This is a genomic window from Legionella sp. PATHC035, assembly GCF_026191115.1.
GTDB lineage: Bacteria > Pseudomonadota > Gammaproteobacteria > Legionellales > Legionellaceae > Legionella.
Genome location: NZ_JAPHOT010000001.1, coordinates 3,560,759 through 3,618,429, shown reverse-complemented (window position 1 = coordinate 3,618,429; position 57,671 = coordinate 3,560,759). Strand labels below are relative to the sequence as shown.

Genomic DNA, 57,671 nt, shown 5'->3' with positions numbered 1-57,671 from the left:
AATTGCCCGCAGCTGTTGAGTTTTCATATAAATTTTGACGAATTAGAAACATTATGGGCATATTATAGCCAATCAAAATTAAGGAATACTTAAAGAAATAAGCGATTAGCTTATTGAGCCACATAAAATTTAGATCTATCGTGTTTGATACATTCGATAACAGCCTCTTTGATATGACATAAAATGAGTATCTGTTGTGGCAATGGAGTCAATTAAACCATGTAGCGCAATTAAAGTAAGTCATAATCCGGGATTAAAATAAATCCCTGTCGGCTACCTATAAAAGCATGTAATCAGCGTTGGGTGAATGAAAATACCTGACCAGACGTTTGGAAACGATATATTGTAAGGATAAAGGTTAAATCAACAAATAAATGATTGGGCCAATAAAATAAAGAGAGTCGGTCGATAAGCCGGGTTCTGTCGCGGACAATCATTCATCTGGGACATGTGTCACCACATGCCTCAAGCAACCTACCCGAGTCCCGTGCGGGTCACACGTAATGACCTTTCAGTCAAATGGACTCCTATTTGGTCTTGCTCCGAGTGGGGTTTTCCCTGCCACGCCTGTTACCAGCCGCGCGGTGCGCTCTTACCGCACCATTTCACCCTTACCTCAAAGAGGCGGTATATTTTCTGTGGCACTTTCCGTAGGTTCACACCTCCCAGGAATTACCTGGCACTCTACCCTCGGGAGCCCGGACTTTCCTCCCTTTGCAAAGCAAAGAGCGATTGCCTGACCAACTCTGATATCAATAGTAGCAGAGTGCCTAGCTAAAGACCACTATATTAGTAAATTTAATAAGAAAAAAACAATAGAAACAGGTTGTTTTAATCACTTAGAAATCACGAGTTCCAATAAATTCGTCATCGAAATAACGCTTTAATTTAGTACGCAAGGTACCACGGCTTACGCCAAGAACACGTGCAGCTTTTGATTGATTATAACGAGTTAATTCCATAACCGTGCGGAATAAAGGCGCTTCAACTTCTTCAACAATTAATTGATACAAATTCAAGTTAGCATCTTTATTACTGACACTGGTTAAATAACCTTTAACAGCATGAATTACTTGATGTGACAGTGCTTCGCTGCTTTGCACCATTGTATCTGTGCTCATTTAAGTCTCCTAGTACAAATAAATTAAACAAAATTATGCCCAGTACTTACACTCACCGAACACTATGGCCTATATAGTATCAAACATCTCAAAGAGTGTAAATATTGTTTTAATGATATTCATTTCTTAAGGAAATATTAAGTAAAAAAAATTTTACCACTTTACATGTAAAGTGGACAAGGCGAATTTATTAATTAATTCATCCCTCTTTATCAATTTTTATCAAGTGTCAGATATTAATAAGAAATTTTGCACATTTTATTTCCTTCACAAAAAAAATCAGCAACACCTATTTATTTTAAAAATATTCTTAATAAACTGATTCAATTAATTTTTTTTTAAGGACAAATATGACCAAAAAACACACAGGTGACCTGCATTGTCATTTAAATGGAAGTTTTAGTTTGAAGTTTTTAAAAAAAATAGCCAAAAAACACAATTGCCTCGAGCTCTACAATGCGTTGATAAACATACGGACTGAATACCTCCTCAATACAAACCAACAGCCAGAAAATGGCTATAGCAAAGAGTTAATCGACATTATTTGGAAACAATTTGGCCTGATCCACAAAATAATCCAAGATCTTGATGATATTTCTGAGGGAGTCGTGGATGTAGTGCAATGCTCCGAAGCGAAATATCTTGAAATAAGAACAACCCCCAAAGAAATGGGAAATGAATCGCGTGATAAATATATCCATGCTTTTGTCTCTGGCCTATTGCAAGCGCGTGAAAAAATACCGAATAAAAAAGCGGTGGGATTATTAAGTTTAGATAGAACCTTACACACTTTGGCAGATGCAAATGACTTTATCGAACACATATTAAAAAGCCCTAATAATCTTTTAGTCGGTTTGGATATTTCTGGAAACCCCGTAGCCAAAAGAACGCTTGCAGGGGACGAGTTAGCTCAAGTGATTCTATTGGCTTTAAAAAATGGTATCGCCATTGCTATTCATACAGGTGAGTCTGATAGTGAACAAGAACGAAAGGACACAGACGCAATCTTAACTGCTTTAGAGGAATGGAAATTACAACAACCAGGGCAAGACAAAAATCCCCTACATGGTAAAGTACGGTTAGGTCATTGCATTTACCTAACTCAATTACAAAAAGAACGGATTAGCAAATTGGGACTTCCGATAGAGGTTTGTCCCAGCTGCCACAGCAAGTTGAATTGGCATCTTGAAAAAGAGCCTCATCCAGTGACCTCGATTTATCAAGATGTCAGTGATCCCATTGTATCCGGTACTGATGATGAATCGATTTTCGGAGCCTCAGCCAAAATGGAGTTGAATCGATTTTTAGGTTTTTTTTCAAATAAGCAACAATTAAGCCGAAAACAAATTAAAGAGCATCACGCGAGTTTCCGTTTTTCTGTATAATAATAGATGCATGCCATCTCGAATACAGTGAATGTTCTCTTATCATAATACATGCTACAGGATGGAGATACCTCGCTGAGCTCGGGATGGCGGGTTGTTTTATTGCCGCCAGAGGAATTATTCTAATCCACTGTAAAACTTTCCCCACATCCGCATTGACCTGTCTGATTCGGGTTATTGAAAACAAATTTATAATTTAATCCCTGTTTTACATAATCAACACTCATATTTTGTAGAAAGGGATAACTGGACTTATCAATGCATACAACATAATTTTCAGTCAAAGCAAGTTTCAAATCGGTATCTTGAGGAGCTAGGACATAATCCACGACATAAGATAAACCAGAACAACCCGTTTTTTTTACTGATAAGCGAATTCCCGTATATTCAGGGTTTTTCTGCAAATAAGACACTACATGTTTTATCGCTGCGTCAGTAAAACTGATTTCAGGTACAGCACTTTCTACATGATGCATGACGACACTCATTTTATATTACCTCTCAATTCGATTTATCTTTTATTAAAAGCAATGCTTCTTTAAAAACATCCATAATTCTTAATGCGATAGGGTACTGAGCAACAGGGATATCCAATTCTTTAACAATGAGCTGATAATCAATTTGCGGGACAGTATATGGAGTATGCCCTTCCAGCTGCCTGCATAACCATTCCAAACTTGCAACAATATAAGGGTTACCATTCGTTCTAAAGCAAGCTCGTACAATTGTACCATCTGAATTACACTGAATGTAAAGCTCAATAAGCCCTTGACCTTTTTGCTTGTTTTTAACACCGATTGTAAAACGCTCACTTAAATCAATAACGCCCACATGTCGGGGTGAAAAAAAACACTCCTGTACTTTTTTATTATATATCATGATGGCGACATTTCGCGCAATCGAGTTACTTGCGTACAAATAACATGAATCGCGTGCTCCACTTCTTCTTCCTTGGTAAAACGACCTAGGGATAATCTTATCGTACTTTGTGCTAAATCATCGCTTAGCCCTATTTCTCTCAATACATAGGAGGGTTGAATACTGGCAGAACTGCAGGCTGATGTAGTGGATACTGCTAATTCATTCAAGGCTAACAATAGGGAATCCCCATCTAAACCAGCAAAACTGAAATTCAGATTACCTGCAATCCGTTTTTGTTCGTCTCCATTGAGCTGAATACCCGGCAAATGTTTAATCCCCTCCCATAAGTGCTGGCGATATTTTAAAAATCGTAATTGCTCCTCTTCTCGCACCCGTTCAGCTAACTCGAAGGCCTCCCCCATACCCACAATTTGATGAGTAGCCAAGGTTCCCGAACGTAACCCACCTTCATGTCCACCCCCAAAACTTTGTGGTTGGAGACGAATTCGGGGTTTGTGTCTGACATAAAGGGCGCCAACCCCTTTCGGACCGTAATTTTTATGTGCCGAAAGTGCCATTAAATCAACAGAAAGACGCGTCAAATCGATCGGAATTTTTCCTGCGCTTTGTGCTGCATCCACATGAAACAGGATTCCTTTATTACGTAATAAAGCACCAATGGACTCAATATCCTGAATCACACCAATTTCATTGTTTACATGCATGATGGAAACCAAAATAGTATCGGGTCTTAATACTTGAGCCAATTGTTCCAGGTCGAGTAATCCATTGGGTTTAGGATGAAGGTAAGTTACCTCGAATCCATCTTTTTCCAACCGGTTAAAACTATCGAGCACCGCTTTATGCTCTGTACTCATAGTAACTACATGCTTCCCTTTATTCTTGTAAAAATGTGCTGCGCCGATTATTGCCAAATTATTTGCTTCGGTGGCTCCCGAGGTAAATACTATATCTTGTGCCGATGCATGAATTGAATTGGCAACTTGTGCACGAGCGTGATCTACAGCAAGAGCTGCAATTCTTCCATATTCATGGGTTATAGAAGAAGGATTACCAAAATCCCCTTCCGGCCCTAGATAATGGATCATGCGCTCCACAACACGCGGATCAACAGGCGTTGTTGCCATATAATCAAAATAGATTGGTATTTTAATTATCCCGTTCACTTAATCCTCTTTTCCTAGCCCATTCTAATGATTTTTGTACCTGACTTAACATTCCTCGTAACAGATTAACTTCCATTTTTTCTAAGTTTACACGATTAAATAAACGTCGTACCCGCTGCATTAATCGTCGTGGATTTGAAGTTTTTAAAAATTGAATCTCAATAAAAACTTCCCTTAGATGTTCGTAAAATTGCTCGATTTCATCTGCTGTAGCATACTCATCCTGCCGCAATGCCACTTCGGCCTTAGGTGCTAATAATTTCATTCGCAATTCATAAGCAATAATCTGCACAGCCTGGGCTAAATTGAGAGAGCTGTACTCGGGATTGCTTGGAATATTAATGTGATAATGACATTTTAGCAGTTCTTCGTTGGTAAGACCTGCATGCTCTCTTCCAAATACAATCGCAATTTGAGTATTGTCCGCGTGTTGACTAATTAAGTCCGCACAAGAAGCGGGGACTAACCCGGGTAAGGAAATACCTCTTGGCCGTGCACTGGTTCCCAGAATAAGCTGGCATCCAATCAAGGCTTCGTCCAAAGTTTCAGTAACAATGGCATGCTCTAATAGATCATCGGCACCAGCCGCCATTTCTTTTGCCTTATAATCAGGAAAAGATTTTGGCTGTACTAAATACAGTGAACTTAATCCCATTGTTTTCATTGCCCTGGCTGTTGAGCCTATGTTACCTGGATGAGATGTTGCTACTAAAATGATACGGATAGAACTTAAATTCATAAAAACTTTTTATTCAGACATTAAGAGCACTCTATAATATCATTGAACACCCTTTTTTACGATTTTTGCTTTTTTCATATTTCACTCTCTTTGTTCAAAAAAAATATGTTAGAATCACCGGTTTTGTAGATTAAAGAGTATATTCATGGAACCACTTTTAAATATAGCAGTTAACGCAGCACGACAGGCCGGTGAAATTATTATTCGACATATGGAGCAAGTGGATCGTCTTAAAATTACCGCTAAAAATAACCATGAATATTTTAGTGAAGTAGACATCAAAGCCGAACAAGCAATTATCCATACAATCCATAAGGCCTATCCAGAGCATGGTATTCTTGCTGAAGAAAGTGGCTTACAGGAAGGAGATGGAGAATCAATCTGGATTATTGATCCTCTCGATGGTACATCCAATTATCTACACGGCTTTCCATTCTTTTCCGTTTCTATAGCAGTGAAAGTGAAAGGAAGGATAGAACATGGGGTTATATACGATCCATTAAGACATGAGTGTTTCGCTGCAAGCCGAGGTCGCGGAGCACGATTGAATGATCGTAGAATACGTGTTTCCAAACAGACACAACTTATAGCTTCACTTCTAGGAACCGGCTTCCCATCGCGCGATATCAGTATTGCACAAAAATACTTACCTACTTTCGAAGCTTTATTGGGTAAATGTGCTGGGATTAGAAGAACTGGCTCAGCAGCGCTTGATTTGGCCTATGTCGCAAGTGGGCGACTTGATGGTTTTTGGGAATTAGGCTTGCGTCCTTGGGATATTGCGGCAGGATCATTATTAATTAGAGAAGCAGGTGGATTGATTAGTGATTTGCAAGGAGGCGATGATTTTCTCAAGCACGGGGATATTGTTGCCGGAACTCCTAAAGTATTTAAATCATTATTACAAACAATTTCACCTGTTTTGAAATAAGAACAATTATTGTGAACCCTATCCCCTCTCTTCGAACGAGTTAGGGGGATTCTCTTTTCAGGACTCCAGCCCGGATCACACGACGCTAATCCGGGCTACAAAAAATCCAAACTACAAATTTATTGAAACCCTTGTTTGGCTCCGAAACTTAAAGGAAGCTCGTCAGCCAATGCAGTTCCCAGATTTCTGGTTACGCGATCAAACAGATTTTGCTTATGAGTATAGTCAATAACATCAGGAATTTTAATCACGTCACGAGCCAACTGTCCGCTGCTCGCAAAACCATCAATTAACCCCATAGTTAAAGCTTGTTCACCAGTCCAAAAAAGGCCAGAAAATGTCTCATCATCAATATGTAAACGACTTCCCCGCCCTTCTTTTACTCTATTAATAAATTGTTGATGAACCTGATCCAGCATCACTTGCAATTTTTGTTTCGCAAAATCGGTTTCAGGAGAGAAAGGATCCAAAAATGACTTATTGACACCTGATGTTTGTAATCTACGAGAAATACCAATTTTATTGATCAGATCAACAAAACCAAAACCATTATACAAAACCCCAATAGACCCCACCATGCTTGCAGGGCTTGCATAAATCATATCCGTTGCAACAGCAACATAATATGCAGCAGACGCACACGCATCCACACACACTGAATATATTTTTATATCCGGATATTTTTTTTGATAAAACTTGATCATGTTATACATGTACTCAGCCTGAACCGGACTGCCTCCAGGGCTATTGATGCGAATAATTAATGCCTTTAACCCTGAATTTTTATAAGCTGAATCCAATCCCTTAGCGAAATCATCTGCATTGGCTTTCGCCTCAGCCATTTCACCGGTTATATCGATTACACCGACATGATCTTTGACATTGAGGCCTGAGTCTTCATTAGTACTTAATGACACGCGATAGACAATAAATAAAATAATTAACAAATAAATAACACGCATTATCCATTTCCATCTGCGTTTCCTCTTTGCCTCTTTCATGTAATCAATGATAATTTGGTTCAGCAAAGCTTGCGAATCCGGAGTAGAATTAGAAGGATGGTCATTTGTCATAATGAGTCACTTGAAATAATTAAATTAAACCTCATTTTACGGTAGATACAAGAAAATTGTAAGTATTCGTCACATTTTGAATACTGTGGGAAAAAGCTGTATTTGAGAGCGGTTTGGACACTCTCAACCAAGAAAAATACGCGGTGCTCATTCGTATCAAGGTATTTTTTTTGAACTCAGATCGCTCACGATGAAACGTGGTGAACATTTGCAGAAAATTAACACCTACTAAAAGGTTATATATTATGAGAATGGATAAACTAACATCAAAGTTTCAAATAGCCTTAGCAGATGCCCAATCAATGGCTCTGGGAAGAGATAATGGCTTTATAGAACCAGAACATCTCATGAAGGCTCTTCTCGATCAGCAAGGAGGGAGTTGCAGGCCCTTGCTCAGTAAAGCCGGAGTTAATATTCCTCTATTAAGAACACTTTTAGATCAAGCATTGGATAAACTTCCTAAAGTATCTGGAACTGGTGGTGATATCCACATTTCCAATGGATTAAACCGGTTATTAAATCTTACGGATAAGCTAGCCCAACAAAAGAAAGACAATTTTATCTCCAGTGAACTTTTTGTGTTAGCAGCAATTAGCGAAGAAGGTAGTCTCTGTCGGATCATGAAACAAGCTGGTGGCGAAGTGAAAGCCATCGAAAGCGCAATCAAAGAACTACGAGGTGGTGAAACGATTAACGATCCTAACGCCGAGGAGCAACGTCAAGCTTTAGAAAAATATACGCTTGACTTAACCGCTCGTGCGGAACAAGGTAAATTAGATCCTGTAATTGGTCGTGATGATGAAATTCGTAGAACCATCCAAGTGTTGCAAAGACGCACTAAAAACAATCCGGTTTTAATCGGTGAACCCGGTGTAGGAAAAACCGCGATTGTTGAAGGATTGGCTCAGCGCATCATTAATGGCGAGGTGCCTGAAGGTTTAAAGAACAAACGCTTACTCTCTCTCGATATGGGCGCCTTAATCGCTGGAGCAAAATATCGCGGTGAATTCGAAGAACGGCTTAAAGCTGTTCTTAATGATTTAGCCAAACAAGAAGGTCAGATTATTCTCTTTATCGATGAAATTCATACCATGGTTGGCGCAGGAAAAGCTGAGGGCGCAATGGATGCAGGCAACATGTTGAAACCCGCTTTAGCACGCGGCGAACTTCATTGCATCGGTGCAACCACCTTGGATGAATATCGTCAATACATCGAAAAAGATGCTGCTTTAGAACGACGCTTCCAGAAGGTTTTGGTTGATGAGCCCAGTGTTGAGGACACAATTGCCATTCTTCGGGGTCTAAAAGAGCGTTATGAAGTACATCATGGAGTTGAAATTACTGATCCAGCGATTGTCGCAGCGGCTACTTTATCTCATCGTTATATTACCGACAGACAATTACCGGATAAAGCGATTGATTTAATCGATGAAGCAGGAAGTTTGATTCGTATGGAAATCGATTCAAAACCAGAAAGTATGGATAAATTGGAGCGACGTTTGATTCAACTGAAAATTGAACGTGAAGCCCTCAAAAAAGAACATGATGAAGCATCTAAAAAGCGGCTTGAAGATTTGCAACATACCATTGACGAGTTGGAACATAACTATTCTGATTTGGAGGAAGTATGGAAAGCTGAAAAAGCAACGATGCAAGGAGCCACCCAAATTAAAGAATCACTGGAGCAAGCAAAACTTGAAATGGAAACTGCACGCCGAGCTGGGGATCTGAGTCGTATGTCTGAGTTACAATATGGACGTATTCCAGAACTTGAAAAGCGCTTAGCCCAAGTAGCTGAAGTAGAATCTCATGAGAATAAATTAGTACGTAACAAAGTGACAGAAGATGAGGTTGCCGAAGTCGTTTCTAAATGGACAGGTATCCCTGTTGCCAAAATGATGGAGGGCGAAAAAGAAAAATTACTGCGGATGGAGGAAGTATTGCATAATCGTCTTATAGGCCAAAATGAGGCCATAGATGCTGTCTCCAATGCGATTCGCCGTTCACGTGCTGGTTTATCCGATCCTAATCGCCCCATCGGTTCATTTTTATTCCTTGGCCCAACTGGTGTAGGTAAAACAGAACTATGTAAGGCATTGGCTTCGTTCCTCTTTGATACAGAAGAAGCCATGGTACGAATTGACATGTCGGAATTTATGGAAAAACATTCTGTTGCTCGTCTGATTGGAGCACCACCAGGATACGTAGGTTATGAAGAAGGAGGATATTTAACGGAGGCAGTTCGTCGTAGACCTTATTCTGTGATATTACTTGATGAAGTAGAAAAGGCACATGCCGATGTGTTCAATATACTGTTACAAGTCATGGACGATGGTCGTTTGACAGATGGCCAAGGGCGTACCGTAGATTTCCGCAATACCATTATTGTCATGACCTCAAATCTTGGATCCAACCTCATCCAAGAAATGGGTAATAAATTCAAATACGAACAAATTAAAGATGCAGTAATGGAAATGGTTCGACAGCATTTTCGTCCTGAATTTATTAATCGTATAGATGATACTGTGGTCTTTCATTCACTTGAAAAAGAGCAAATTGCAAAAATTGCTGCAATTCAAATTGCCTATTTGCAAAAACGCCTGAAGCATCAAGATATTCATCTTGATGTAACTCAAGAAGCTTTAACGCATTTAGCAGAAGCAGGTTTTGATCCGGTATATGGTGCAAGACCTTTAAAACGTACCATTCAGCAACAAATGGAAAATCCTTTGGCTCAAGATATATTGACAGGGAAATTTAAAGCAGGTGAAACGATTAAAGTAACCTATAAGGATGGCGAGATGCAGTTTAAGAGCCACTAGTTGCAAGGATTTGTCTCTCAAAGTACTTTTGGGAGATAAATCATTTTTCATTGGCCAGTCTCTAAATTTTTACCCCCCTCTTGGATCTATGGATGGGGGACATTTCCTTTTTCTTTACGGTTTTTGTATTGTTCCTGGATCGTGGCATACTTAGATTTTAAATGCTTCGGTATACTCGTTGAGTAGCTTCCAGCACGATCAGCAAAACTTTGCTGCTCTTTATTGATCAGAGCAAGTTTTCTATTTTTTTCTTGATGCATTGTAGCGAGTACTTCCCTATTATCTTCTTGCTGGTCCATTTTTTCATTAAGATTAGCTAACTCTTTGGACCAGTAAAATGTAGCTCTTAATTTATTAGGGGAATTATCTTCATCCCATATTTTTCTGAGGGTTGCAAAATTGCCGAAAGGACTAGCATGCTCAAGAAGTTGGTTGTACTTTTTGAGATAAGACCTGGGAAAGTCGCCTTGAATGATCTTATCGTGCAATTGTAAATTGCTAATCACTAAAAAATATCCCTCATAATTATGTTTTTTTCTTAGACTAATCGCTATGTCAATCCAGTGACAAAAACGCTTAATTTGAGTGTCTTCCTCAGCTTCATTTATCTCTCTTTTAATACAGGACTCTATGTACTCCCTACCCTCAAAAAATGTTTTAAGCTCAGGGCTCGCTTTCACTCTCTTAGCAAAACCGTCTGGGTTTGCAAAACTGTTTAATGAGATTCTGCTGTAATCAGCTCTTAACTGCTCATCAATCAGTGTGGCATCGATTTGTACTAATTGGTGGTACTTTTTAAGATAGGATTTAAACATTTTATTTTCAGTTAATTGATTCTCTCTATCCATTTCGATTAAAGTGTCACGCACCAAAAAATATCCTTCATAATTATGCATTTTCCTCAAGATAAGCGCTGTATCTACCCATCGGCGAAAAGAATTAATTTGGGAGCTCGGAGATGAGTGCTTACTTATATCCTCGCTAATGAAATAGGCTAAGATGTTTCGAACGTCTAAATGGTCCATATCATTTGCGCTTGCAATTCTTTCCCTTAATTTAGCATTAATGAGTTTGGCATGAGCATGAGCGAACCGAGATTCAATGTAATCACAGAGGACATTGCCGTCTTTATCGCGCTTTATTTTTTTTATATTTTCTTTTTTAGCAATCATCTCATCCCATTTAAAAGGCGCATTAGGTTGAGTTAAAAAACGTTGCTTCATTAGTAAATCATTAAAAAAAGAATTCTTGGGTGTTGCAATTATTTTAGACATAGTGGTGCGCCCATAAAAAAGTGCTCGATTTTAAGTCTTTTTGTTCATTACAACAAGATAAAAGCTTTTTTTATATAGTTTACTTATTTTCTGTACTTTTTAGTTAATAAATGACGTATAACAAGCAAATCGAATAGGAGGTCTTTCTATCATAACTCCCCTATACGCTGTAATCGCGCCACCAACCTCTTTTTCACACCAGGCCATTCCTCAGCAAGAATACTAAATAACGCCGTATCCGTAATGTGACCATTATGATGGATCATGTGCTGGCGCAGAATACCTTCCTTCTTCGCACCTAATTTTTTTAAGGTATTATAGTTTTTGACGTTACATGGATCTGTTGCAATTTGGACTCGATTCATATTCCATGCTTCAAAAGCATTCTGAAATAATAATAACAAAGATTCATGATTATATCGCTTACCCCACGCTGATGGGGTAAGCCAACCGTAGCCAACTTCCAACTTTTTATGCTGTGCCTCTATCTCATAGTAGGCACGGCTTCCAATTAATGCATTATCTTTGATTCGCCTTATTACATAGGTGAATTGTATGCCTTGAATCTGCTTCATCAAACAGTCTTGAAACCAGGATTCATAAAACTCACCATTCGCTTTATTGGGCATATAAGTCCAAATGCGCGGATCATTTGCTGGGGAACGCAAAAATTCATAATGCGTTATGGCAAGGGGCTCCATTTGAATTGAAGCACCAACAATTATTCCGGGCACAAGTGTACTGACTTTTGTGTTATTATTAGGCATAATCAATCGGCCAGACATTATTGTTCCTCATATCAAATCATGATCAATAAATTATTTCATCAAATTAAACAACTATTTCAAGTACCGGCAGATAAAATTATTTCTAGTCCATATCGGATTATTGGAATTGATGACCATTATCAAAATACCCAGAAAGTTTATGTTACAGTCCAAGTAACAGGTAAAGCAGAAACATTTGATAAGCCTGTGAGTGAATTGTATCAAAAAACTTGGCTGGACAATTTTTCGCATGAAGATGTTGCACATATTGCAGCTTTATATACTGCAGAACAAACCAATAATCTCGATTTAATCAAAAAATTTCCAAAGCAAAGTGCAGCAAACAAATCCAGTGTCATCAGTGTAGGAATATTGTTTACAACTTTTTTAATCTTATCGAATTTAGCTGCTTTTAAAATCGCAGCTTTTGGTTCCATCAGTTTTGCTGCCGGTTTAGTTTTTTTCCCGTTAACTTATGTGTTTGATGACATTTTAACCGAAGTATACGGATTCAAAGTGAGCAGACGAATTATTTGGATGGCATTACTCGCGAATACGATTGTATTTTTAGGTACCTGGCTTACCATCTATTTGACCCCATCCCCCTACTGGCCACACCAAGAAGCATATGCGACTATATACCATGGTACTTTAAGGGTTTTCTTAGCTTCAATCATCAGTTATTTTTTTGGTGAATTTACCAATTCAATAATTTTGGCCAAACTGAAAGTGCTAACTTCTGGAGAGCGGCTTTGGCTTCGTGCCATTACAAGTACCGTGATTGGCGTTGGTATTGATACACTCATTTTTACTCATATTGCCTTTTTATACATAATACCTTACGCTGGAATTTGGCAAATCATCGGCACGATGTATTTATTCAAAGTTTTGTATGAAGTATGTGCATTACCGATTACGTATCACGTTTCAAACTATTTAAAAAGAAAAGATAATATCGATCATTATGATTTGAAAACCAATTTCAACCCGTTCTCATTAGAGCTTTGAAAATGGATACAGCAATAAACGACTCATCTAAAAATAGTCCCGTTATTATTCATTCAAGTTATTTATGGTATTTAACCTTAACCTATACCATGATCATCGTCTTGGCTAATTGGTTTGATCCACGTCTAATTCGTATTTGGGGGTTAACGACAGATGCTGGAACCTTAATCTTCCCATTGTCGTTTTTACTTTCTGATCTGATCACCGAGGTATATGGTTATAAATACGCACGACGTACTATTTGGTGTGGATTTATATTTAATGTGTTTTTCATTTTATACGGCCAAATCGTAATCCATATGCCCAACCCTAATTTTGCAACAAATAATGCTCTTTTTGATACACTATTAGCCACTAACTTCAGAATTATCTTGGCCTCTTTCATCAGTTACCTTCTTTCTGAATCGCTTAATTCATACCTTATCGCCAAAACCAAGATTAGAGTTCGAGGAAAATATATGGCCAGTCGATTTTTTCTATCCTCATTTTTGGCATCAGGTTTAGATAGTATGATTTTTACAATGATTGCATTTTATAAATCAATACCTGATTCCGTGTTGATAACCATGATGGTAACCATGTGGTTTATTAAAGTATTCATGGAATTGTGTGGACTTCCTCTGTCTGTAAATTTGGTTAATAAACTAAAAAGAATCGAAGAAATCGATATTTATGATAAAAAAACAAAATTTAATTTATTTCGTTTCGATCTTGATTATGTAGAACAAGAAAATGAGTTTTTAAAAAGAAGAATACTCGTGTCTAAGCCTTTTTTTAAGGCTAAGGCCTCGTCAAATTATAATAGGTAGTCTGAACGAGTAACAAAATTCGAGAGCGTTGCTCTTAAAGAGCTTTTTCAAACTACCTTATAATAAATTAATAGGTGAAGACTATTTCGGTGCTCTCTTTTTGGGAAATTTTGGGCAAAGTCAATTCTTTTTCCGCTCTTGTAATAGCGCCCCTCATCTTATCTTTACCTCCAAAAAACTCATAATCTAATACATCATTCGAAATAGCAGGTTCTGTTTCAAGATACTCTCTAAGAAACTTCACTCCATCACGCATATCCTCAACAGTCAACTCATCAACAGATTTCTCCAATCCTAAAGCCTGTTGCATGGTAAATAACAAGTCTGAGTCAAGCAATTTGGGCTGTTGCAGTAATAAAACATAGCCACCAAAAAGCATAAAGCTGCAAGTAAAATTATGGCATTCTTTCATTTTTGTTTGGAACGTACTGTGATCCGTAGCTTCTAAATTGTCTTGGATGAAAGGGGTATAAAATAATTTGAATATTATGTTTCTTGCTCTCTCTGATTTGACATGCTTCATGATACTTTCAAGAATAGCTACATCATTTAAAAGTCTAAATTCATTAAAATCTTTATAATCCTTTGCGATAGCCTTACACCATTTTTCTATATCCTTTTCAACCTCCTTACGTTCTTCTTCGATTTGTAGTGCTAGAGATTGAACAAAATGGATTGCTTTAAATCGGCGCAAGCATGCTTCACCACGTTTGGTCTGTTCTTTGATCATGTCCCCTAAATACTGTTTAAAATTTTCATCTTTTGCAAAATGGGGGTATTTCATAAACTGAGGAACTTTATCTTTATTTTCCATGAGCATATTGTCGCGGAACGTTTCCAAGGCCTCTACTGCAGTAACCGCATCAAGAATTTTTAAGTCTTCTTCTCTAAATCTCTTTTTAACGACCTCTATCTCTTTAAAATGCAAGGCTTTCCTTATTGCTAAGAATAACCGACAACTGGTTACTTCACATTTGCCAAAGATAGTCCAGGACGCGTAACTATTAAAATCATCATATTCTTTAATTAAGCGAAAATAGCGATGAAGCAATGCACCCAGCAAAAATAAGGCACCCTGTTCAATTTGTTTCTCATTTTCCTTGGGAATTTGACGGAGCTCATTAATTAATAAATTGAATACCTCAACTTGTGACTCTCTATCCGTTTTACATGTTATTACATCATTTGTTCTGGCGATTAGTACCTCAAGACAAGAATTTGATCCGCCACTATTCGCACCATCCATAATGTTGTATCTTTCCAATAAAAGAGAGTATTTAGGTTTCAAGTTTAGCGTACTGATTTTAAATGTTTCAAATGCTGGTGGGGTAAAAGTCATACATCCTCCTTAATACACATTCTTTCCTCAAGAATCCATGATTCCTCTACAAAACTGATACAACAACGAAGAATTTCTGTCCCATAAAAAATATTTTGCCTCATGAATGTCTTTTTGAATTGTTGCTCCTAATTGCTTGTTTAGATCAGAATATGTTTTTTCTTCGCGCCGCTCATATACAAAAGTGCAATAATAACTGAGATCGCTCAAACATGAGTCATAAAAATCCCTATCTATCTCCTCAATGGAATGAACTCCTAAATGACTTTGAAATAATTCAATTAAAGAATGATGAAGATAATTACTAACCGAGGAATTATATTGAAACCACTTTACCAAATATATTCCGATAATAACCTTTATTCTAAATTCATTGAAATCATCTAGGGTTAACTGTGGATCTTTTTTAACGAGTTTAACATATGGGATTAATTCATATGTTTCATCTAAACTGTCAGCCAGCATGCTTATTGTAGCTGCATCATTCATGTCAGCGTGACTAGGAATGAGTAATGAAAAAAATCCTAAACACCCCACATGTTGTCCATAAGTTCTTGCTAAACACGCTGCTATTTGTTTTGCATTTTGCTGAAATTCGGCAAACTTTGTCATTGCGTCCCTCCTGCAAATAGTGACCCGCAATAACTGCAACGCGTCATTTGTCCTAAAATGTAAACGCCTTCATTTTTTATAGCAACCTATAAAAAATATTGCAACTATTAATTTAACTATTTGAACATAAAAAGAATTGAAAGTTTTTTTTCTAATTTTTTATGTCCAGTGCGTTCGAGGATAATTCAGTCCTCCATCATCCCGAGTGCAATGAGGGATCTCCACGCAGCAGCACAGTGTTTACTGTGGGAACTCCCTCATTACACTCGGGTCGATACCCAAATTAGGCTGCAGTACTCCAGGCCACAATGCACCAGACAACCAAAGCACCACACCAATTTATCTTGAAAACCGTTCATCAATTGCATTAATTAATCCTTGATGGATCCCATTAAAGCCCCGATTACTCATAACTAAAACAGCATCCCCCTCTTGCACGATGTTCGTTACCTCATTAATTATTTCATCGTGGCTTTTACATATCTTATAAGGGCAGGTCCAATTACTCAGCGTTTCATACAGATTAAAATCATGTGGCTCTAAAACATAGGCACCGTGAACAGGTTTCAATGCATGTGCCATTTCATCAGCATGAACACCAGTACGCATGGTATACGATGCAAATTCTAATACTGCAAATATGCGTTGATGTCGGTTACTTCGTTTTAAAGCATCAACTGTTCGCATAATCGCCGTAGGATGATGCGCAAAATCATCATAAACAGTGATGCCATGCTTATTCGAGCGCACCTCCAAACGACGTTTTACGGGAGTAAAACGTTCTAACGCCTCAGCAGCGATTTTGGGACTGACTCCTGCATTGACACTTGCTGCAAGAGCGGCCAAACCGTTTTCCACATTAAAACGACCTATTAAAGGCCATCTAACCTCCGCCACCTCTTCCCCCTGATGCAACACTTTAAATGCTGAGCCGTTCTCTTCGATCAATTGTGCTGACCATTGAGCGTTGCCATCCAAAGCAAGATCTTCAACTCGTGAATATTGACCACGAGCCATGACCTCATTCAAAGCTTTATCATCTCGGGGTTTAATTGCAACGCCACTCGCCGGGATTGTTCGTAACAGATAATGAAATTGTAATTGGATTGCCGCTAAATCAGGATAAATGTCGGCATGGTCGAATTCGAGATTATTTAAAATAGCAATTCTGGGCCGATAATGCATAAACTTGGGACGTTTATCAAAAAAAGCACTATCGTATTCATCTGCTTCAATTACAAACCATTTGCCTGAGCCAAGACATGCGCTCGTTTTAAAATCGGATGATACCCCACCGATTAAAAAACCAGGATTAAGACCTGCTTGATGAAGAATCCAGGCTATCATTGAAGTGGTCGTCGTTTTCCCATGGGTACCAGAAACGGCTATAACTTGATATCTGGGTAAAATATTTTCAGCAAGCCATTGTGGTCCAGAAGTATAGGGTTTCCCTGATTCAATAACTGCTTCAAGTACAGGCATACCTCTCTTTATTGCATTACCTACAATAATCAAATCTGCTTGCAAAGCTAGGGTAGTATCATCGTAGCCTTCAGTCCAGGCTATTCCTTTTGCTGCAAGCAAATCACTTACTGGAGGATAACAGTTTGCATCACATCCAGTAACCTTATATCCGGCATCTCGTGCCAGTAAAGCAAGAGCGCTCATAAAAGTTCCGCTTATACCTAAAATATGTATGTGCATGATAATCCTAATCTCATTGTAAAAAAGAAACTGTTAAAATATTAACCGCAATTAAACCGAATGCGGCTAATACCGACTGAATCGCTGTTGTGCTTAATGCGAGTTTATAAATATGTGCTGTAATAACAAATTGCCAAACCGACAAGCCGAGACTTAAGAACAAATAGACAATACCCATAAATAAAAATAAAGGATTTCTTAAATGAATTAGCGATAAATAAGGTGTAAGGATCAATAAAGGAATAACCAATATATGGATGATGATATTGATACAATATAATGAGGTAACTGTTTGTATGAGTCGTGAAGTCAATCCTTTAAAATACAAAATGAAATAAGTATAGATAATATAAGAAATGACTAGGCATATAGAAATAAATAGATTGTTTACCATATCCTCAGAAGAGTTAAAATAAGAGTAATTCCATTCGAGCGTCATCAGTAATGCCAACAAAACACCACTCAAAATCATTCGAGTAATAGAGTAAGGCGTATTTTCTGGGCTATCTTTCAATAAGCAAATATCCCAATAACGATCAAATATAAGATGTAACATTTAATTCTTCTTCGTAGGATTAGCGCAGCGTAATTCGGGGCTTTGCATAGAAACCTGGATTACACTGCGCTAATCCGGGCTAAGTTTTCTCAGCTCTGCTCTTCCTTTTTTACTAATTTTTTTACAATATTAAGTTGTTGCACAACAGGCTCATTCCATGGCCCTGAAATTTTATAACTGTATCCAGAAATTTTTTGCATCCCTTGATTAATAATTTTATTCGCTACCCAAGCAGCAACACCGGCTACAGGACCACCCGCAATAGTCGCCACAACAGGCAAACTTGCGGTAATGTGTGGCGAAATTTTCAAATTCAGATCATAAGTATGTTTGACCAAATCAAGATCTCCTTTCATGCCTGCATAAGCGACAGGACCATCAAGATAGCTGTCTTGTGTCCCCATAATTCCTTTATCCACAACGAAAGTTCCCTGAAAAATATCAAAACTATATCCCTGATGAGCTAAATCACTGAAATCCAGCTGCAAGCGTCGCGGTATAGTCTGCAAGCTGAGGATACTTAATAATTTACCCAAATCTAATTTTTCTTCGGTCTCCTTGCTTAAATGAGTAATTCTTCCATTTTTAAGTTGTAGATACATGGTTCCTTTAAGAGACGCAAGAGAAAATTGATCCACACTATTTTTCCAACCACCATGAAACTCCATATATCCTTTTTTGGCATGCACAGCAGGTGTTACATTCCAACGTTCTAACGTTTTAGCTAAATTAGTAATATTCAGTTTTATATCAAGATTAGTCTGATTTAAATTCTCTTTTTGAGTCCATTCGCCCTGAGCATTAAGCTGATATACCGGAGAATTGATTTGACAATAGTTCATTTTCCATTTTTCAGCTGTCGATTGGCTTTTTAAGGTTAAATCACCAATTTGCACTTTCCCCACGGATAAATTGTCAATGCGTAAATTGAGGTTTGGTATTTGATTCGGATGAAATTCGGTTGCTTCAGCACGATCATCACCTGCAGTATCAATTTTATCCAAGTGTAAATAACGAACATGGCCGCTTAATTCATTTGCAGGTGGATGATAAATTAAATCCGCTGCAATATTTTTTTGTTGTAAATTAAAAGACCAATCTTTATTGGGTAATATTTTTGCTTTAACAACCATTGTATTAAATTGTTGTTTCAAAAAACCGAATTTCTCTATAGTTACATTGATAATTCGCAAATTAGATAAGATAGAGCTGTTGGTTTTTTCTGAAGAAAATTGATTGTATATTTCTTTCCATTCTTCTAAATCAAATCCTGGTAAATTACCGACAACAGAAAGTCCAGGTAAATTCTGATTTACAGCATTTTCACTGCCTAATCGCAATTGCCCAGAATCAAATTCATAACCTTCCTTGGAATTTTTAAACAACAAATCAGAACTTAAACGTTTGTCGTAATGACCGCGAACACGAATTACTTTTTTCGCCTTGAGTTCAAGGTTTAACTCTAAGGGTGCTTTTGCATTTGATTTTTTACCCAAAGGTGCGGGTAAGTTAACATCGAGTCCCTCCAAAGAACTGGTAAAACTAATGCTATCCGCCTCTGTAGGTTTATCACTTAACTTTAATAAAGCATTCGCATCGAAGGAACCAGCCACTAGATCGAATAAGGGCAATTTAAATTGACTCTTCAATGAGTCAACAGAGCACTTTCCATTAATAGCAATCGTTGTCGCGGGATTTGGCAATTTAACTGATTGTATTTTGATATTCATTGGGTGCCCCAAGATATCAGCGAACAAGTAACTATCCGTTACTCCAGTTTCATTAAACATCAAATGACCCGCTAAATTTCGTACAGCAAATTGAGCTAACTCATAATTGACCATTATCGTATTTTTTTTAAATGTTACATTCCCCTTAGCAAGTACCTCATCATTTTCTGGATATAACGGAACGAGTACACTTAAATTAAGTAAGGCTGAACCTTTAATCGAAAGCATTTTTAAAAGAGATAACTTGTGCTTCAGTGGGGAAGCTAAAACATAATTCATCATTTTTTGTACTGATGAATCAATTGTGCCATTTACCAATAAGTTTTCTTTATTCTTACCTATATCAGCAATGCGTAGGTGCATATCTTTTGTAGGTACCCCCTGAAAATTAGCATGAACTATATCAATATCTAGGTTACGATTTTTTAAATGAATATATCCATCAATCTCTTTTACAACCTTCCATTGGGAATTAATTGCAATCTCCCCTCCGCTCGCATAGCTCTCTATGACGAATTCGCCTGTGTTGTCATCAAAGGGAAAATCTTTTGCTAAACCATTAACTCTCACTTTTCCACTAGCATTTGCGATGCGTTTCACATCATTTTTGAGCCAGAGATACAATTTAGGTTTCATGTGTTTTTTAGGTAGAAACACGGTCCATTGCTGCCAATTTTTGCCAGCAAACTCTGCACCAAAACGAATATGCCCCACAGAATGGCGAGTCACTTGATCGACGGCGCCTTGCATACTTAATGTCAACTCAGGTTGGTTAATTACAAATCGCTCCATACTAATTCGTAAGCCATCACTTAATTCCTTCCAGTCAAGGGCGCCATTGAGTATGGTTAATGTTTGCTCAGGATATCCCCTCACTTTAATCGATGTGTTTTCGGAATCAAGCTCTAGACGTCCTTGGTCAGGTTGCCAATTAATCACTCCAGAAAGATTTCTAACTTGGGGAATACTGTCTTTGGCATCCCATCCTATCTGCTCAAAGCGTGTTAGAAAATAATTCATTGAATAGTCATTGATGGAAAACATGCTTTTGCTTTTTTGCATTGTATTAATGTTATTTGGATTTACAGCCTGAGCAGTTAAGGATTCTGATTGTGAGTGCTCATTTGCAACCGTACTAAAAAATGGAATAGGAGGAATAACTGAAACATTATCATTTAATGTTATAAGAACCTGAGTATCTTTTAAGACTCCCTGTGGTTTCATGTCCAATAAACTCTGGATGCTTTTCGGCCAGTTAATGGCATTGGACAACAAGGATTCAATAATGAGTGATTTTACATAAAATAGGTAACTTTGTTGTTCCCTATTGTATTTAACTAATAATTGATTCTCAGGCCAAGCCACGCCACCAATACGTAATTTGATTGGATCAATATGCAGCTGCCAACCCGCCGTATCAGGTTTCCAGGAAAGATTAGCAAAGAATGATTGAATAAGCTGGCTTTGTTGATTATTCAAAAGCCGCCAAGCAAGTCGCTTAAAGGATACCTGTGCTTGTACTGAAGACACTGCACCATGATGCACATCAAGCCATAAATTAATATTGCCCTTACCGCCCTCTAAATGTTGTGTGGCTTTCGGAAATAGACTTTGCCACTGTGCAGGTACTATATTTTTGGCAGAAAAATAAAACTGTCCTTCAATATCCTCAACGTGCTCAGGGTCGAAGTATCCATCACCCAAGAGTTGAAAATCAGTGCTGCTTGTTTGTTCAAGTCGTGCCTCACCCTTGAACTTATAATGTCCACTACTATTTGCTACTGATATGTTTAAACCATTAACAGGAATCAATCCCCCGTCACTAAAATGAAAATAAGCTGAAACGCGTCTGATAATTAAATGTTCTTGCTGGGATAGCCAGATCAAAATTTGTTTGGTTTTCTCTGGAGTCATATCACTGCTATTGATTGAGTCTGTAGTAACACCATCGATAGACCAATGATGATCTATTTCTCTCAAATTGAGATGCATATCATCAATATAGAGAACCCCCGGCTGTATCTGCCAACTCCATAATGATTTAAATAAGTTAATGCCCACTAGCAATTTATTGATACGAAAATTATGTGAGGAATCGTCACCCAAAGTGACCTGATTCAATTTAAGCACGGGCTGGAACCAATACCAACCTGTTTCCATTGTTTGAATGGTTACAGGTTGTCCTATTAAAATGGATAAATGATGCTCTACATCACTTTTATATTCTTTTGCCCAAGGGGTTAAAGAGCGGAATATGCTGGATAATACAGCCATAAAAATGATGAAGACAGCTATAGAAATCCAAATTCTTTTAAGTACTTTGTTCACGCTACGTGTTCGATTACTCATTGATGTTTTTACTATACCATTGCTTTTGCGCATACTCATCATTTTCTTTTTGCTCAATGCGCTGTAATTTAATCTGTTCGCTCTTATTGACCCGCTCTACCAAGTGACTCACTCCTTCTTCAGAAATTTTCGCTTGTTTATAATTCAGTTCAGCCTTAGCGCGAACTTTTCCTAAATAAGCCAAATGCGCATTCAATTGTATTAAAGCTGTATCCAAATGGCTAATAAAATCGATGCGATTCCGTAATCGAGCAATCACCGTTCCTTGTTCACCAATTTTCTCAACTTGCTTTAAGTAATCCTGTCGATAATTCACTAGTTGTTCATGTTTCATTTTATTTTGTTTAAATTGTTCTTGAGCTTTTAAAAGATCCTGGTACGCAGCATGAGTTGCGTCCTTTTTAATTTGTAGAAGTTGTTTTAAACGCTCTAGTCGCTGACTCATCCTTTAACTCCAAAAGATGAGGCTAAATGGGATAACATCTCGATACTTTCCTTGAAATCAAACCGCTCATTCATGCCTTGTTCCATGTATTCTCGAATTTTATCTCTAGCTTGAATGGCCTTATCAAGATTTGGATCACTTCCTTTGGTATAAGCACCCAGCAAAATGAAATCTTTATTCTTTTCATAAAGTGATAAGTTCTTTTTGAATAATAACATATCAGCAATCTGTTGCTCAGATACTATAGTTTGCATTACTCGACTAATAGAAGCCTCCAAATCAATAGCAGGATATTGTCCTTCTTCAGCAATAGATCGACTTAAAACGATATGCCCATCCAAAATAGCGCGCGCGGCATCCGCAATAGGATCTTGTAAGTCGTCACCTTCAGTTAACACGGTATAAAATGCTGTAATCGAACCACTTCCTGGTTCTCCATTACCTGCACGCTCAACGAGCTTGGGTAATTGGGCAAATACTGAGGGTGGATAACCTTTGGTTGCCGGTGCTTCACCTATTGAGAGAGCAATCTCCCTTTGTGCTTGCGCAAAACGAGTTAAAGAATCCATGAGGAGTAAGACGTGTTTGCCTTGATCACGAAAATACTCCGCAATGCTTGTAGCGACTTTTGCACCATGTAATCGCATCAGAGGACTTTCATCTGCTGGTGCGGCTACAACAACTGCGCGTTTTAAGCCTTCAGAACCTAAATTTACTTCAATAAATTCTTTGACTTCTCTACCTCGCTCACCAATCAATCCAACAACGATTACATCTGCTTTGGTAAAACGAGTCATCATCCCTAACAATACAGATTTTCCTACTCCCGAGCCGGCAAATAACCCTATTCGCTGACCACGACCTACCGTAAGTAATCCATTAATTGCACGTATGCCCACATCTAAAGGGGTATCAATAACCGCTCTTTTTAAAGGATTAATGGCGGGGCTGATTAAAGGATACGTTTCATTTAACTCAAGATGAGGGCCGCCATCTATAAGTACTCCCGAACCATTGACAACCCGTCCTAATAGTTGATTTCCTACCTCAACTTGAGCAACACGTCCAGTTGGCGTAATAATCATACCTGGAGCAAGACCCTGGATAGCACCTATGGACATCAAATAAACACGATCATTTCCAAAGCCAACTACTTCCGCCTCAATACTATGTGATTCATCGATAGTAATAAAACAACGTGCGCCAACAGGCTGATTAAAACCATTGGCCTCTAGGGTGAGCCCTACAGCCCGACTTATTCGACCACAATGCAATAATCCCAGTTGCTCTTTTTCGCGAATTTCTGGCAGTATTTTAACCAAACGAGACTCGTAAATTTTCATCGATCAATCCTGATCTATATTAGGTGCAATCGGCTTATCTTCAGTTATATATTTGGCAAATAAGGTCGTTAAACGAGTATGTATCCGACCATCTAATTCGCTATAATCGCCCTTTAGATAAAAATCACCTCGACTTAATCCGGGATCTGCTACTAAAATTTCATGTAATCCGTCGATGTCCTTTTCACCAAACTCATTTTGAACCCACTTCACATCTTCAGGATGCATGGCAAGTACTTTGTAGGCTTTTACGGAGGGTAATTCGGATTTGATGTTATGGAGCAAGTTTTTTAATTGATCAGGATGTTCAGATAATTCAACTCCAATACAATACTGGCTTAACCAAATTACTGTTTGAATTATTTCTTGTGTTACTTGTTCATCGATCAGTTTTACCGGATTTTTTAATATATCAAACCAACGCACAAACTGTTTTCTCTTCTCATCGATTTCAGCCTGCGCCCGTTGCATTCCCTCGGCATAACCTTTTTCGATAGCTTCATTTTTTAATCGTTCACATTCTGCGAGAAAACGCTCTTCCTCATTGACTTCTACCTTCGCTTCATTATTGAGAATTGATTCATATTCCCAAGCACTAAACCCTTGATTACTCCCTTTTTTCTTTAAGAAGGGTTCAAATTCATCTGACATATACTTATCATCCTGAAATCATACAATAAAGTGCCGTCATCCTGAGTGAACCAGAGGTCGGCCACTCCTAACACCGTCCACAGCATGAAGATCCCTCGCTTCATTCAAGATGACGTAGGGACTCGCAAGCTATAACTAAATCATCTCATCGCCACCTTTAGAACCCAGTGCAATCTTACCTTCTTCGGAGAGACTTTTTGCTATGGCTAATATATCACGTTGAGCCCGTTCTACATCAACTACTTTAACCGGACCTTGTAATTCAATGTCTTCACGCAATAAGTCAGCAGCACGTTTGGACATATTAGAAAATATTTTTTCTTTGGTGAGTTCAGTAGTCCCTTTTAAAGCCAATTTTAATTGTTCAGGAGTCACATCACGCAATAAAGTTTGCATACTTCGATCATCCATATCAACCAAATTCTCAAATACGAACATTTTATCACGGATTTTTTCGCTGAGTTCCTCGTCCCAATCTTTGATTTTATTCAGCACTTCTTCTTCCATTGCACCATCGAAATAGTTTATCACATCCGCAACACTCTTAATGCCTCCTACTGAGGCAGTTTTACTGACCTTTTGACCACTGAGTTGCTTTTCAATGACTTGTCCTAGCTCTGAAATCGCCTCGGGCTTAACCGTATCGATATTGCACATGCGTAATAAAACTTCCGATCTTTTTTCCACACTAAAATAGCGTACTACTTCAGCTGCTTGTTCACTATCCAGGTGAATTAATATGGTTGCTATAATCTGCGGGTGTTCGTTACGAATCACATCAGCAATTAACCGACCATCCAACCACTTTAAGCGATTAAGGCCACTGTCTTTATCAGATACAAGAATTCGATCGATAAATGGAGTCGCTTTTTCTAATCCCAATGCCTCAATGAGTACTGTACGTAAATAATGCTCTGTATCTACTGTTAAGCTCGTCTGCTCCCCAATCGCACTGGTAAATTCAACCAAAACATTTTCCATTTTAGCCTTAGTCACATTACTGAGTGTCGTCATTGCAACACCAACCTTTTGTACTTGCCTTGGCTCTAGATGTCTTAATACTTCTGCAGCATTTTTTTCACCCATACTTAATAACAATATGGCTGCACGCTCTATTCCATCCATAACTACCCCCGATCAACCCAATTTTTAACAACCTGTGCTACCCGTTTGGGTTCCTTATCAACAACTTGACGTAATAAATTTAATTGTGATTCATAATCATTTGCATCTTTGATTGAGATTGTCCCATCATAGGTTAAATCACCTATAGGCTGATCATCACTCGCAACACTCACAACGTTTCGGTTACTTGCTAATGTCTTCAGCATGGGTCTTAACACACCAAAAATTAGTGCTAAGACAAATACAGCTGCGGCCGCTTGCTTCACTATGGACCAGAAAATCTCTTTCTGCCAAAAACGCTCCTCAGGAATAGCGGCAATCGGATCGGGTTTAACAAAATCAGAATTGATTACATTCAAACTGTCACCTCGTTGAGCATTTAACCCAATGGCATCAGCAACCAGTAATTTAATTTGATCTATTTCCTTTGCGGTCAAAGGCGTTTTCGTCATCTTTTTGGTCTTTTCATCCATTACAGCTCGATTGTCAACCAAAACGGCTACAGAGAGTCGTTTAATTGTTCCTGGCTGATTTTTGGTATGACTCACTGTTTTATCCAACTCGAAATTTTTGGTACTTTGCGTACGTAAATCAGTGGATTGATTGGAATCAGATGCTGCTTGCGCTGGTGGTGCATTTTTAGGGGGCGCATTCTTGGGAGCAAGAGCTGGATTATTTTGCGGTATATTCGATAAAGTGCCAGGGACACCTACCGCATCATTTGAAGCACTACGCTTTTCTTCCATAGTCTGTTCACTACGTAGAGAAGGCTGTTCGGGATTAAACATTTCTTGGGTTTGCTCGTAACTGGTAAAGTCGACATCAGCAGAAACTTTTGCTCTAACACGACCATAACCCAGTATTGGCGTTAGAATATCTTGAATCTTTTGCGCATATTGATGTTCCAAATTTTGTCTGTAATCCAGAAAGCGCTCAGTATCTGAAAAAAGAGTTTGTCCACCCCCCTCATTTAATAACTGCCCATCCTGATCAACCACGGTAACCCGACTAGCAGATAAGTTGGGGATACTGGATGCAACTAAATTCACAATAGCAGCAATCGTATGTTTTTTCAGCTCCAAACCAGAATAGACATCAAGAAATACAGAAGCACTGGGTTCATGAGCATCACGGACAAAAGCGGACTCGCGTGGAATTGCGAGATGGACTCGGGCTGATTTAATGTCATTAAACTTACTTATAGTACGTGCCAACTCTGCTTCCAAGGCCTGTTTATAACGTGCATTCTCCATAAATTGGCTGCTATTAAACGCGTTGGAACTGGAAAATAGCTCTTCTGAACCTACCGGCTCTCGGGGTAATCCTTCCATTGCCAATTTAAGACGCACATTTTGCAGGTTATCTGCTGCAACCATAACCATGCTGTTGTTCCCGTCAATCTTGAAATCAATACCATTACGTTCCAGTGCAGAGACCACCTCAGCTGCATCACGCGCATTCATTTGGGTGTATAAAGGCACATAATTCGGATCGCGTGACCATAACACCACCCCTAGACCAATTGCTATGCTTGCAGCAATGCCTACTAATAAACCAATTTGTCGGGCAATAGATAGATTTGCAAATTTTGCTGCTACCGTTGATGCACTATCAGCCAATGCCATATCAAGCTCCTAATTATACTGGCATATTCATTATGTCTTGATATGCTTGCACCACTTTGTTACGAACTCGAACAGTAGCCTCAAGCCCCAAGTTGGACTTTTGGGTTGCTATCATTACATCCCCTAAACTGACATTAGGATCACCCATTTCAAAACGAGTTTTTAAAGCATCCGCAGTTTGGTTTAAATCGTTGACTTGATTTAAGGCATGTTGAAATACTGTACCAAAAGGTGGGTTACTCTCCGTTTCAATAATCCCACCCTCGGCCTTAGCAGACATTGTCTTTATTTGGTTTAGCAGGTTAACTGTATTAATATCACTCATATCCCTATTTACCTCATAATTATTACTAATTATCCATGTAGACTGTTGCATGTATAGCCCGGATTCCAGCTCTGCCTTCACCAAGACTATAAACTATAAAACTTTTTATACTGTATACCCTTCTTCGCGCATTTTTGCTAGTTTATAACGTAATGTTCGCTCACTCACCCCTAATAAAGCAGCTACTTTTTGCCTGTTCCCTTCATTCTCCAATAAAGTTTTTTCAATCAATTCAAACTCATGAATTTGTAAATTTTTACTCTGAGCAGTTGGACTAGTTTCAGGGATCAAAGTAGTGGTCGATGACAATTGTAAATGCTCTGCCTCAATAATACCTTGGGTTTGTAATACTAATGCCCGTTGAATTACGTTATCTAGTTCTCTCGCATTTCCTGGCCAAGGATAGGCCAACATCAGCTTCTGAGCTGATGGACTGATCACCGGCACTACCGGCTGCTTATGCTGACAATGCTTGCGAATCAAATAGTTCGCCAAGGGAATAATATCATTTTTTCTCTCACGTAAAGGGTGCCACTGCAAAGGAAAAACATTCAGACGATAAAACAAATCCTCTCTAAAACGCCCGGCTTTGACCTCATCCTTTAGTTGTCTATTAGTTGTAGCCAGTATGCGTACATCCAAACTAATTGTTTTATTGGCACCAATACGTTCCACTTCTTTCTCTTGCAAGACACGAAGGAGTTTCGCTTGTAAGCTTAAGGGCATTTCACTCACCTCATCAAGAAGCAACGTCCCTCCCTGCGCTTGTTCAAACTTACCAGGAGTTGATTTATAAGCTCCAGTAAAGGAGCCCTTTTCATAACCAAATAAAGTAGCCTCAAGCATTTGCTCGGGAATTGCAGCACAATTAATAGCAATAAAGGGTTGTTTTTTTCGCGGTGAATGATCATGAATAAAATGGGCCAAAACCTCTTTTCCTGTCCCGCTTTCACCACTAATCATCACACCAACATCCGATTGAGCTACTTTTAATGCCATCGTCAGCAAAGCCTGGCTTTTAGGATCTTTGGCAATCGGTTCTCCAGTATCCTCATCAAACTCAACTTTAATGTATTGATTGATTTTTTCAGTTAATAGCTGAGCACTAAATGGCTTTTGCAAATAATCTACTGCCCCATGATGAAGCGCATTCACAGCATCTTGAACGGATCCATAAGCGGTCATTAAAATCACAGGCAATCCAAGTCGTCTTTTTTGAATCTCTGCGAGTAGCTGATTTCCGTCAAGTTCATCCATGCGAATATCGGTCAACACAACCGATGGATTATGGATTTCAAGAAGTGCTAGAGCTTCCTTGCCATCTTTAGCAGTAATATATGTATGGCCAGCAATAGTCATTGTTTCAGCCAGCGCTTCCCTTAATACTGGATCATCTTCAACGATTAAAACATGACTCATAAAAAAGTCCTTTTTCAGAGTGTTATAAAAAGGATATCATCCCGGGGCGACAAAGTACTCCTTGAATCCTAATAATCGACCCAGGAGCGCCTCACCATACTCAGGATGACGACTCAACATATTACGGCAAAAACAAATTAACTTGTGTACCGACTCCTTCTGTAGACTCAAGGCTTACTCGACCGCCGTGTGCTTTGACTACTGCATAAACGACCGCTAAACCCAATCCATTTCCTTGAGCTTTCGTAGTATAAAATGGCGAAAAGGCCTGACTCTTCACCTCTTCTGTCATTCCCTTACCATTGTCCTCTACTGATATTTGTATACCCGAATCATCCATAGATGCAAGTGTTAAATTAATTTCTGTTGCATCAGATTGCAATGAATTGATCACCAAGTTTAAAACAGCACCAATTAATGACTCTGCATGGATTAACGATTCAAGGCTAACTAACTGATTATTCACATTGAATGTAACATTACGCGCTAATACATAAGGTTGAGCGCGTTGTACGAGTAACGAACACCAATAATTCATATCCATGCGCGTTGGCTCGATTGTAGTACCCCGTGCAAACAGTAATAAGTCCTGGATTTGCTGCTCAATACTGGTATGGCATTCTTGTAACCGATGTATCCAATTTTGGGTACGAACATCCAAATCAGGAAGATTATTCAAATGTTCTGTATATAACATTGCTGAAGCCAAGGGAGTTCTGATTTGATGTGCGAGCTGCGCAGTCATCGTACCAATTGAGACCAAACGCTTTTCATTTTCTTTGGCCTTCTCGTAATCTCTTGTAGCCGTTATATCGGTTAAACTGACTAATATGCCAGGTAAACTGTCCAAGGTGGCAATAGCCACATGCACACGGCGACCATCGGCAAGAGATACTTCATGGCCGTCATCAGCACGAGGAACAAAAGCTCGTAAAATCACATCCAGCCATAAGGAATCAAGTAGTCCATATCCTAACATTGCCTCAGCTGGCGGATTTAGCCATACGATACGCCCCTGAGAATTAATAATTACCAAAGCCGTAGGGAGGCTGGATAAAATATCCCACTCAGAAAGAGGTATGTGTGGTCTTACTGCACATGTTTGGTAATTAGAATAATGCATACTGGATGAAATTATTATAATTAATAAGAAGACTGTAACAAATTTAAGTTAAAATGAAAATACATTTAAAATCATGCAATTAATCAATCACTATTTCTTCTTTTTATTGATGAAAATTAAATCATTTTTTGCAATTCATCTAAAAAATATCATATCAAGACAAGTGGTAAAAAATTTAGTTTGTTAAATTTAGCGGCATCATTTGAAACAACACTTATTCAAAAATACAAAATTTTTACATCGAAAATAATATCCGACTCATTAACCACCACCATGCTCTTGTTTAAATCACTGCTTCGAATTGCATCTATAATTAATACAGTAGCACTAATTTTTTAATCTGTTCTCCTCTTGTTTGGCGTCAAGCTCAATGAGCATGAAAATATGGGTAGAACGAGCGAGATATTTATGACCTTAGGCAAAACCGAACAGGCTGAACCAGAACAAACGGCACGCACGGAACCAGCCCGATTGAATATGTTTGAAAATACCGATCAAAAGAAGTGGACCGCACGATCAATTGAAGCAGAGCAAGCACTTTCTTCGATGGTTAAAAAAGGATGCACTTTAAGAGAGCTATATGATTTTGCTCGAACAAAAAGAGCTGATATCGCGGTAGAGCTAGAGCAGACATCCAAATCATGGGGAAACATCAATTTTTTTGGCATGATAAGAAATGAGTATCGAAATTATGAGGATGTATATGCCCTTGATTTTCTTCTAAAAGAAGGTGATGGAGAAAACCTATTTGGTATTATTTCACAACTCATTAGTTCACAGAGTGAATTATTTGATAAAAAAACACATGAACGATTGGGACAAACTCAATTGAGGACAAATGAGTTTATCTCTCAAGATGCAGAAAACCCCCTTGTAATTTATGAAACACTCTCTAAAGATCCCTCTGATATGAAACTTACTGCCTGGGGCATACAAGATTCAAATGGACAAGTACATATACTCAAAGCATCAGCAGCATGGGGTACTAAGAGCAAGGGACATTATGAAAAAAAATTAGATGAGCTTGATAAATTACTAAAAGAGACCATGAAACCCCAAAAATCCGAGCAAGAGTTTTTAGAAGGTCTTGCAGAATTAATTTACTGTCTTTCTAAAGAGATTCTTCTGGTCCGAGGTACAGCAGCTGTTAATGGTTGGCTTGCGCGAGCAATTGCCCAAACCAGAGGAATTGATCTGGGAAACCTTCGTATTAATGGTCTTCCTTTTGATATATGTGCCGAACTCACTATAGATAAAAAGAAATACATAAAAGATTTTGTTACGTCATTTAGTAAAGATTTAATCAAAGCTAAAGAAGAAATAACCGTTCCCGCATCCTCCCCCAACCAATCACAGAAAGAAGAGCTTCCTCAGCCCCATCTAAAACCAGATTACTCTCAGAAAAAATTTTCCAAAGTCCTCTATCTCAATATGAAACTTGCCAAGGAAAAAGTAAAAAACAGCGATTTCCTTTATGCTGATTTTAAAAATTGCAGCTACGATTACGTTGATTTTTCCGAATCATGTTTTCAACAAACGAGTTGTACTGATTGTTCTTTCCAGCATTGTAATTTTAATAAAGCAGACTTTTGCCAAGCAAATTTTCTAAAATCTCAAATTTTTAATTCAAGTTTTCGCAATGCTGCTCTTACATCTACAAATTTTCAATTCTCAAGTTTATTCTTCTGTGACCTTTCCGAAGCGAATTTAACAGGCGCACATTTAATTAGAACAGACCTTACTGGAACTAATTTAACTTCGGCGATACTAGTAGGCGCAGATTTTACTAATGCCACTCTACAGAATGTCAACTTAACCAATGCAAATTTAAATGGAGCAATATTAGTAGGTGCTAATTTTTCAGGAGCAAATTTGACTGGAGTTAAACTTAAAGATGCCATATTTTTTGCAGAAACAAATAACTTGGTTGAGTTTAAAAAACAATTAAATTCATTTGATGCGGCATTGAAATTATTAACATCAAAAGAAGAAATTAAAGATCTTCGAGCAAATGCAGTCCGGTGTATCTTGAAGATTGTGGACAAACTACCTTCTGAGGACAAGGCAGCCATGCTCAAGTTAGCAAGCTCCCATCCTTGTTTTGCACAACATAGAGACTTTGATGTATTAAAGTCAGCAGTAAACACAGTGTTTGGTCTTTGGCCAAATTCCTCTCTTGAAATTAAAACAGATTCAAAAAAATCGCTTCTCGATCATATGCCACCAACTCCCCCAAGAAAAAATTAATGTGAGGTTGTGTCGTGTAGACTTGATGATGCGCAGCGGGACCAGGGGATTTATAAATCCATTTATGCTCCTAATTGTCGGATTCGCTATCTGGTACCTGAACGACCAATACCTGGATTATGACTCAGAATTGTTCTCGTCCAACGATTTTAGAAATGCAAGTTTCTCTGCAATTTTAATTTCTAAACCACGCGGTACCGGTTTATACCAACCGGGCTCCTCCATTCCTTCAGGTAAATAATGTTCCCCGGCGGCATATGCATGCGGTTCATCATGCGCATAACGATACTTTTTTCCATACCCTAGTTTTTTCATTAACCGCGTAGGTGCATTACGCAAATGGACAGGCACTTCTCGTGATTTATCACGTTTTACAAAATCCATAGCTTGATTAAAAGCAACATATCCTGCATTACTTTTTGCAGCGATTGACAAATAAATGACAGCCTGTCCTAGCGCAAGCTCTCCTTCCGGAGAACCTAATCGTTCATACGTTTCAGCAGCATCGTTTGCTATTTGGAGCGCCCGAGGATCAGCTAAACCAATATCTTCCCAAGCCATTCGTACAATACGTCGGGCTAAATAAAGGGGATCCACCCCACCATCTAACATACGGCAGAGCCAATAAAGAGCAGCATCAGGATTAGAACCACGTACTGATTTATGTAATGCAGAAATTTGATCGTAAAAATGTTCTCCACCCTTATCAAAACGTCTGACTTGTTCTGCCAAAGCATTCATCACAAATCCTTTTGTGACATGCACTTTATTCATTGCGGTACATGCGGCATGTAATTGTTCAAGACTATTCAATAATCGTCGAGCGTCACCATCAGCAAAGCCAATAAGCATTTCCAGCGCATCATCATCGAATTGAAGAGGAGATAAAAGCACTTGATATGCTTTGTGAAACAGTTGTCTCAATTCTTCATCAGTCAAAGATTTTAATACATAAACCTGAGCACGTGACAACAAAGCAGAATTGACTTCAAAAGAAGGATTTTCGGTTGTAGCCCCTATAAAAGTGACTAAACCGGATTCCGTGTAAGGTAATAGCGCATCTTGTTGCGCTTTGTTAAAGCGATGAATTTCATCGATGAACAGAATGGTGTGTTTACCATGAGCCAGATTATCCTGGGCTTTCTCAACTGCCGCACGAATATCCTTAACCCCCGAAAACACCGCAGAAAGCGCTATCCATTCACTATCAAACGCTTCAGCAGCAATACGAGCAATTGTTGTTTTACCAACTCCTGGTGGTCCCCATAGAATCATTGAGTGAAGTTTTTTACTCGAAAAACTTAGTCGCAATGATTTACCTTCACCCAATAAATGACCTTGACCGATCACTTCGTCGAGATTTTTGGGTCTTAAAAGCTCTGCTAGAGGTGGTTGCGGCGTTGTGTTAAACAAACTCATTGCTGAACCACGTCAACCCCTTTAGGCGTTTTGAATTGAAACAAACTAGCTGCCAATTTAGGGTTTGTTTTAATTTGTGATAATTGAACCGTAGTCACTTGGCCCAGTTGATCATATAACTCCAAACCAGTTAGGTTATTTTGACGAAACACCAGTTTGATTCGTTGAAAATTTGCTTTAGATGATTTTGATTTTAGATCAAAAACCAAGTCGTTACCCACATTACTTTGTGTCACATTAAAATCTCGTGTAACCGTATTATCATACCCACTTAAGAATAAAGCCGCAGTACCCCCTAAACCTTTTCGTTGCGTTTTGACCGTTACTTGCTCCAAATCTTTGTCATAAACCCAAATTTTCTGGCCATCAGCAACCATTAATTGCGCCATAGGCTGCACCGTTTGCCAACGAAATCGACCGGGTCTTTGTAATGCCATTGTTCCTGATGAACGGGAGACTACTCGCTGTTTTGCTTTCACTGCTTGTTTAAACACAGCAGTCATTGAGCGAATTCCATTTAATTTAGTTTGCAGCAATACATCAGGGGTTTCACTAAATACCGCAGTTGAAATACTTAAAAGTATTACGGTTAATATTTTTTTCATAATTATTCCTCCGTCACGGATGACACTAAGACATCTCGATAACCACCATCTAATGGGCCCACAATTCCTGTTCGCTCCATTTCTTCGACCATACGAGCTGCCCGGTTATAGCCTATTTTTAGTCGTCGCTGTACTGCAGAAATACTGGCCTTCCGTGTTTGGATAACGAATTCTACCGCTTGATCATAAAGAGGATCATCATCCTCAGCAGATTGGCCGTCCTCATCAGAACCGCCCTCATTACCATCACCTGTTAATTTCAAAATATCATCAATATAGTCAGGCTCCCCACGAGCACGCCAATCATCAGCAATGCGATGTACTTCTTTATCATCAACAAAAGCACCATGAACTCGTAAAGGCGCCCCACTTCCGGGTGCTAAATACAGCATGTCCCCATGTCCCAGTAATTGTTCAGCACCTTGTTGATCTAATATAGTACGAGAATCAATTTTTGATGAAACTTGGAATGACATTCGAGTTGGAATATTTGATTTAATTAACCCGGTTAAAACATCTACCGACGGTCTTTGAGTCGCAAGAATCATATGGATTCCTGCAGCGCGAGCTTTTTGAGCAATACGAGCGATTAACTGTTCCACTTTCTTGCCCACGACCATCATCATATCAGCAAGCTCATCAATTACGACAACAATATGGGGTAAAGGTTCTAATTCTGGCGCTGTTTCATCCATTGAATCAACAGGTTTCCATAGAGGATTAGGGATAGGTTGGCCATTAGCAATGCCTTCTGCGATTTTACTATTAAAACCAGCCAAATTTCTTACACCCAAAGCAGCCATCAACCGATAACGACGCTCCATTTCTTCTACACACCAACGTAAAGCACTAGCGGCCTCTTTCATATCAGTAACAACAGGAGTTAATAAATGGGGGATGCCATCATAAACTGATAACTCCAGCATTTTAGGATCAACCATAATCAGACGGACCTGGTCTGGAGTTGCCTTAAATAAGATACTTAAAATCATGGCATTAATACCAACTGACTTACCGGATCCCGTGGTCCCGGCGACCAATAAATGAGGCATTTTAGCTAAATCAACAACTACAGGGTGGCCTGCAATATCCACGCCCAAAGCCAAAGTAATTGGCGAATGGGCCTGCTGGTATACATCCGCCAATAAAACATCCGATAGTCGAACAGTCTCACGTGAATGATTCGGTAACTCCAAACCCACAACCGTTTTACCTGGAATGACTTCAACAACACGAACTGATACTACAGATAAAGAGCGCGCGAGATCTTTAGCCAAAGCAGTCAGTTTACTCACTTTGACACCTGCAGCTAATTGCAATTCAAAACGAGTTACGACTGGCCCCGGATGCACCGCTACTACACCCGCTTGAATACCAAAATCGAGTAAGTGCTGCTCAACCTCCCGCGATAAATTCTCCAGTTCTTGGTGAGTGTATCCACCCATAGGTTTACCAGGTTGGCCTTTATCCAGCAAACTTAAAGACGGTAAATCACCTGCGGTGCTCACTTTGGGAATACGGATTTCTTTTACTTCTTTAACCGGTTTGACAATTTCAGGCTTAACTTCCTGCGCAATTAAAACAGGAGGAACAGCAGCACGCTCCTCTTTTTCTACTTTAGGCTTAAATAATTTAGGAGCAGGCTTTTCTCGAGGTATCTTGGGTGCCTTAGGGATCACATTTGATTTGGATTGTTCAACTCGTGATTTAATGACTGATAGCGCCTTGTGTGTCGTTTTAGAAATATAATTCGCAACGAATAAAGTATAAAAACCAATCAACTCCACTGCTTTTATCCAAGACAAGCCTGTCAACCAGGTCGTTCCTACCAAAAGCATAGCAAGTAGAACTAAGCTTGCGCCATGCAAATTGAGCATTTGATACCAACCGCCACCAACCGCTTGTCCTATAAATCCCCCTGCACCATGGATGGAATCCAATTGGTTCATTTCTGCCTCAAGGCTTAATAAGCCACAACCCCCTGCGAACATGAGCATTAAGCCAACGGAACGAAGTACTAAAACACGTTTATCTAGGCGATTTAGAGCGCGTAAATCGTGCAATAGAGCCCAGGAAATATAAACAAAAGCAATCGGTACCAAATAAGCAAAATATCCGAATACAAAATAGAGTGCATCCGCAATATAAGCACCTACTTGTCCACCCGAATTCGCAACAACTGTTCCAGCTCGAGAAACATGTGACAATCCAGGATCACTGATTTTATAAGTGAGTAATGACAAGAGCACAAAAAGAGCACTTGTTAGAATTAATATAAAACTACCCTCGCTAAGCCGCTTTACAACATAGCTAGGCATATGATTTTTAGAACCGCTTGATTTTTTTCCTGACTGTTGTTTTTCCATAGGTATTTTCATATCTTTGTTTTTGTCATAATATTCGCCATCTTAACACAAAATATTAAAATATTAAGGAAGGCAGAGACAATGAGCTCCAGCAATCATCATCGCTTAATTATACTCGGTTCAGGACCAGCAGGTTATACTGCCGCAGTCTATGCCGCAAGAGCCAATCTTCATCCAGTTTTAATTACTGGAATGCAACCAGGAGGTCAGCTAACGACCACTACTGATGTAGATAATTGGCCCGGTGATATAGAGGGATTACAAGGCCCTGCCCTAATGGAACGTATGCAAAAGCATGCAGAACGCTTTGACACTCAAATTATTTTTGATCATATTGTTAAAGCGAATTTAACACAAGCACCTTTTACTCTTCATGGTGATAGCGATACTTATACTTGCGATGCACTAATCATTGCAACGGGAGCTTCTGCACGTTATCTGGGATTAGAATCCGAATCAGCTTATCAAGGTCGAGGGGTTTCTGCCTGTGCCACCTGCGATGGCTTTTTTTACCGCAATAAAGCAGTTTGTGTTATTGGTGGTGGAAACACTGCTGTGGAGGAAGCACTTTATTTATCAAACCTTGCATCGAGTGTTACTTTAGTGCATCGGCGAGACAGTCTGCGAGCTGAGAAAATCCTTCAGGATAAACTTTTTGAAAAAACCCGCAACGGCAACATTAAAATTATCTGGAATTCTACTCTTGATGAAGTGATTGGTGATGATAAAAAGGTGACTGGCGCTTTAATCCGGAATGTACAAAATGATACCAAAGAATTATTAAATGTCGATGGCGTATTCATTGCGATAGGACATACACCGAATACCGATTTATTTAAAGACCAGCTTCTCATGAACAATGGTTATATTGTAATTAAATCAGGACTGGAAGGAATGGCGACTAGCACCTCAATTCCTGGTGTATTTGCCTGTGGCGATGTGGCAGACCATGTCTATCGACAAGCCATTACCTCGGCAGGTTTTGGTTGTATGGCTGCCCTTGATGCAGAACAATATTTGGATTTGAATTTAGGAAAAATTTAGATCCTCAGAGGCCTTATCGGAGTTTTTTGTTGTCATCCGAATGCAACGCAGAGTTCCTTGCTGCAGCACTATGTTACACAGGGAGTCTCTGCTCTTTCGGGATGGGAAGTTCCGCTGCGTGAAATCCAGATTATGCTCATTATGAAGCCTCAGGGGCTTTTTGTTGTTTGAGCATTTTCAAAATAATATCTTTTCCCATAGCCTCAACCATTTTCATAAACAAAGGGGGTTTTCTTTCTTGCAAGCGCTGTAAATCGGAATATCGCCAATATAAATAATCTACAGGTTCTCGTGCATGAATTGTAGTGTTCGCTTTCCCATCTCTAAAATAACTCATCTCACCGATAAAGTGATAAGGGCCTAACTCAAGAATACCATTCTCTACTTCGATATAAACTTTGCCTTTAGTAATCAACATGAGATTTTCTACGGGGCTTCCCTTCGTTAATATTTTTTTGTTACTCGAAGTACCGCTAGAGCTTATTTTAATCAAACGAATAAAGTCACTCGTTTGCATATCCGAGAAAAATAAATCTTTGATTTGTTGCAAATCATAAGGTAAATCCCTAGGTATCATGTCTCTTAACAAAATGCCTATCTGCACAAAATTAATAATTAATGATGCGATAGCCCAAAATGCAACGGGAGGTACATTAGCTAAAGCTCCGTAAAGTAAAAAAGATAAATCAGATAGCACAAATATTGTGCGAATAATAAGCACTTTCCTAAAGCTAAGACTAAGAAGAATTAAAATATTTCCTAAACTATACAAATAATCCAATTGCTTCCTCCAATTCTTGTTTATAATAATTGTAGAATACAAAAAGGTCCTATGAGAGAAAAAATCCCAGATAAATCCAGGAGATTGTATTGAGTTATAATGAAACCTACTCCTTTCCAAACCCAGAAACTTGTGATGATCAGGGTTTATTATTTATTGGGGGGGATTTATCTCCTCAACGGATACTTCAAGCTTATCGACAAGGAGTGTTTCCCTGGTACGAACCAGGAACACCTATTCTTTGGTGGTCCCCAAATCCAAGACTCATATTAATTCCTACTGAATTCAAAGTATCTCGTAGCTTACAAAAATCACTAAAAAAACCCTTTAGCTTTACTGTAGATACTGTATTTAGAGAGGTCATTATGGCATGTGCCACTTGCTCTGGTCGTATGAATAATACCTGGATTACTCAAGAAATGATTGAGGCCTATAGCCAATTGCATACAATGGGTTATGCGCATTCTTTTGAAATATGGTATAAAAATGAATTGGTCGGAGGTCTTTATGGGCTCAGCATAGGACGCGTTTTTTTTGGTGAGTCCATGTTCCATAAAATTACGGATGGATCAAAAATTGCTTTTTATTATTTATGCAAAACTATGGCAAAATGGAATTTTGATTTTATTGATTGCCAAATTCCCACCAGTCATCTACAAAGCCTAGGCGCAAAAATTATTGAACGTAAAGAATTTCTTCATCTGTTGCACCAATCATTAGAGCATCCTACGAAGCAAGGTTCATGGAATATCACCTTGACTTAATATTTCAAATAGCAAGAATCCTGTACTATCATTATACAAGGCGGATCATTCATTATCATTTCAACCGATTGTAACCTCATGAGATGATAATGTAATGCAGTAAACAACCTGGAGTATTTTCCTATGGAATCAAAAACTGTGTCAAAGGTTCCTGTTATTTTTGGAAAAATGAAAGAAGATCAATTGCATAAGATTTTGGAAAGCAACGATGCCAAGAAAAAAGAAACTAAATCAGTATTTTTAATCAGGGAAGATGATAATGTTCGAGGATTCATGACCGTTTCATATTACTCACAAGAGCATGAGATGGTGAAAAATATCCGATTTGGTTTGACCAGTGACGGTTGGAAAAAGGTTCCTAGGCCACCTAGAGAACCCGCTTTCACTGATACGCTTGAGGTAAAAAGAAAATACGCGGATGATAAAAAAAAATTTGATGAAGACATGCAAAAGTTTATCAATACCGCTGAGAGTCTATTTGAACACAACGCGACCCCAGATCAAGTTAAGCTGCTGATCAACGAGCTTAAAAAAGAAGAGTATAAATTTGATTTGAGTGGACTGATTAGACCAGGCGCTGCAGAGGCGAGTAAAGAAAAACACTTTTTGGGCTATATTGGTGATGTGTTTATAACAGAGATGATTCCTCATTTAAGTCACATCAATAAAAATTTAGGCTCGAACTTATCTTAATAAATCATTTTTAGGAAAACTGTCCTTATAGAATGACATAATAGTTAATTTTTGACATGCTTGGATTGCCATTTTCTTCATTTTAGTGCAGTATACATGCATAATAAACATTATAAATTTGGTACATCACTGAGAGACCTATGGCAAAAGAAGATCATATAGAAATGGCTGGTACTGTTATAGATACCCTACCCAACACCATGTTTCGTGTTGAATTAGAAAATGGACATGTTATTACTGCCCACATATCTGGTCGTATGCGTAAAAATTACATTAGAATTTTGACTGGTGATAAAGTTAAAGTCGAGTTAACCCCCTATGACTTAACTAAAGGCCGCATCATTTTCCGCGATAAAAACTAAGCGACTTCCTAATTAAAAATCTTTTCTTCACAAGGTGTGACCTAAACCCAGGATAGCAAGGCGTGACTTTGATAACTATTCAGGATTGCAGCCAGGATCTGTTCGCTTTTTTAGCCCGGATCAGCACAGCATAATCCGGGTTTATGCGGCTTAGATTATCCCGGATTACGCTATGCTAACCCGGGTACAATAACCGATTATAAGGCTTCAAATATTGCAGCGGCTCCCATGCCCGTTCCAATACACATCGTTACCATTCCATATCGTCCTTTAATCCTCCTGAGACCATGCAATAAAGTAGCAGTTCTGATTGCCCCAGTAGCGCCCAAAGGATGTCCTAGGGCAATAGCCCCCCCTAAGGGATTTACCTTATTTCGAGGAAGATCAAGTTCTTTAATTACTGCCAGGGCCTGAGCGGCAAAAGCCTCATTAAGCTCTATCCAATCGAGTTGGTCTACAGTAATACCTGCTCGCTTTAAGGCCACTGGAATCGCTTTTATGGGGCCAATTCCCATAATATCAGGTGGAACACCCGCTACGGCATAACTCATCAATCGTCCAATTGGTTTTAAATTATATTGGCGCACAGCGTGTTCACTAGCCAGCAAAGCAATACCTGCTCCATCACTGGTTTGTGAACTGTTTCCTGCCGTGACAGTTCCTCTAGCGGCAAAAACAGGTTTTAATTTGGAAATGACTTCATAGGACGTATCTGCTCGTGGCCCTTCATCCTCATTGATCCACTTCGTCTTCACTACGGTTGTCGAGTTAACTAAATCAGCCTGTCTTAATGTAATTTCTATGGGACAAATTTCCGCTTTAAAATCACCTCGCTGCTGAGCCGCTACTGCTTTTTTATGACTTTCAGCAGCAAACTCATCTTGTTGTTCTCGAGTAATTTCCCAGCGTTTTGCAACATTTTCTGCAGTAATCCCCATTCCATATGCGATCGCGATATCTTCATTGTTGAATATAGCGGGATTAGCTGTGTATTTATTTCCACCTAAAGGGACCATGGACATGCTTTCAACTCCGCCAGCTAAAGCCAAGTGTATGTCGCCCGTTCGTATAGTCTCTGCAACGGTAGCAATACTTTGCACTCCAGAAGAACAAAAACGATTGATTGTCATGGCAGGAACTGATTGGGGTAAGTCAGCAAGTAATGCAGCGATACGAGCTACATTCATACCTTGTTCTGCCTCAGGCATGGCACAACCTATGACAACATCCCCTATCTCTTGATGATCCACTGAGGGATAACGCTCCATTAAATTTTTGATCACATGAGCGAGTAAATCATCAGGTAAGGTATTTTTAAATACACCGCGAGGTGCTTTACCAACAGGAGTACGTAATGCGTCAACTATATATACATTAGTCATTTTCAAATCTCCCTTAATTACGTAACGGCTTGCCAGTTTCTAATAAATGACTAATCCGTGCTTGAGTTAATGGTGATGCAGCAAGATTCATAAACACTTCTCGCTCCAACTTAAGCATCCAGTTTTCATCAACGAAAGTGTTCTGATTGAGATTGCCACCGCAAAGTACCGTTGCCAATTGCGTAGCAATAAAGTAATCATGCTGAGAAATAAAACCGCCTTCTAACCAATTAACTAAACCTGCTTGTAATCGTGCTTTTCCTTCAATTCCAGCAATTTGAAATGGTGTCTTTAAAGGGGGCAGATAATTCGCTGCATGCATAAAATTAATCTTGGCCAAAGCCACGTTAAGTACCTCATCAGCGTGCATCACATAGCTGTCTGTACTATGTAAATACCCCATCTGCATTGCATCAGCTGCTGAGCCTGCAACTTGTGCAGTGGCAATTTGTTGGTAGTAACCCTGAAGTACTGCCATCAAATCGCCTTTTGGAGCCCGATGGGCAGCCCGCATTGCCATCTCCTTACATCCACCACCAGCAGGTATCAATCCTACACCAAATTCAACGAGTCCTGGATAAGCCTCAAAGGCAGCAACAACAGCATCACAATGCATCATTAATTCGCAACCACCACCAAGAGCACGTCCTCTCAATGCGGCTACAGTTGGGATAGAACTGTACTTCAAACGCAAAGCCACACGTTGAAATTGCGCAATCATGTCATCCAAAGCATGCATTTTGTTGTCTTTAATTAAATTGAGGACACCACGTAAGTCAGCACCCGAACAGAAATTAGCCGCGTCGTGTTGATAAATAATCAAACCACGACATTGTTTCTCTGCAATTTCAACCGCCGCTTCCAGTCCATCAAGAACTGACTGTCCTACTGTGTTCGCTTTGCTTTTAAAGTTCACTACAGCGACATCATCTTGAAAATTCCATAAGCGCACTCCCTCATTTTCATAAATCACTGGTGTAGGCCGTGCAGTTTCCTTAATAACGCGGTCAGGAAAGTATTGACGATGGTAAACAGGCAATTGGCTTCGAGGCTGATAATCATTCACTTGTGGCGAATAAGCCCCTATTTCTGTATAGAAGGCATCAATTTCAAAAAGCCATCCAGGTAATTCGGCTGTACTAAGAGATGATTTATCTTTTATGGCTTGGTCAATATACTGTGCCATTCGAGTCAAATCAGCCAATTGCCATGTTTCAAATGGTCCTTGCACCCAGCCAAAACCCCAACGTATTGCCAAATCAACGTCTCTAACATTATCCGCAATGTCCTTAAGATGATAGGCGCAATAATGGAATAAATCTCTGAAACAGTTTGCCAAGAATTGGGCTTGCTTGTTATTAGAAGTAATAAGTTTTTTCATGCGTACAGCAGGATCAGACTCACTCATGATGGCTTTTAACTCATCATTTACCATAGGCTGAGCTGGACGATAAGTCGCCGATTTAATATCATAAACTTCAATAACCTTACCATTTTTCCTATAAATACCCTGGCCTGTTTTTTGTCCTAAATGCCCCTCTTTAATAAGATTAGTGAGCCATTCTGGAAGTTTGAAACTAGCGTGCCATGGGTCATCTTGCAACTGTTGTTGCATGGTATTGATTACATGTTGCATGGTATCTAGACCAACAACATCCATGGTGCGAAAAGTCGCAGACTTCGGTCTTCCCAATAAAGGACCTGTTAATGCATCCACTTCATCTAATCCCATATCCATAGCAAAAGCATGATACAAGGTCGTTAAGAGTGAAAATACACCAATTCGATTACCAATAAAATTCGGAGTATCTTTGGCGCGCACCACCCCTTTACCCAAATAACGAGTCAACCAAGTTTCAAGATTATCTACTAATTCTTTATCAGTAGTTTTTGCAGGAATAAGCTCGGCAAGATGCATGTAACGCGGAGGATTAAAAAAATGAACACCGCAAAAATTTCTTCTATGCATTTCCGGTAAAACAGAACACAAAGAATCAATACTTAAACCAGATGTATTACTCACTAAAATAGAGTGTTCTGCTAAAAATGGAGAAATTCTCTTGTATAAATCCTCTTTCCAATCCAATCGTTCAGCAATGGCTTCAATAATTAAATCGCATGAGGATAAATCAGCCAGGTGTTGTTCGTAGTTTCGTGCTTGCAATAACGCTGCAGTCTGAGCAGTTGCAAGCGGAGCAGGTTTCAATTTCCCCAGGTTAGCTATTGCTTTATCAATCAGTGCATTCGTGTTTCCTTCTTTGGACGCTAAATCGTAAAGTAAGGTTTCAATGCCTGCGTTAACACAGTGCGCTGCAATCTGTGCCCCCATAACACCAGCCCCCAGAACTGCGACTTTTTTTATAAAAAAAGGTCCATGCATTTCTTTCTTCCTCGTTTATTTAAATGTAGCCTGGGCGAAGCGAGGCGCAACCCGGGTTTTCATGGCAGATTAAATTACCCGAGTTACGCCTCGCTTAACCCGGGCACAGTTGCTACTTATTAAACCAAATCAAAACGAATACCCTGAGCTAAAGGTAGTTCATTTCCCCAGTTTATCGTATTGGTTTGTCGACGCATGTAGGCTTTCCACGAATCAGAGCCGGATTCACGACCACCACCGGTTTCTTTTTCTCCACCAAAAGCACCGCCAATTTCAGCACCCGAAGTACCGATGTTAATGTTAGCTATACCACAATCACTCCCCCAAGCACTTAAAAAATGCTCTGCATTTTTTAAATTTTGAGTAAACATGGCAGAAGATAACCCCTGTGGTACATGATTTTGTAAAGCAATCGCCTCATCAATTGTTTGAAAAGGCATAACATATAAAATGGGGGCAAATGTTTCTTCTTGGACAATATCCCAATGGTTTTTTACATCACATACTAATGTAGGTTGTACAAAAAAGCCTGGTCGATGAACGGCCTCGCCACCAGAGATAATTCGCCCACCTGCTTCTTTGATTCGAGCGATGGCTTTATTGAATTGGTCTACGGCTTGTTTATCAATAAGAGGGCCCATAAGATTGATCTTATCTAAAGGATCGCCAATTGTTATCTGCTCATAAGCAAAACGCAACCGTTCAACAACATAATCATATTTGGAATGATGAACAAACAGACGTCGTGTAGAAGTGCATCGTTGTCCTGCAGTACCCACCGCACCAAAAACAATCGCTGGAATTGCTAAATGAAGATCAGCTGACTCATCAAGAATTATCGCATTATTGCCACCTAACTCTAAAATAGTCTTACCTAATCGGGCAGCAACTTTTGCGGCAACTTGCTTTCCTACTGCTGTTGAACCGGTAAATGAAATAAGAGGTATGCGCGTATCATTAACGAAAGTCTCTACTACATCATGGTCTTCCGGAATGACCAGACTAAATATTTCAGGGCATCCATTAGCTGTTAACACATCATTGCAAATATGCTGCACGGCTACAGCACACAAAGGTGTCTTTGCTGAAGGTTTCCAAACAGTTACGTTACCACAAATGGCTGCAAGAAAAGCATTCCATGACCAAACTGCGACTGGGAAGTTAAATGCTGAAATAACACCCACAATACCGTACGGATGCCATTGTTCATACATTCTGTGTTGGGGACGTTCAGAATGCATGGTATTCCCATATAGCATTCGTGACTGACCTACTGCAAAATCAGCAATGTCAATCATTTCCTGAACTTCACCATCCCCTTCTTGCTTGGATTTACCCATTTCTAATGAAACTAAACTACCTAAAGCATCTTTATGTTCGCGCAATGACTGACCAATTTGCCTTATAATTTCACCCCTTTTTGGAGCAGGAATTTTTCTCCATTCATGTGCCGCATGCTGTGCACGGGTCATTACCTCTTCATAATCATCCATAGTGCAGGTTGCTATTTCAGCAAGCTTTTCACCATTTGCTGGATTATAAGAGATTAATTTATGCTCATGAACTCCACTTTGCCAACCCTGGCCACTATAGGCACCTGGATTAACTGCATGAATTTTCAAGCGTTTTAATATATCCATTCATTATCTCCATGGTAACCCGGATACAACTAGGTGAACCCGGGAACAGTGCAACGATATTTGAGGTTACGCGTAATAGCGGCCAAAGCGATTTTCTAAAACTGCAGATAAATGGAACTTTTCTTGTAATACCAGGCCTTTATATTCGTTAGATTGTCCCAGTACCAAATCAACCACTGCGCAAACACCTGAAGCGGTACTTATTTGAATTGCGGACCATTCCAAACCACAAATTTCCTCAGGATAAATCTTTTTCACGTAATTTTTTTCCGTCAACTCACCACGTTTCATTCCTTCTACAGAAACATAAACTATAACAAGATCTTGATAAGTTTTGGGAATAGCATTTTCTAAAATGCGTTTTAAAGTAGGTCTATCTTGATTTAATCGTAAGTCGTTCATTAATAGACGCATCTTTGAACAATGGCCTGGATAACGCATGGTTTTATAATTCATGGTTTGAACTTTACCAGCATGCATCTCTGCCAAACTTCCCAGACCACCAGAGGTATTAAACGCTTCATATTCACAACCATCAATTTGAATGGTTTCCAATCCCTCTAAAGGTGCTAGAGTTACCGCCTTTCCATATTTAATTGCATAACAAGGGTTACCGTATTCATTGATCACTCCATCAGTAGACCAAGTTAATGAATATTGAAGTGCATTGTTTGCATTTTGTGGAAGAGCACCTACACGTAATTTTACATGATAACTCTCTTCAAACTCCTGCATGAGACTATTCGCTGCGATGCTGATAAATCCAGGGGCTAATCCGCATTGAGGCACGAAGGCAGTTTCTGCATCAAGAGCAATCGCTTTTACTGCTTCTGTCACAGCTGTATCTTCCGTAAGATCAAAATAATGTGCTTTAGCAGCTTTTGCAGCCTCAGCAACATAGGTATTTAAAAAATAGGGAAGACTTGAAATAACAGCCACAATATCATGCTTTTCCATATAAGCTTGAGTTGATTGCTTATCTTTAACATCTAAAGCGACGGTTTTAATTTTAGGTACGGCTTCCAAAAGCCTTTTCACATCTGATCCATTAAAATCTATATCAACTAAATGGACCTGGTAAGAACCACTGTCTGATAATAAACAAGCGATTAAGCTACCAATTTTCCCTGCACCAGTAATCATTACATTATACATTTAATCCCTCTCCATTATAAAACGCCATCATCCTACACAAAATATTGGGAATTGGATAGTATTCTCTAATCGATACCCAAGAAACTCCAAAATGCTATTTTTAAAATCGAGTTATTTTAATTTTTGATGCATAATGTTAGAAAAAAACTATATTTAAAATACTTTTAGATTTGGCAAAAGGACTTGTCATGAATAAATCAAAAAAGAAGGATCCAAAATCAGTTGGAACGATGCAAGCCCCTGTATCCACTGAATCAGAAAAAAAAGGCGACTATGAAGGGCTTAGTTACGATCGATTATTCCATGCGTCAATCAGCCGATTCAGCAACTGGTTATCACCTGCTGCGCTCTTGCTGTCTTTTGCAGATTGGTTGCTCTATTTATATTTTTCACCAGCAAAACTAGGCAACTTAAATAAAGAAGCACTTAAAAAATTGGGCCATTTATTGTTATACATACAACAACAGAGCCAGGATGAATGCAACCCTTGTATCGAAGTGCGTCAAACAGATTATCGCTTTAAAAATGAGTTATGGTCTCAATTTCCATTCAACGTATATTCTCAATCTTTTTTGTTAACTGAAGAATGGTGGGATGATGCCACGACACATCTTCGTGGGGTTTCTAGGCATAACGAAAATATTGTCAATTTCGTCACCCGCCAATTTTTGGACGTCTGTGCTCCCTCAAATGTGCCTGCAATGAATCCTGAAGTAATTACGACGACACTCAATGAAGGAGGGATGAATTTTATCAACGGATTGAATAATTTTATTGATGACGTGACCAGGAATCTAAATAATCTACCGCCTGCAGGTAGTGAACACTATAAAGTAGGAGAAAACTTAGCGATAACACCTGGAAAAGTCATTTATAGAAATCGATTAATTGAGCTTATCCAATATGAGCCGACAACAGCCACTGTCTATCCGGAACCCATCCTAATCATCCCTGCCTGGATTATGAAGTATTACATACTCGATCTTTCACCGAACAATTCCATGGTTAAATTTTTAGTCGATAAAGGACATACCGTATTTATGATTTCCTGGAAAAATCCAACTTCTGAGGATCGTGACTTAGATTTCTCCGATTATGCAATACATGGTGTGATGGATGCATTAAATACAATTAATCAAATTATCCCAAATGAAAAAATCCATACAGTAGGTTATTGTATTGGAGGAACCTTATTAACCATGGTTGCAGCAAAAATGGCGGCAAATGGAGATGCTCGATTAAAATCAATGACTTTGTTTGCAGCCCAAACTGATTTTCAGGATGCAGGTGAACTGCAGTTATTTATTGACGAAAACCAACTGACTTACATTGAAGACATTATGTGGGAAAAAGGCTACCTGGACGGATCTCAAATGGCCGGTGCGTTCAGTATGTTAAGGTCTATAGATCTCATTTGGTCTCGTATTGTTTATGATTACTTATTGGGTAAACGGCAGGAGGTCAGTGACCTAATGGCATGGGATTATGATACCACACGAATGCCCTACAAAATGCACAGCGAGTATTTACGTAGTTTGTTTTTAAATAACGACTTGGTTGAAGGACGTTTTAAGATTCTTGATGACACCATCAATCTTGCCGACATCAGAGTACCGACTTTTGTCGTAAGCACCATAAAAGATCACATAGCACCTTGGAAATCTGTTTATAAAATTCATTACTTTATTGATAGCGATATTACCTTTGTGTTGACTAACGCAGGACACAATACAGGCATTGTTAATAAGCCTGGTGAATCCGGGCGAAGCTATCACATGCTTACTCATAAGATGGATGATAAACATTTATCACCTGACGTTTGGTTGGAAAAAGCCCCTCATTTTAAAGATTCCTGGTGGCCCGCTTGGGAAAAATGGCTTGTAGATCTCTCAAGCTCCAAAAAGAGGCCGCCTGAATTCGGTAATCCTGCAAAGGATATAAGGCCACTTTGTGATGCACCGGGGACTTATGTTTTGAAAAAATAGGATGGATGGCGGGAGATGCAAATTCAGCCAGGATCAAAAATGTGCGGTTATCCCCGACATTTTGAATCTTGGTAAAAAGCTAGATTTGATCTCAGGATGAACAAAGAATGAGCTAAGCATGGTTTTTTAGCGAGCTGATCTGAATTGTTACTAAAATACTCTAGTAATCCTTGACCTAATTAGAGGACTACATTATCTTATCTTTTTATATTTTTTTTACAACTCATGAAGCAAACTGCTTTAGCCAATTCTATTCCATTAAATTCCTCAATTCGTCTTGGCTCTATTAAATACTTTTTTGTATTTATAGCAGGTCTGCTCGCACCCTTTGGTTTTGCTCCTTTTCATATACCAGGTCTTACACTATTAAGTTTGGCATTTCTTTATTCGAGCCTCCAAAATTGCTCTAGAAAACAAGGCGTTTCTCTAGGATTTTTTTACGGGATGGGTTATTTCGGATTTGGGGTTTCTTGGGTCATAGTCAGTATCCATGATTACGGTCAACTGAATTATTGCCTTGCAGGATTGGTTACATTAATTTTCATTATGTATCTCTCGCTCTTCCCTGCTTTAGTTGCTTATCTTTATAAAGTGCTTGAACTCAAAAACCGGAAGTTGTTGTCTTTAGTTCTATTTTGTGTCTTATGGTGTTTGAGTGAATATTGCCGTGCTACTTTATTTACTGGCTTCCCTTGGTTGTTAGTAGGAACACCACTTATTGATACACCAATAAAATATGTTGCTCCTATTTTAGGAATTTATGGGCTCAGTTTAGTATGTGTCCTAGTTTCAGCATTAATCACCTTAGCGGTGGCACAAAACTCCTCAAAACGTTACCATTATCTTATTGCCATTGTACTGATTCTTATCAGTCCAATGCTGTTTAAAAACATTTCATGGTCAAAAATAAAACAGGAACCTATAAGTATCGGTGCTGTTCAAGCCAATTTATCGATGCGCGACAAATGGGATGAAGCCTTATTTTGGAACCTGCTGGAGTATTATGAAAAGGCAATCAATAAACTCTTAGGAAAACAATTAATTATTTTGCCCGAGTCTGCCATACCACTCCCCGCAAGTTATTTGGATAAATATTTACTCAGACTAAATAACAAAGCATTAAAAGCAAAAAGCGCACTGATGTTAGGTATTTTACAACCTACCAATGATAGGGAAACCAATTATTACAACGCAATCATTACGCTTGGGCAAGCTAAAGGTAAAAAACTGAAGCGCCAACTTGTTCCTTTTGGAGAATACATTCCCAAACCTTTAGTGAGGATCAATCATTGGTTTCATTTACCTGAACCTAATTTATTACCAGGAAAAAGAAAACAATCCTTGATTCGAATTGAAAATCATCCAATAGCAAGCCTCATTTGTTATGAGATTGCATACCCCAAACTGTTGCGCGAACAAATGCCTAAAGCCCAATGGATCGTTTCAATTAGTGACAATGGTTGGTTTGGACATTCATTAGCCAGTTACCAACAACTACAAATGGCCCAAGTCCTTTCACTGCTTACTGGACGATATCAAGTAGTCGTCAATAATGATGGTCTATCGTCAGTCATCGACTCAGGTGGAGATATAATAGAAAGTCTTCCTCCATTCAGTCCTGGTGTCCTACAAAGCAGTATATTCCCAGCTGAGGGTTTGACTCCTTGGATTGTATGGCATGAGTATCCATCCCTCATTTTTTGTGCGATTTTTATTATTTTTGTACTTTTTATTCAACTTCGTCGCTTATTCGAGTAATAATCTATTGCTGGCAGACACAAGAGGAGTTATCCTTAGCAGATTTAGAGTCACTTAAAAAACTGGACTATGGATAATACCTATATACCACAAGAAGTTGAGGAACAAGCTCAACAGTATTGGCATAAAAAACAATCATTTAACGTTTCAGAAGATCTAAACAGAGAGAAATTTTATTGTTTATCCATGTTCCCCTACCCGAGTGGAACATTGCACATGGGGCATGTTCGCAACTATACCATTGGAGACGTTATTGCTCGTTATCAGCGTGCTTTGGGCAAAAATGTACTTCAACCAATAGGTTGGGATGCTTTTGGTTTGCCCGCTGAAAATGCAGCCATCAAAAACGGAATTCCACCGGCTGAATGGACCAGAAAAAATATAGAGTCCATGAAAAAGCAATTTTTACGTCTAGGCAATGCCTATGATTGGAGACGTGAGATTTGTACTTGTTCACCTGAATATTATCGATGGGAACAGTGGTTCTTCATTCGATTATTTGAAAAAGGTTTAGTCTACAAAAAAAATGCAGTAGTGAATTGGGATCCGGTAGATCAAACTGTTTTGGCAAATGAACAAGTCGTTGATGGACGCGGCTGGCGATCTGGCGCGCTTGTTGAACGAAAAGAAATTTCTCAATGGTTTATTAAAATCACGGCTTATGCTGATGAGTTACTCAGCTCACTGGATACATTGGACGAATGGCCAGCACAAGTAAAACAAATGCAACGTAATTGGATTGGTCGTTCCACAGGGACTGAAATTCATTTTAACGTTACTAATTATCCTAAACGCCTAAAAATATACACAACACGGCCTGATACCCTAATGGGCGCAACCTATCTTGCCATAGCAACGGATCATCCCATTGCTAAAGAAGCAGCAAGTACTCGTAAAGAAGTCAAAGAATTCATTGACAGCTGCCAAGGTACCAAAATGGCTGAAGCAGAACTTGCTACCATGGAAAAACGAGGTGTAGCTACAGGCATGACAGCAATCCATCCCATAACCGGTGAAGAACTCCCTATATGGATTGCAAATTTTGTACTCATGCAATACGGCTCGGGAGCAGTAATGTCAGTCCCAGCACACGACCAAAGAGACTGGGAATTTGCACGTAAATACCAACTTCCCATCAAGCAAGTCATTAAACCGGCAAATGATGCAAAACATGATTTCAATGCGTCTGCCTATACTGGAGAAGGTACATTGATTCATTCAGGCCAATTCGATGGCTTAAGCACCTCTCAGGCAGTAGAGACTATAACCAGCTACCTTGAAGAACATGATGCTGGTAAAGCAACGATTAACTACAGATTACGCGATTGGGGTGTATCGAGACAAAGGTACTGGGGAACACCTATTCCCATGATTTTATGCGAACAATGCGGTACGGTTCCTGTTCCAGATGAGGAGCTTCCAGTGGTTCTTCCAGAAAATGTAACTTTTACGGGAACCGGTTCACCATTAGCTCAATGCCCAGAATTCGTCAATGTAAGCTGCCCTAAATGCGGTCAGGATGCATATCGTGAAACGGATACCTTTGATACTTTTGTTGAGTCATCTTGGTATTATGCCCGTTTTGCATGTAAAGGCCAGGAAAACGCAATGCTTGATGATCGCGCAAAATACTGGACTCCTGTAGATCAATACGTTGGTGGTATTGAACATGCTGTGATGCATCTACTCTATGCCCGCTTTTTTCATAAATTAATGCGTGATGAAGGCTTAGTCAATTCGGACGAACCATTTAAAGCCCTACTAACCCAAGGCATGGTTTTAAAAGACGGACATAAAATGTCTAAATCCGTAGGTAATGTCGTCGATCCAAACCATCTAATTGATACATATGGTGCAGATACAGCACGATTGTTTGTTATGTTCGCAGCCCCGCCAGAGCAATCCCTGGAATGGTCAGATACTGCTGTGGAAGGTGCTCATCGTTTCTTAAAACGAATTTGGGCTTTTGCTTATCAGCACCAAAATATGTTCATTGAAGTCAATGACATCATCCTGAGTGGCAATGGACATGTGAACTGGCAACAAGCAGAAAGCCGATTAAAAAAATCACGTCATGTCGTGCATCAAATTCTTGCACAAGCAACTCATGATTATGATCGAAATCAATTCAATACCGTAGTTTCAGGCTGTATGAAACTGTTTAATGAAATATCCACTTATGCCATACAAACCGAAGAAGATAAATTCTTTATTCATTCCAGTCTAAGTATTCTGCTGCGATTATTGGCGCCTATAACACCACATATTGCACATCACATCTGGCAACAATTAGGCTTTGAAAAAGCAATTATTGATGCTAATTGGCCTAGGGTGGATAAAGGCGCTTTAAAAACTGATGAAGTAGATTATGTCGTTCAGGTGAATGGAAAACTAAGAGCCCAATTTACCGCAAGCGTTGATGCGACAGAGGAGGTTTTAATTGCTGCAGCAAAACAACATGCAAAAGATTTTCTTGTTGATAAAACAGTGAAAAAAGCAATTGTTGTAGCGCATAGACAATTAATTAACTTGGTTGTTAGCTAATGAAGCCTCATTATTCTGATTCTTCTTCCAATGTCCCGTATCGTCTTCAAGAACACTTCGCGGGACATCAAAAGCAACAAACACGACCCTTTTCAACATTGCGCACTACCGTTCCTTTTTTACTCATTCTATTACTCTCAGCATGTGGTTTTCATCTACGCGGCATAAGCAATACACCGAGTTGGCTTAATAATGTGGCCATTATTTCTGAGAATAATGACAAGCAATTTATCTCAATACTCGAGTCCCGACTTGAGGGATCAAAAATTGAAGTTAATCCGGATCCTTCTCGTGCACAATATTGGCTAATGATTAATGAAGTAAACCTGCAACAACAGATTATCAGTGTTGGAGCAAGCACGAATCCTAGGCAATATACTTTAACCCTAACCGTATTATTTGCTTTGAAAACACGCGCGGGTCAGGTTGTAGAGGTTCCTGGCCAAATCAATATTTCTCGAGAACTTACATTAAATAACGATCGAATTCTTGGCTCTAAAGATGAAGAAAGTATTTTAATTGGAGAAATGAAGCAAGATGCAGTGACTCAAATCATTTATCGACTTGGTCATTTGCCCCCTCCTCCGCCCAGATAAAATAGTTTGTCTGGAGAGGAGAACAGTACCACAGGAGATATTGGAGTATTGTAGACTGGGTGCAATTCACGTCATCCCGAGTGGAACGAGGAATCTCTCTATAGTAACACTCTGCGATAATATGGAGATCCCCCGATGCTCTTAGGATGACGGCAAAAGTTTGCAGGCTACGCGCTTACCGTGAGTCGCACAATTTTCTTGATCCAATATCACATACACAGGCTTAAGCTAAATTATCATGCAAATCAGACAACCATTGCTTGCTCAACAAGTACAAAAGAAAATTGCACCGCTCTACGTCATTATTGGGCAGGATAATTACTTGCTGGAAGATTCGTTAATAACCATAAAATCAGCAATTAAAAAAAATCATAATTATGATGAAAAAATCATATCGATCCAATCAGTGGACGATTGGAGTATTGTAAAAGAAGAAGCGAACAGTTACTCCTTATTTTCAGAGACAGTACTCTTGAATATTTTCTATGATAAGAAATCAATAGATGCTACTGGAAAAAAAATTCTTTCTGAATACCTTAATTCGGTAAACTCACGTTGCTTTATTATTATTAGGGCGCCCAATATACCTGCGAAGCAATTACAATGGTTATCTTCTCACGAGCAGGCCATTCTCACAGTGGCTTACCCACTGAATTCGGAGGCAATTAAAAGTTGGATAGCCGCGCAATTAAAGAAAAACTCGATGATCTATGACCCTCAGGTTCCTGAGTTAATTCATCAATACACCCAGGGAAATATGCTCGCCTGTTCCCAAGTTATTGAAAAAATAGCCTTATCTTGTGCTCCCAATAGTAAAGTAGATGCACAACATGCATTAGAGCATTTATCCAATCAATGCGATCATGATCTTTTTGAACTCGTTGAGGCATGTCTGCTGGGTCAAAGTGATAAAGCGATTCAGATTTTACGTCATGCAGCAAATAATAAGACCGAAGCCACTTTAGTTCTGTGGATAATCAGTCAAGAAATACGCTTAATCATGCAATTGTCCTATTTAATGGAACAACACATTGATGCTCAAACTGCTTGCAATCAACTTAAAATTTGGCCTCAACGTGTTAATCTTTATAAAGCATGTTGCAATCGACTCAATAAGACCATGTTAAATCAACTTCATCGATACTGTTATTCCATAGACGAACGGATTAAATCAAATCTTAATACTCTGGTATGGAGCTCCCTTGAAAATGCTGCTCTGTCACTCTGCATGGGAAATTTAATAGGTGACGTATGCACAGCATAGCTATTTTGGGTGGTACATTTGACCCGATACACAATGGTCATTTACAAGCCAGCATGGTAATCCAAAAGCATTTTAATTTTGATTCCTATATTTTTTTACCTTGTAAAACACCAACTATAAAACCCCCTACTCTCGCCAATAATAATCAAAGAATAGAAATGATTAAATTGGCCATAAAAAAAACACCTTACTTTAGACTCGATTTACGTGAAGTTGAACGAGATACTCCATCCTATATGGTCGAAACTTTGAAAAGCTTCCGGATGGAATATCCTAACTCATCCATCACCTTAATTATTGGCTATGATGCTTTTATCTCACTACCCAACTGGTATCAATGGGAGAAAATTATCACTTTAGCTAACTTATTGGTAATCAATCGCTCTGAGTTTTCCAGTCAACCCATTCCGATAATCATGAAAAAATTTTTGGAACAGCATGAAGTTAAAGACAAACATGACTTTTTAAGTACTCATGCTGGAAGAGTTTTTTTATTTGATGCAGGACACTATGATATTTCTTCCACGTCAATTCGTGAAGAAATAAAAAAGGGAGCTGATGTGAAAAACAAGCTCCCTGAAGCAGTCTATGAGTACATTAAGTCTCAGGGACTATATCAATAAGTTTAAAAGACTCATTTACCGATACGGTCTGTTTCGCTTTATTAATAAGTCCTGGTAAGTATCCAGAAACCCAGTTTATAACAGGTAAAAGTTGATTATAAACCCTGGAAGTTTGAACATATTGGTGATAAGGCAAGGAGGTCATACTGAGTACCGCGAAGACAAGGGAGAGAATAAGAACCCCGCGACCAAAACCAAACATCCCGCCTAAAACTTTATCCATAGCCCCCAGGCCGCTACCCCTTAAAAAGAGGCCAAGTATCGCATTAGTGATCCCACCTGTAATTAAAACACCAAGAACAATAATAACAAAACCAGCCATGCTACGAATTGAGGGATCTTGAATATAAGGTTGCAGATAGGGGTTAAGTGCGTTTGAGTAGTTATAACCTGCCCAAATAGCTAGCACCCATACTCCTAAGGCAATGAATTCTTTAATAAATCCCCTGAGTAAACCGGTTATAGTGGATAAGCCAATTACTATTATTAAAATAATATCAACCCATTGTGCTTGCATTAGCTCACTCCGGTATTAACCACAAAGCCATTCAACTGCATGGCACTTGCTAATTGATTTTTTAATTTCATCACATCACTTTTAACCGGTGAATGTCCTGCATAGACCTTATAAATAGCCCCTTGTCTTCCATTAGATTTGATGTAGTTTGCTTTATAACCCTTGCTGCGTAATTTATTAACTAATGCTTGGGCATTATTCAATTGTGAAAACGAAGCCAATTGAACTGCATAAATATCTTTTTTATTTAGACGTGTGGTCTTTGTATTTGCCTTTGCTACATTCGGTTTATTATTCCGCTTCACTTCTACTCGTGCAACAGGCCGAACCGGTTTAGTGGGCATGGCTTTGACTTGTTTTTTAACTACGTTATTTGCTGCATTATTCAATGCCAATTCAATTGGTTTGGCTATTGCATCAACTTTAGGGGTGGATGCGACCTTAGGCAGTGACGCTGCTTTAGCGACAGGAACAGCAGCTTGCACGGCTGCATTATCAGCCACTTGAATCGATTGAATAAAATCTTCCTTACCAAGATCGGAGCCTTTTTGCCCCAAATCAGGAGTTTCAATCTTGGCTACTTTGATGGTTTTAAACATCTCCTTTTCATTAGTCATTACGACATTAGGAGTTGTTGGTTTAGGGGGTAGCTGCACATTGACACTAAAATTATTTTCAAGACGTTGGCTCGACTTCTTCATCATCGCAGGAAGGAAAATTGCGCCTAATGATAAAACAACAGCCACACCAACTAAACGATGCTTTAGCTTCTCATCAATTACTAATTTCATTGAATCTCCTATTAGCCATAACATGACTCACAGTAAAAAATGACCCGTAAACAACAATTAAGTCACCAGGTTTAGCTTGCTTCAATGCAGTTTCAAAAGCTACAAGTGGGTTATTATAACAAATATCCACAGGAATTTCTGCATCCTTAAACAATGTAAGCAACAAATCCGCACTGGCAGCACGTTTGCTATCCAATTGTGCAGGATACCACCAGTCAACGCAATCCTTTAATGGTTGAATCAATCCCAAAATATCTTTATCTTTTAGAGCGGAGAATACCGCATGTACTTTAGCTTTTTTTAATGTGCATAAAGTATCTGCTAACAATTTTACCGATTGAGGGTTATGAGACACATCAAATAATGTGCTCACGGTGTCCTTATGCAATTGCAAACGTCCTGGAATAAAAATACGCTGCATCGCAACTTGAA

48 protein-coding genes and 1 other RNA gene (1 of these 49 cut by a window edge) are annotated in these 57,671 nt (G+C 39.0%); 16 read left to right on the top strand and 33 right to left on the bottom strand.

Going from position 1 to position 57,671, the window contains the following annotated elements; genetic code table 11:
• Window positions 1-393: 393 nt before the first annotated feature.
• Together rnpB and OQJ13_RS15695 are read right to left on the bottom strand one after the other, a co-directional pair.
• Window positions 394-748, bottom strand: an RNA gene (gene rnpB, locus OQJ13_RS15700) — RNase P RNA component class A.
• A gap of 91 nt (window positions 749-839) precedes the next feature.
• Window positions 840-1,121, bottom strand: coding sequence for a helix-turn-helix domain-containing protein (locus OQJ13_RS15695; RefSeq protein WP_028381835.1), 282 nt, complete (start codon window positions 1,119-1,121; stop codon window positions 840-842).
• Between the two features lie 350 nt (window positions 1,122-1,471).
• Here OQJ13_RS15695 and OQJ13_RS15690 point away from each other — a divergent pair, with 350 nt between their 5' ends.
• Window positions 1,472-2,506 carry a hypothetical protein gene (locus tag OQJ13_RS15690; protein ID WP_265711785.1) on the top strand — a complete coding sequence of 345 codons (1,035 nt, stop codon included), beginning with the start codon at window positions 1,472-1,474 and terminating at the stop codon, window positions 2,504-2,506.
• A 122-nt stretch (window positions 2,507-2,628) separates the two neighbouring features.
• Here OQJ13_RS15690 and OQJ13_RS15685 read toward each other — a convergent pair whose 3' ends face one another.
• The 4 genes from OQJ13_RS15685 to trmJ are packed head-to-tail and all read right to left on the bottom strand — an operon-like array spanning window position 2,629 to window position 5,293.
• A complete protein-coding gene (locus tag OQJ13_RS15685; protein WP_265711784.1) occupies window positions 2,629-2,994 on the bottom strand; it encodes a HesB/IscA family protein in 366 nt (121 codons plus the stop codon).
• A gap of 13 nt (window positions 2,995-3,007) precedes the next feature.
• Window positions 3,008-3,385 (bottom strand): iron-sulfur cluster assembly scaffold protein, encoded by a 378-nt coding sequence (locus OQJ13_RS15680; protein ID WP_265711783.1) that lies wholly within the window; start codon window positions 3,383-3,385, stop codon window positions 3,008-3,010.
• The gene (locus OQJ13_RS15675) at window positions 3,382-4,554 is read right to left on the bottom strand and encodes an IscS subfamily cysteine desulfurase (RefSeq protein WP_416209917.1); all 1,173 of its coding nucleotides are present in this window, start codon (window positions 4,552-4,554) and stop codon (window positions 3,382-3,384) included. Before OQJ13_RS15675 ends, OQJ13_RS15680 begins: the two co-directional genes overlap by 4 nt.
• A complete protein-coding gene (gene trmJ / locus OQJ13_RS15670; protein ID WP_028381840.1) occupies window positions 4,538-5,293 on the bottom strand; it encodes a tRNA (cytosine(32)/uridine(32)-2'-O)-methyltransferase TrmJ in 756 nt (251 codons plus the stop codon). Before trmJ ends, OQJ13_RS15675 begins: the two co-directional genes overlap by 17 nt.
• A gap of 145 nt (window positions 5,294-5,438) precedes the next feature.
• Here trmJ and OQJ13_RS15665 point away from each other — a divergent pair, with 145 nt between their 5' ends.
• Complete coding sequence (locus OQJ13_RS15665) at window positions 5,439-6,224, top strand: inositol monophosphatase family protein (RefSeq protein ID WP_265711782.1); 786 nt, start codon at window positions 5,439-5,441, stop codon at window positions 6,222-6,224.
• Between the two features lie 119 nt (window positions 6,225-6,343).
• Here OQJ13_RS15665 and OQJ13_RS15660 read toward each other — a convergent pair whose 3' ends face one another.
• The gene (locus OQJ13_RS15660) at window positions 6,344-7,297 is read right to left on the bottom strand and encodes a S49 family peptidase (protein WP_265711781.1); all 954 of its coding nucleotides are present in this window, start codon (window positions 7,295-7,297) and stop codon (window positions 6,344-6,346) included.
• 245 nt (window positions 7,298-7,542) lie between these two features.
• Here OQJ13_RS15660 and clpB point away from each other — a divergent pair, with 245 nt between their 5' ends.
• Entirely contained in the window at window positions 7,543-10,119 is a 2,577-nt protein-coding gene (clpB, locus tag OQJ13_RS15655) for an ATP-dependent chaperone ClpB (RefSeq protein ID WP_265711780.1), read from the top strand.
• Window positions 10,120-10,205: 86 nt separating this feature from the next.
• On the opposite strand, the gene OQJ13_RS15650 is transcribed toward clpB, so the two are convergent.
• Together OQJ13_RS15650 and OQJ13_RS15645 are read right to left on the bottom strand one after the other, a co-directional pair.
• Window positions 10,206-11,393, bottom strand: coding sequence for a RasGEF domain-containing protein (locus OQJ13_RS15650; RefSeq protein ID WP_265711779.1), 1,188 nt, complete (start codon window positions 11,391-11,393; stop codon window positions 10,206-10,208).
• A 149-nt stretch (window positions 11,394-11,542) separates the two neighbouring features.
• Window positions 11,543-12,178, bottom strand: coding sequence for a GNAT family N-acetyltransferase (locus tag OQJ13_RS15645; protein WP_265711778.1), 636 nt, complete (start codon window positions 12,176-12,178; stop codon window positions 11,543-11,545).
• A gap of 21 nt (window positions 12,179-12,199) precedes the next feature.
• Between OQJ13_RS15645 and OQJ13_RS15640 the strand changes: the two genes are divergently transcribed.
• Together OQJ13_RS15640 and OQJ13_RS15635 are read left to right on the top strand one after the other, a co-directional pair.
• The gene (locus OQJ13_RS15640) at window positions 12,200-13,168 is read left to right on the top strand and encodes a queuosine precursor transporter (RefSeq protein ID WP_265711777.1); all 969 of its coding nucleotides are present in this window, start codon (window positions 12,200-12,202) and stop codon (window positions 13,166-13,168) included.
• A gap of 2 nt (window positions 13,169-13,170) precedes the next feature.
• Window positions 13,171-13,977 (top strand): queuosine precursor transporter, encoded by an 807-nt coding sequence (locus tag OQJ13_RS15635; protein WP_265711775.1) that lies wholly within the window; start codon window positions 13,171-13,173, stop codon window positions 13,975-13,977.
• Window positions 13,978-14,044: 67 nt separating this feature from the next.
• On the opposite strand, the gene OQJ13_RS15630 is transcribed toward OQJ13_RS15635, so the two are convergent.
• From OQJ13_RS15630 to OQJ13_RS15570, 13 genes are all read right to left on the bottom strand, one after another.
• A complete protein-coding gene (locus tag OQJ13_RS15630) occupies window positions 14,045-15,316 on the bottom strand; it encodes a hypothetical protein (protein ID WP_265711774.1) in 1,272 nt (423 codons plus the stop codon).
• 27 nt (window positions 15,317-15,343) lie between these two features.
• A complete protein-coding gene (locus OQJ13_RS15625) occupies window positions 15,344-15,928 on the bottom strand; it encodes a hypothetical protein (protein WP_265711773.1) in 585 nt (194 codons plus the stop codon).
• A gap of 339 nt (window positions 15,929-16,267) precedes the next feature.
• Window positions 16,268-17,632, bottom strand: coding sequence for a UDP-N-acetylmuramate:L-alanyl-gamma-D-glutamyl-meso-diaminopimelate ligase (mpl, locus tag OQJ13_RS15620; protein ID WP_265711771.1), 1,365 nt, complete (start codon window positions 17,630-17,632; stop codon window positions 16,268-16,270).
• A 13-nt stretch (window positions 17,633-17,645) separates the two neighbouring features.
• The gene (locus tag OQJ13_RS15615; protein WP_265711770.1) at window positions 17,646-18,188 is read right to left on the bottom strand and encodes a hypothetical protein; all 543 of its coding nucleotides are present in this window, start codon (window positions 18,186-18,188) and stop codon (window positions 17,646-17,648) included.
• Window positions 18,189-18,277: 89 nt separating this feature from the next.
• A complete protein-coding gene (locus tag OQJ13_RS15610) occupies window positions 18,278-22,300 on the bottom strand; it encodes a YhdP family protein (RefSeq protein ID WP_265711769.1) in 4,023 nt (1,340 codons plus the stop codon).
• Complete coding sequence (fliJ, locus tag OQJ13_RS15605) at window positions 22,260-22,712, bottom strand: flagellar export protein FliJ (RefSeq protein ID WP_028381852.1); 453 nt, start codon at window positions 22,710-22,712, stop codon at window positions 22,260-22,262. The genes OQJ13_RS15610 and fliJ overlap by 41 nt, the downstream gene beginning before the upstream one ends.
• Entirely contained in the window at window positions 22,709-24,055 is a 1,347-nt protein-coding gene (fliI, locus tag OQJ13_RS15600; RefSeq protein WP_265711768.1) for a flagellar protein export ATPase FliI, read from the bottom strand. Before fliI ends, fliJ begins: the two co-directional genes overlap by 4 nt.
• Before the next feature lie 3 nt (window positions 24,056-24,058).
• Window positions 24,059-24,706 (bottom strand): flagellar assembly protein FliH, encoded by a 648-nt coding sequence (locus tag OQJ13_RS15595; RefSeq protein ID WP_265711767.1) that lies wholly within the window; start codon window positions 24,704-24,706, stop codon window positions 24,059-24,061.
• 135 nt (window positions 24,707-24,841) lie between these two features.
• On the bottom strand, window positions 24,842-25,831 hold the full coding sequence (gene fliG / locus OQJ13_RS15590; RefSeq protein ID WP_265711766.1) for a flagellar motor switch protein FliG: 990 nt from the start codon (window positions 25,829-25,831) through the stop codon (window positions 24,842-24,844).
• A gap of 2 nt (window positions 25,832-25,833) precedes the next feature.
• Complete coding sequence (gene fliF, locus OQJ13_RS15585) at window positions 25,834-27,456, bottom strand: flagellar basal-body MS-ring/collar protein FliF (RefSeq protein ID WP_265711765.1); 1,623 nt, start codon at window positions 27,454-27,456, stop codon at window positions 25,834-25,836.
• A 13-nt stretch (window positions 27,457-27,469) separates the two neighbouring features.
• Window positions 27,470-27,781, bottom strand: a complete 312-nt coding sequence (fliE, locus tag OQJ13_RS15580) for a flagellar hook-basal body complex protein FliE (protein ID WP_265711764.1) — start codon at window positions 27,779-27,781, stop codon at window positions 27,470-27,472.
• 105 nt (window positions 27,782-27,886) lie between these two features.
• Window positions 27,887-29,200: a sigma-54-dependent transcriptional regulator gene (locus tag OQJ13_RS15575; RefSeq protein WP_265711763.1), complete on the bottom strand. Its 1,314-nt coding sequence runs from the start codon at window positions 29,198-29,200 to the stop codon at window positions 27,887-27,889.
• A gap of 121 nt (window positions 29,201-29,321) precedes the next feature.
• The gene (locus OQJ13_RS15570; protein ID WP_028381859.1) at window positions 29,322-30,323 is read right to left on the bottom strand and encodes a sensor histidine kinase; all 1,002 of its coding nucleotides are present in this window, start codon (window positions 30,321-30,323) and stop codon (window positions 29,322-29,324) included.
• 384 nt (window positions 30,324-30,707) lie between these two features.
• Here OQJ13_RS15570 and OQJ13_RS15565 point away from each other — a divergent pair, with 384 nt between their 5' ends.
• Window positions 30,708-32,570 carry a pentapeptide repeat-containing protein gene (locus tag OQJ13_RS15565; RefSeq protein WP_265711762.1) on the top strand — a complete coding sequence of 621 codons (1,863 nt, stop codon included), beginning with the start codon at window positions 30,708-30,710 and terminating at the stop codon, window positions 32,568-32,570.
• Between the two features lie 117 nt (window positions 32,571-32,687).
• On the opposite strand, the gene OQJ13_RS15560 is transcribed toward OQJ13_RS15565, so the two are convergent.
• From OQJ13_RS15560 to OQJ13_RS17035, 3 genes are read right to left on the bottom strand one after another with little or no spacing between them, the layout of a single operon-like run.
• Window positions 32,688-33,989, bottom strand: a complete 1,302-nt coding sequence (locus OQJ13_RS15560) for a replication-associated recombination protein A (RefSeq protein WP_265711761.1) — start codon at window positions 33,987-33,989, stop codon at window positions 32,688-32,690.
• The gene (gene lolA, locus OQJ13_RS15555) at window positions 33,986-34,594 is read right to left on the bottom strand and encodes an outer membrane lipoprotein chaperone LolA (protein WP_265711760.1); all 609 of its coding nucleotides are present in this window, start codon (window positions 34,592-34,594) and stop codon (window positions 33,986-33,988) included. The genes OQJ13_RS15560 and lolA overlap by 4 nt, the downstream gene beginning before the upstream one ends.
• 2 nt (window positions 34,595-34,596) lie before the next feature.
• Window positions 34,597-36,960 (bottom strand): DNA translocase FtsK, encoded by a 2,364-nt coding sequence (locus OQJ13_RS17035; protein WP_322783747.1) that lies wholly within the window; start codon window positions 36,958-36,960, stop codon window positions 34,597-34,599.
• An 81-nt stretch (window positions 36,961-37,041) separates the two neighbouring features.
• Between OQJ13_RS17035 and trxB the strand changes: the two genes are divergently transcribed.
• Window positions 37,042-38,004, top strand: a complete 963-nt coding sequence (gene trxB, locus OQJ13_RS15540) for a thioredoxin-disulfide reductase (RefSeq protein WP_265711759.1) — start codon at window positions 37,042-37,044, stop codon at window positions 38,002-38,004.
• A 139-nt stretch (window positions 38,005-38,143) separates the two neighbouring features.
• On the opposite strand, the gene OQJ13_RS15535 is transcribed toward trxB, so the two are convergent.
• The gene (locus OQJ13_RS15535) at window positions 38,144-38,785 is read right to left on the bottom strand and encodes a cyclic nucleotide-binding domain-containing protein (RefSeq protein ID WP_265711758.1); all 642 of its coding nucleotides are present in this window, start codon (window positions 38,783-38,785) and stop codon (window positions 38,144-38,146) included.
• Between the two features lie 89 nt (window positions 38,786-38,874).
• Between OQJ13_RS15535 and aat the strand changes: the two genes are divergently transcribed.
• From aat to infA, 3 genes are all read left to right on the top strand, one after another.
• Entirely contained in the window at window positions 38,875-39,549 is a 675-nt protein-coding gene (gene aat / locus OQJ13_RS15530) for a leucyl/phenylalanyl-tRNA--protein transferase (RefSeq protein WP_265711757.1), read from the top strand.
• A 123-nt stretch (window positions 39,550-39,672) separates the two neighbouring features.
• Window positions 39,673-40,242, top strand: coding sequence for a hypothetical protein (locus tag OQJ13_RS15525; RefSeq protein ID WP_265711756.1), 570 nt, complete (start codon window positions 39,673-39,675; stop codon window positions 40,240-40,242).
• Window positions 40,243-40,382: 140 nt separating this feature from the next.
• Window positions 40,383-40,604 (top strand): translation initiation factor IF-1, encoded by a 222-nt coding sequence (gene infA / locus OQJ13_RS15520; protein WP_019233117.1) that lies wholly within the window; start codon window positions 40,383-40,385, stop codon window positions 40,602-40,604.
• A gap of 197 nt (window positions 40,605-40,801) precedes the next feature.
• On the opposite strand, the gene OQJ13_RS15515 is transcribed toward infA, so the two are convergent.
• The 4 genes from OQJ13_RS15515 to OQJ13_RS15500 all read right to left on the bottom strand — a co-directional run bounded on the left by OQJ13_RS15515 (window position 40,802) and on the right by OQJ13_RS15500 (window position 47,161).
• Window positions 40,802-41,986: an acetyl-CoA C-acyltransferase gene (locus OQJ13_RS15515; RefSeq protein WP_265711755.1), complete on the bottom strand. Its 1,185-nt coding sequence runs from the start codon at window positions 41,984-41,986 to the stop codon at window positions 40,802-40,804.
• A 13-nt stretch (window positions 41,987-41,999) separates the two neighbouring features.
• Entirely contained in the window at window positions 42,000-44,366 is a 2,367-nt protein-coding gene (locus OQJ13_RS15510) for a 3-hydroxyacyl-CoA dehydrogenase/enoyl-CoA hydratase family protein (RefSeq protein WP_265711754.1), read from the bottom strand.
• Between the two features lie 119 nt (window positions 44,367-44,485).
• Window positions 44,486-46,006, bottom strand: coding sequence for an aldehyde dehydrogenase family protein (locus tag OQJ13_RS15505; protein WP_265711753.1), 1,521 nt, complete (start codon window positions 46,004-46,006; stop codon window positions 44,486-44,488).
• Window positions 46,007-46,072: 66 nt separating this feature from the next.
• Complete coding sequence (locus OQJ13_RS15500; protein WP_265711752.1) at window positions 46,073-47,161, bottom strand: saccharopine dehydrogenase family protein; 1,089 nt, start codon at window positions 47,159-47,161, stop codon at window positions 46,073-46,075.
• A 188-nt stretch (window positions 47,162-47,349) separates the two neighbouring features.
• Between OQJ13_RS15500 and OQJ13_RS15495 the strand changes: the two genes are divergently transcribed.
• The 6 genes from OQJ13_RS15495 to nadD all read left to right on the top strand — a co-directional run bounded on the left by OQJ13_RS15495 (window position 47,350) and on the right by nadD (window position 55,931).
• Window positions 47,350-49,146, top strand: a complete 1,797-nt coding sequence (locus tag OQJ13_RS15495) for a PHA/PHB synthase family protein (protein ID WP_265711751.1) — start codon at window positions 47,350-47,352, stop codon at window positions 49,144-49,146.
• Between the two features lie 225 nt (window positions 49,147-49,371).
• Window positions 49,372-50,904, top strand: a complete 1,533-nt coding sequence (gene lnt, locus OQJ13_RS15490) for an apolipoprotein N-acyltransferase (protein ID WP_265711750.1) — start codon at window positions 49,372-49,374, stop codon at window positions 50,902-50,904.
• Window positions 50,905-50,973: 69 nt separating this feature from the next.
• Entirely contained in the window at window positions 50,974-53,448 is a 2,475-nt protein-coding gene (gene leuS / locus OQJ13_RS15485; RefSeq protein WP_265711749.1) for a leucine--tRNA ligase, read from the top strand.
• On the top strand, window positions 53,448-54,044 hold the full coding sequence (lptE, locus tag OQJ13_RS15480; protein WP_265711748.1) for an LPS assembly lipoprotein LptE: 597 nt from the start codon (window positions 53,448-53,450) through the stop codon (window positions 54,042-54,044). The genes leuS and lptE overlap by 1 nt, the downstream gene beginning before the upstream one ends.
• 238 nt (window positions 54,045-54,282) lie before the next feature.
• A complete protein-coding gene (gene holA, locus OQJ13_RS15475; protein WP_265711747.1) occupies window positions 54,283-55,308 on the top strand; it encodes a DNA polymerase III subunit delta in 1,026 nt (341 codons plus the stop codon).
• The gene (gene nadD, locus OQJ13_RS15470; RefSeq protein WP_265711746.1) at window positions 55,296-55,931 is read left to right on the top strand and encodes a nicotinate-nucleotide adenylyltransferase; all 636 of its coding nucleotides are present in this window, start codon (window positions 55,296-55,298) and stop codon (window positions 55,929-55,931) included. Before holA ends, nadD begins: the two co-directional genes overlap by 13 nt.
• On the opposite strand, the gene OQJ13_RS15465 is transcribed toward nadD, so the two are convergent.
• The 3 genes in view from OQJ13_RS15465 to folC are tightly spaced (each overlapping or abutting the next) and all read right to left on the bottom strand, a layout consistent with a single transcriptional unit that may run on beyond the window.
• Window positions 55,906-56,448: a CvpA family protein gene (locus OQJ13_RS15465; RefSeq protein ID WP_265711745.1), complete on the bottom strand. Its 543-nt coding sequence runs from the start codon at window positions 56,446-56,448 to the stop codon at window positions 55,906-55,908. The two genes, nadD and OQJ13_RS15465, sit on opposite strands and share 26 nt — an antisense overlap.
• Window positions 56,448-57,239, bottom strand: coding sequence for an SPOR domain-containing protein (locus OQJ13_RS15460; RefSeq protein WP_265711744.1), 792 nt, complete (start codon window positions 57,237-57,239; stop codon window positions 56,448-56,450). The genes OQJ13_RS15465 and OQJ13_RS15460 overlap by 1 nt, the downstream gene beginning before the upstream one ends.
• A protein-coding gene (folC, locus tag OQJ13_RS15455) for a bifunctional tetrahydrofolate synthase/dihydrofolate synthase (RefSeq protein ID WP_265711743.1) crosses the window boundary here: on the bottom strand, window positions 57,223-57,671 show its 3' end. It continues 862 nt past the right edge of the window; the window shows 449 of its 1,311 coding nt (coding positions 863-1,311); the start codon falls outside the window, past its right edge; its stop codon occupies window positions 57,223-57,225. Before folC ends, OQJ13_RS15460 begins: the two co-directional genes overlap by 17 nt.

Bases quoted from the DNA above. Each gene is read 5' to 3' on its own strand.
- OQJ13_RS15695 (WP_028381835.1), bottom strand. From the start codon at position 1,121: ATGAGCACAGATACAATGGTGCAAAGCAGCGAAGCACTGTCACATCAA.
- OQJ13_RS15690 (WP_265711785.1), top strand. From the start codon at position 1,472: ATGACCAAAAAACACACAGGTGACCTGCATTGTCATTTAAATGGAAGT.
- OQJ13_RS15685 (WP_265711784.1), bottom strand. From the start codon at position 2,994: ATGAGTGTCGTCATGCATCATGTAGAAAGTGCTGTACCTGAAATCAGT.
- OQJ13_RS15680 (WP_265711783.1), bottom strand. From the start codon at position 3,385: ATGATATATAATAAAAAAGTACAGGAGTGTTTTTTTTCACCCCGACAT.
- trmJ (WP_028381840.1), bottom strand. From the start codon at position 5,293: ATGAATTTAAGTTCTATCCGTATCATTTTAGTAGCAACATCTCATCCA.
- OQJ13_RS15665 (WP_265711782.1), top strand. From the start codon at position 5,439: ATGGAACCACTTTTAAATATAGCAGTTAACGCAGCACGACAGGCCGGT.
- OQJ13_RS15660 (WP_265711781.1), bottom strand. From the start codon at position 7,297: ATGACAAATGACCATCCTTCTAATTCTACTCCGGATTCGCAAGCTTTG.
- clpB (WP_265711780.1), top strand. From the start codon at position 7,543: ATGAGAATGGATAAACTAACATCAAAGTTTCAAATAGCCTTAGCAGAT.
- OQJ13_RS15650 (WP_265711779.1), bottom strand. From the start codon at position 11,393: ATGTCTAAAATAATTGCAACACCCAAGAATTCTTTTTTTAATGATTTA.
- OQJ13_RS15645 (WP_265711778.1), bottom strand. From the start codon at position 12,178: ATGTCTGGCCGATTGATTATGCCTAATAATAACACAAAAGTCAGTACA.
- OQJ13_RS15640 (WP_265711777.1), top strand. From the start codon at position 12,200: ATGATCAATAAATTATTTCATCAAATTAAACAACTATTTCAAGTACCG.
- OQJ13_RS15635 (WP_265711775.1), top strand. From the start codon at position 13,171: ATGGATACAGCAATAAACGACTCATCTAAAAATAGTCCCGTTATTATT.
- OQJ13_RS15630 (WP_265711774.1), bottom strand. From the start codon at position 15,316: ATGACTTTTACCCCACCAGCATTTGAAACATTTAAAATCAGTACGCTA.
- OQJ13_RS15625 (WP_265711773.1), bottom strand. From the start codon at position 15,928: ATGACAAAGTTTGCCGAATTTCAGCAAAATGCAAAACAAATAGCAGCG.
- mpl (WP_265711771.1), bottom strand. From the start codon at position 17,632: ATGCACATACATATTTTAGGTATAAGCGGAACTTTTATGAGCGCTCTT.
- OQJ13_RS15615 (WP_265711770.1), bottom strand. From the start codon at position 18,188: ATGTTACATCTTATATTTGATCGTTATTGGGATATTTGCTTATTGAAA.
- OQJ13_RS15610 (WP_265711769.1), bottom strand. From the start codon at position 22,300: ATGCGCAAAAGCAATGGTATAGTAAAAACATCAATGAGTAATCGAACA.
- fliJ (WP_028381852.1), bottom strand. From the start codon at position 22,712: ATGAGTCAGCGACTAGAGCGTTTAAAACAACTTCTACAAATTAAAAAG.
- fliI (WP_265711768.1), bottom strand. From the start codon at position 24,055: ATGAAAATTTACGAGTCTCGTTTGGTTAAAATACTGCCAGAAATTCGC.
- OQJ13_RS15595 (WP_265711767.1), bottom strand. From the start codon at position 24,706: ATGTCAGATGAATTTGAACCCTTCTTAAAGAAAAAAGGGAGTAATCAA.
- fliG (WP_265711766.1), bottom strand. From the start codon at position 25,831: ATGGATGGAATAGAGCGTGCAGCCATATTGTTATTAAGTATGGGTGAA.
- fliF (WP_265711765.1), bottom strand. From the start codon at position 27,456: ATGGCATTGGCTGATAGTGCATCAACGGTAGCAGCAAAATTTGCAAAT.
- fliE (WP_265711764.1), bottom strand. From the start codon at position 27,781: ATGAGTGATATTAATACAGTTAACCTGCTAAACCAAATAAAGACAATG.
- OQJ13_RS15575 (WP_265711763.1), bottom strand. From the start codon at position 29,200: ATGAGTCATGTTTTAATCGTTGAAGATGATCCAGTATTAAGGGAAGCG.
- OQJ13_RS15570 (WP_028381859.1), bottom strand. From the start codon at position 30,323: ATGCATTATTCTAATTACCAAACATGTGCAGTAAGACCACACATACCT.
- OQJ13_RS15565 (WP_265711762.1), top strand. From the start codon at position 30,708: ATGGGTAGAACGAGCGAGATATTTATGACCTTAGGCAAAACCGAACAG.
- OQJ13_RS15560 (WP_265711761.1), bottom strand. From the start codon at position 33,989: ATGAGTTTGTTTAACACAACGCCGCAACCACCTCTAGCAGAGCTTTTA.
- lolA (WP_265711760.1), bottom strand. From the start codon at position 34,594: ATGAAAAAAATATTAACCGTAATACTTTTAAGTATTTCAACTGCGGTA.
- OQJ13_RS17035 (WP_322783747.1), bottom strand. From the start codon at position 36,960: ATGGAAAAACAACAGTCAGGAAAAAAATCAAGCGGTTCTAAAAATCAT.
- trxB (WP_265711759.1), top strand. From the start codon at position 37,042: ATGAGCTCCAGCAATCATCATCGCTTAATTATACTCGGTTCAGGACCA.
- OQJ13_RS15525 (WP_265711756.1), top strand. From the start codon at position 39,673: ATGGAATCAAAAACTGTGTCAAAGGTTCCTGTTATTTTTGGAAAAATG.
- infA (WP_019233117.1), top strand. From the start codon at position 40,383: ATGGCAAAAGAAGATCATATAGAAATGGCTGGTACTGTTATAGATACC.
- OQJ13_RS15515 (WP_265711755.1), bottom strand. From the start codon at position 41,986: ATGACTAATGTATATATAGTTGACGCATTACGTACTCCTGTTGGTAAA.
- OQJ13_RS15510 (WP_265711754.1), bottom strand. From the start codon at position 44,366: ATGCATGGACCTTTTTTTATAAAAAAAGTCGCAGTTCTGGGGGCTGGT.
- OQJ13_RS15505 (WP_265711753.1), bottom strand. From the start codon at position 46,006: ATGGATATATTAAAACGCTTGAAAATTCATGCAGTTAATCCAGGTGCC.
- OQJ13_RS15500 (WP_265711752.1), bottom strand. From the start codon at position 47,161: ATGTATAATGTAATGATTACTGGTGCAGGGAAAATTGGTAGCTTAATC.
- OQJ13_RS15495 (WP_265711751.1), top strand. From the start codon at position 47,350: ATGAATAAATCAAAAAAGAAGGATCCAAAATCAGTTGGAACGATGCAA.
- lnt (WP_265711750.1), top strand. From the start codon at position 49,372: ATGAAGCAAACTGCTTTAGCCAATTCTATTCCATTAAATTCCTCAATT.
- leuS (WP_265711749.1), top strand. From the start codon at position 50,974: ATGGATAATACCTATATACCACAAGAAGTTGAGGAACAAGCTCAACAG.
- lptE (WP_265711748.1), top strand. From the start codon at position 53,448: ATGAAGCCTCATTATTCTGATTCTTCTTCCAATGTCCCGTATCGTCTT.
- holA (WP_265711747.1), top strand. From the start codon at position 54,283: ATGCAAATCAGACAACCATTGCTTGCTCAACAAGTACAAAAGAAAATT.
- nadD (WP_265711746.1), top strand. From the start codon at position 55,296: ATGCACAGCATAGCTATTTTGGGTGGTACATTTGACCCGATACACAAT.
- OQJ13_RS15465 (WP_265711745.1), bottom strand. From the start codon at position 56,448: ATGCAAGCACAATGGGTTGATATTATTTTAATAATAGTAATTGGCTTA.
- OQJ13_RS15460 (WP_265711744.1), bottom strand. From the start codon at position 57,239: ATGAAATTAGTAATTGATGAGAAGCTAAAGCATCGTTTAGTTGGTGTG.